We start from the raw sequence: 53,206 nt of genomic DNA on the forward strand, positions 1-53,206 counted from the left end.
GGGAATGGCGCCGAAATAAAGAAGGCGTCAGTATAAATTGGATGTTTAATGTTGATTCAGCACGTGAAAAACTAGAGAGAGCTTACGGTGCTCTCAACTAGTCAAAATTTGTGTGACGAAGTACTAGGTGCTAAAAATATTAACCTTGTGGGTTTTTCCTGCAAGGTTTTTTTATACCTAAAACTTATCAGTTAATATTTGTGCTACACAGGACTCTGCAAATAAGTAATACTTAACATCATAAATAATTAGGTAATATTCATTTATGTTAGGGTTTTGGTACAGTAAGTCTCCGCAATTTGCAAAGGATCACAAAGATTTTTGGCGAGCACGTTTAATCGCCCATTTTTTATTATTTTCAACAGCTTACTTTTTCATTTTAACAGTACTCAATGTTTTCTATTTCGAGCAATTAGACCTTGCCTTAATTGACTGTTTAGGACTTGTTATCTCATTAACTATTTATTTCTGGTTTTACAAATCTGGCAACGTTAATGTAACCGCATGGGCTGTTACATTAATGGCTAGCAGCTTAGCTATGTTATTTATAATTTCGGTAGGCGGAAATCCATTCTCAATATTATGGGCTACGCTGATCCCCCCTTTTGCATTTTTTTTAATAGGCAGAAAACGAGGCAGCATCATCAGCGCAATTGCATTCTCTATTTGTGCATACTTAATTTATACACAGCAACAACAAACAATAACCATAGGGTTAGGATCATTATTTAACACTATCGAAGTCAGTATCGCTCATATTCTAATTTTTAGATTTTACGAAAAAACACGTTCGTTAGCGTATCAAAACTTATCTAACCTTAATGACGAAATTAAAAAGTTAGCAGAAACAGACAAGTTGACTGAGTTATATAACAGACAAAAATTTGATGCAGAGTTATCGGCATTAATAACTAAAAGCGAGCACTCTCAAACATCTCATTGTTTACTTATGTGTGATATAGACTATTTCAAAAAAATTAATGATACCCACGGGCATTTAGTTGGCGATAAAGTACTAAAAGAGTTTGCTCATCTGTTGCAGCAAAAAATAGGTGAGCAAGCGTTAATCGCCCGTTGGGGTGGTGAAGAGTTTGTAATAATATTACTCAACACTGCTTTGTTGGATGCAGCAAAGCAAGCGAATGAATTAAGGAGTTTAATTAGCTCAAATACAGTTGCCAATATGCCTATCACTATCAGCCTTGGGGTAACCGCTATACAAAAGAGTAATGATAGCGTTTTAAAAGTATTAGAGCGAGCTGATAAGGCACTCTACTTTGCTAAACATCACGGCCGAAATTTAGTTTGCATCAACGATAACAACGCACATGTTACCTGTTATGACACATTTTTAAAATTAGTCGACGATGATATAAACGAATAATCTGTGATTCGAGAACGGAAAAACTACGCATTTGAAAAACAAAAAACCCAGCCTAAGCTGGGTTTTTGATATTCATAGAAAACTAAAATTACTTGATTTTAGCTTCTTTGAAAAGAACATGTTTACGGATTTTTGGATCAAACTTTTTGATTTCCATTTTTTCCGGCATGTTACGCTTGTTCTTGTCGGTAGTGTAGAAAAAACCAGTACCAGCTGTAGAAACTAAACGGATCTTATCACGCATGACTCAGGTCCTTAAACTTTTACGCCGCGAGCACGGATTTCAGTAAGAACCGTGTCGATGCCTTTTTTATCGATAATACGCATACCTTTAGTAGTAGTGCGTAATGTTACAAAACGTTTTTCACTTTCAACCCAAAAACGGTGTGTTTGTAGGTTAGGTAGGAAACGACGTCTAGTCGCGTTTCTCGCGTGTGAACGGTGATTACCAACCGCAGGACGCTTACCTGTAACTTGACATACTTTAGACATGTCTATATATCTCCAATAACTTCGCTCGAGCTTAATTTGTCCCCTAGGCTATGTATTTTGTGCCCCAGGGATAAATCGAAGGGCGCTCTTTATACAGCTTATACAGGCAAAGATCAAGTGATTGATCTAATCCAACCAGCTCATGTGTAAATTTGATAGCGGCTAATTATAAAGATCGAATGCCCTTAGGGAAAGTAAAAACTGCATTTAAATTAAACTAATTTGCAAATAAGCACTAAACCGCTCATTTTTAACACGCTTAGTGATTTGAATACGCTTAAATCAAGCCTCGTTCTGCAAACGAAACACAATTATCTCCCCCAACAACGATGTGATCTAAAATATTTATATCGACTAATTGCAAAGCTTGCTGCAATTTAGCGGTAATTAATTTATCAGCTTGGCTTGGTTCAGCAATACCTGATGGATGATTATGAGCCAAAATAAGTGCCGCAGCGTTATTTTTTAAAGCCGCTTTGACGACTTCTCTTGGGTAAACAGATGCCGCATTAATAGTGCCATAAAAAAGTGTTTCTTCTTTAATTAAGCGATTCTGACTATCTAAATACAACACCATAAACACTTCTTGCTGCAAGCCTCGCAGCTCAATCGTTAAATAGTCATATACTGATTGCGGTGAATTAAATACTGCTTCGCGCTGGCATTGCTCCATCATATAACGACGACTCAATTCCAGTACTGCTTGAAGTTGCACAAATTTTGCTGTGCCCAGTCCTTTTTGTGCACAAAAATCATCGATTGATGCATTAAATAAGTTATGCAGTGTTTGATTTTGTGTCATTAAATGTTGTGCTAACTCAACTACATTCATGCCCGGTAAACCCGTTCGCAAAAATATCGCTAATAACTCGGCATCACTTAACGACTTAGCCCCTTTCGCCAATAACTTTTCGCGTGGTCGCTGGCTACTTGGTAAAGAGGTGAGCTGCATTATTTCGTCCCTGAAAAATGATTTATAATTTAACTGTAATGCAAAAATAAAATTTCGCCTGTAAAACTGCGAATAAATTCCATATTAAAACTTCGTCCCCAAGGCAAAGATTTGCTATCGTTAGCGCATATCGACAAACAGTTTTATCAGAGTATGACAAAGTTAATGACCAATTTAGCGACAGAATTAGTAAATAAAAAAATTGTACTTGGTATCAGCGGTGGTATTGCCGCCTACAAATGCGCCGAACTTGTTAGACGTTTAAAAGATCATGGTTGTGATGTCAAAGTGGTGATGACTGAGTCAGCTAAGCACTTTATTACTCCGCTTACCATGCAGGCCGTAAGTGGTGAAATGGTCTCAGACTCTTTGCTCGATCCATCTGCTGAAGCCGCTATGGGCCATATTGAATTTGCTAAATGGGCTGATTTAATATTAGTCGCTCCTGCCACATCTAATATCATCGCAAAAATGGCAGTCGGCATTGCAGATGATTTACTCACCACTTTATTGCTGGCAACACCCGCAAAAGTAGCAGTGGCGCCTGCAATGAATCAACAAATGTATGCCCATCCAGCAACTCAAGCTAACTTAGCAACTTTAAAACAGCGTGGCATTGCAATTTGGGGCCCAGGTAAGGGTGAACAAGCATGTGGTGATGTAGGTGCAGGGCGAATGCTTGAACCACATCAGTTAGTGGCACTATGCACGCAACCTTCGCAACCGCAACTACTAGCTGGTAAAACAATTACAATCACCGCAGGGCCAACTCGTGAGCCACTTGATCCGGTGCGTTTTATATCTAATCACAGCTCTGGGAAAATGGGCTTTGGGCTTGCACATGCGGCAGTTAGTTTAGGAGCAACGGTTAACCTGATTTCAGGTCCGGTAACAATTGCGCCACCACCAGGTGTTAACCTAATTAACATTGAGACCGCTGAGCAACTACTTGAACAATCGCTTATTTTTGCTCCAAAGTCGGATGCTTTTATTGGTTGCGCCGCGGTTGCCGATTATCGCGCCGCAGCGATTGCCGAGCAAAAAATGAAAAAACAAGGCGATGAACTGACACTCACTTTAGTTAAAAATCCAGATGTAATTGCCGCAGTTGCTAGCCTTACAGAGGGTCGCCCATATACAGTTGGCTTTGCCGCAGAAACTCAAGATGTCGCAAGCTATGCGAAAGGCAAACTCAGCAATAAAAACCTCGATATGATCTGCGCTAACGATGTATCACAAACCGGCCTTGGTTTTAATTCAGATCATAATGCTTTAACACTGTTCTGGCATAATGAACAAAAAGAACTGCCCGTCGATACCAAAAGCGCATTAGCACTGAGTGTAATGAGTGAGCTTGCTAAACGATTGTAAAAAGGCTGGAAAGAAACTGAATAAAACATTAACATAGCCCTTATCGCTTGCTCAAAAAGTGAGTGATAAGTAGCCGCCCAAAAGCTAAGTAAATAATTATAAAGAAAGGAATGTTCATGCCTGCGACAAAAAGAAGTAATCGCAAAGAGCAAATACTACAAGCACTCGCACAAATGTTAGAAACCAGCCCAGGTCAACGTATCACCACAGCAAAATTAGCTGCTGAGGTAGGTGTTTCTGAAGCTGCGCTTTATCGTCATTTCCCGAGTAAAGCACGGATGTTTGAAGGCTTAATAGAGTTTATTGAAGACACTTTGTTGTCGCGCATAAATCTCATTCTTGAAAACGAAAAAGAAACTCAAAGCCGTATCTATAATATTTTATTGCTACTACTGGCATTTGCTGAGAAAAATCCGGGGATCACTCGTATTTTGACCGGCGACGCCTTGCAAGGTGAGCAAGAACGCTTGCGTGAGCGTGTACAAAGCTTGTTTGAAAAGCTTGAAACACAACTAAAACAAGTACTACGCGAGCGTAAACTTCGCGAAGGTAAAACCTTTCAAAGTGATGAGTTAACCATTGCCAACTTTTTACTTGCCTACATTGAAGGCAAGATGAACCAATTTGTCCGCAGTGACTTTAAAGCAAAACCTAGCGCGCAATTTGAAAAACAGTGGTTAGAATTACAAAAAATATGGCTTTAGCTCCTAGCTCCTAAAATTATCAACCTTGTCGGTTTTCCTACAAGGTTTTTTTATAAATGTTACTTTCAACCTTTATTTTCGACCGCTTATCGTTTCTACTCGAATTGTTGAACAAACTCGTTATGATGATGCAGATGAAACAAAACGAGAAGTAACAATGAAAGCACAACTTTCCCTACTCAGCGTAGCACTGGTTGCAAGCCTTGGTAGTGCCACGGCATCCGCAAAAGAGCCGCTACAATTTAAAGATGTATTCGATTTCAAAGCAGCTAAAACAACGCAATTATCTGAAAATGGTGAAGTACTGAGCTTTAGTGCAACCCCATACCGTGGCGATGCAACAGGCCAAGTCTATACCTTAAACAATAATAAATTACTTGCAGAAATTGAGCGCGGCACTAAACCTCAGATCAACAAAGCAGCTAACTGGGTAGCATTCACCCAAGTCCCTACTTTGCTTGAAAAAGAAACCACAAAAAAGAAAGACACCTTAAAAAACAATCTAGTACTCGTTAATACAATAACGGGGGAACAACAAGTTTTTGAGAACGTAAAAGATTACCAGCTCTCTGATGATGGTAACTGGTTAGCTTATCGCTTTGATGAAAAAGCAGATAAAGACGCTGATAGTAAAGATATTGATGACACAAAAAACACCGCTAAAACCAGTGAAATCAAACCTGATAAAAAAGATAAAGCGTTTGAGCTCATTGTTGTAAATTTAAAAGACAAAACAACTCATACAGTAAATAGCGTATTTAGTTACGCAATCAATACATTTGGCAGCGAGCTTCTTGTCAGCCAAAGCTATCCTGACGGTAACGATAACCAAGTAGCATTAATTACATTAAACCAAACATTTGATACGAGTGTATTAATTGATGAACCAGGCGTTGTTGCAAACAAAATAGTGTGGCATCCAACTAAGAATATTGCCGCATTTACACTGGGTAATTATGTAAATGACGATATGCGCCGTCGCGATCATCAGCTAAAACTGTGGCAAAACGAACAGCTTACAAATATTGCTGCTCCTGAAAAAGATTGGACTATTGGTAAAACAGCAAAATTGAGCTGGTCTGAAGACGGTGAACGCCTGTACTTTGAAAATCACCCTAAGTTAGCGGAAAAAATTAAAGAAAAGAAATACACCGATCAAGCCTCGTTATTTGATTACGATACGATACGCGACCAAAAAGGCCTTCACGTTTGGCATAACAACGATGCCGAAATTAAACCCCGCGAAGAGCAACAATGGAAAGAAATCAATAAAAACCGCCATTATCAAGCCGTTTACTATCTTAATGGCAAACAAGTTGCGCAACTAAGTAACACTGACATGCCAGATGTGGCACTCAATACCAACAATCGCACTGCGTTACTTGGTTCTTCAAATTTACCTTATCTTAAACGTATTATGTATGGCGGTTTTTTTGCTGACTACTATGCAGTCAATGTGCAAAATGGTGAGCGTAAAGCGATTATCAGTGATTACCCGTTTAGGCCCAGCCTATCACCCAGTGGACAATTTGCTGCTTACTTTGAAAATAGCCAAGTGCAACTCAAAGACTTAGGTAACAATAAAGTCAGTACCTTAACAACAGCGATTAAAGCAACGTTCGCCGATGATCAGCACGATTACCCTTCCACTCAACCGGGTTATGGTTTTGCCGGTTGGTTAACTGATAGCAGCCAAGTGCTGGTATATAGCAAATACGATATCTGGGCATTTGACGTTAAAACTCTCAAAGCCACACGCCTTACACAAGGCAAAGAAAACAACACGCAATATCGAGTCATCAAACTAGATAAAGACCAAGTTGGCTTTAAAAAAGACGATACATTGTTGCTAAGTGCTACAAACTTACAGCAAAAGCAAACTGAAATAGCAAAACTCAATCTTGCTGATAACTCGATCAGCAAAGTATTAAGCGGTAAAAAACGTTTTGACGTGGTAAAAAAAGCTAAAAATGCCGATAAATACCTATTCACTGAGCAAACTTATCAGCAGTTCCCTGATTTTTATCAAACTGATTTTAGCTTTAAAAAGCCACAACGCGTTACTAATTTAAACCCACAAGTTAACGACTTTGCGTGGGGGCAAAAACCGGAGCTAATTAGCTATAAAGGCTTCGATGGCGAAGACTTGCAAGGCGTATTGATAAAGCCTGCAGGCTATAAAAAGGGCGATAAAGTGCCAGTGGTGGTGTACTTTTACCGTTATATGAGTCAACGCATGTTTGATTTCCCTAAAATGGAATTAAACCACCGTCCTAACTTCCCAATGTTTACTTCGAACGGTTACGCGATTTTCTTACCTGATATTCGCTTTGAAATTGGTCACCCAGGTAAATCATCAACGCAAACCATGATCAACGCCACCCAAAAGCTGATTGATTTAGGTATCGCTGACCCTGATAAAATTGGCTTACAAGGGCATTCATGGGCGGGCTATCAAAGTGCCTTTATGATCACCCAAACTGATATGTTCAAAGCGGTAGTATCGGGTGCGCCCGTGTCAAACATGACCAGCGCTTACAACGGTATTCGCTTAAAATCAGGATTAGCGCGTCAGTTCCAATATGAAACTGGGCAAAGCCGTATCGGTAAAACCTTGTTTGAAGCGCCAGAGCTTTACATCGAAAACTCACCGGTATTCTTCGCTGATAAAGTAAATACACCAATCTTAATTATGTTTGGTGATAAAGATGATGCTGTACCATGGCACGAAGGCGTACAGTATTATTTAGCGCTGCGCCGTGCAGGTAAAGATGCGACGTTTTTGCAGTATGAAGGTGAACCACACCACTTAAAGAAATTTCCTAACCAAGTGGATTTTTCAATTCGGATGATGCAGTACTTTGATCACTACTTAAAAGGCAAGCCTGCCGCTAAGTGGATGACCGAAGGCGAAGCTTTCATTGAAGAATAAGCAGAATAATAAGCAGCCATAAACTAAAACGCCCAGCAAATGCTGGGCGTTTTTTATTTACCGAAAATTACCTAGCCCGCTGACGATTACCGCCAACCTTAGGTTTGGTATTGGCTTTTTTAAACTGGCTAAAGCCGGTGTGACGACTAAGCGCTGGACGCCCGCCTTTACCTGCTTTAAGCGATTTTTCGTCACGGGTTTCTTCTGGCACTAAGCAGTTTGGACCTTTACCAATCAACTTAGCTTTGCCCATACTACGCAGTGCTTCACGGATCATCGGCCAACCTGCTGGGTCGTGATAACGCAATATCGCTTTATGTAAACGACGTTGACGCGCGCCTTTTGGCACCGGCACTTGCTCAGTATTATTTTTAATATTACGCAGCGAGTTCATCCCAGTGTGATAAATCGTGGTGGCATTAGCCATTGGTGACGGATAAAAATTTTGCACTTGATCTAGTTTAAAATCGTTCGACTTTAACCACAACGCCATGTTCACCATGTCTTCGTCTTTAGTGCCAGGATGCGCAGAAATAAAATAAGGGATCAGGTACTGCTTTTTCCCTGCTTCTTTTGAGTATTTATCAAAAAGCTCTTTAAACTGATCATATGCGCCCATGCCTGGTTTCATCATCTTAGATAATGGCCCGTCTTCGGTATGCTCAGGCGCTATCTTTAAATAACCACCAACATGATGGGTTACGAGTTCTTTGACGTAACGAGGGTCTTGCACAGCTAAATCGTAGCGAACACCAGAGGCTATTAGGATTTTTTTAATCCCCTTAACTTCACGAGCCTTTTTATATAACTCGATAGTCGGTGTATGATCGGTATCCATATGCTTACAAATATCAGGATATACACACGATAAACGTCGACAGGTACTCTCAGCTTTTTTGCTCTTACAACGCAGTTTATACATGTTTGCAGTTGGCCCACCAAGGTCCGAAATAACCCCAGTAAACCCTGGTACTTTGTCACGAATTTGTTCGATTTCTTCAATAATCGATTCTTGTGAACGACTTTGAATTATCCGTCCTTCATGCTCAGTAATTGAACAGAAACTACAGCCACCAAAACAACCTCGCATAATATTAACTGAGGTTTTGATCATGTCGTAAGCGGGGATTTTTGCAGTACCATAACTTGGATGCGGAACTCGCTGATAAGGCAATCCAAACACTGCATCCATTTCATGTGTTTCAAGCGGATACGCAGGTGGGTTAACCCAAATAGAGCGATCGCCATGGCGTTGGAATAACGCTCGAGCACAACCTGGGTTCGTTTCTTGATGTAAAATACGTGATGCATGAGCGTACAGTGGTTTATTAACACTCACTTGCTCAAACGCAGGTAGCTTAACGTAGGTTTTTTCCCAAGGTTTAGGACGCGCTGGCTGAATGGTAATTGGTTTTGCCGCTTCAGCTTGTAAATCAATACCCGCTTTTTTAAATTCGCTTTTGCTACAACCCACATCATCGGCACCATATGGGTTTGGAATTGGGTCAATTTTACCAATTTTATCAATCGCGGTGGAATCACTACCACGCCAGCCCGGTAATGGCTCTTTACGAATAACCGCCGTACCACGGATATCTTGAATGGTATCCATCGTTTCGCCGGCGGCAATACGATGAGCAACTTCTATTAATGGTCGCTCAGCATTACCGTAAATAAGAATATCGGCTTTGGCATCAAATAAAATACTACGGCGAACTTTTTCTTGCCAGTAATCATAATGGGCAATTCGACGTAAGCTGGCTTCGATACCACCTATTACAATTGGCACACCTTTGTAGGCTTCGCGGCATCGTTGTGAGTAAATCATCACCGCACGATCAGGACGCTTGCCACCCACATTACCGGGCGTGTAGGCATCATCATGGCGCATACGCTTTTCAGCCGTATAGCGGTTGATCATCGAGTCCATGTTACCGGCAGTCACACCAAAAAATAAGTTAGGCTTACCAAGTGCCATAAAGGCATCTTTCGAATCCCATTCTGGCTGAGCGATAATACCGACCCTAAAACCTTGTGCTTCAAGTACACGACCAATTACCGCCATACCAAAGCTGGGGTGATCTACATAAGCATCACCACTGATAATGATGATATCGCAGCTATCCCAGCCAAGGGCATCCATCTCTTCGCGTGTAGTTGGTAAAAATGGTGCTGTGCCGTAACACTCAGCCCAATATTTAGGGTATGAGAATAACGCTCGCTTGGCTTTAAGTGCGCTCATATAAAGTAACCAATTGCTTTAAAAAAGGTCGCAAAGTATACCCGAATTAATCACCAAGCGATATTAGCTATTTACACTGGCATCAAACATAATATTATTTTTTACTTTCAATATATTGAATAAGCTCAACTTCAGGCATCGGTTTAGCGTACATAAAACCTTGCACTTCATCACAGCCCAATTGCTTAAGAAAATCAGCTTGTGCTTGTGTTTCAACGCCTTCTGCAATCGTTTTTAATCCGAGCTGCGCGCCAAGAGCTATAACCAGCTTGGCAATTGCGCCGCTGTCTTTTTCGGGTAAGTCTTTGACAAATGCACGATCTATTTTCAACCTATCCAACGGTAACTTTTGCAAATAACTCAGTGATGAAAAACCAGTACCAAAATCATCTATCGCCACTTCAATACCAAACTCTTTTAGATCTTGCAGTGTTTCAATCACCATCGAGAGATCATCCATCACCACACTTTCGGTAACTTCTAATTCAATATTTTTTGGGTTTACCTGATATTTTCGCAAAGTATCTTTGACTTGTTGTGCGTAGCCTTTCACCTTAAATTGCGGTACCGACACATTGACCGCAATACAAATTTCAACACCTTGAACCTCAAGACGTTTTTGCTGCTGACAAGCCTGCTCCAATACCCATTGACCAATCTCAACAATTAGCCCAGCATCTTCAGCAAGTGGTACAAAAATCGCAGGAGAAATATAGTTACCTTGTCCCGATGGCCAACGTAGTAATGCTTCACAGCCTTTTAATGACAAATCACTAAACGCCAATTGCGGTTGATACCATACTTCCAATTTATTATTTTCAAAGTCTTGGCGAAGCTGGCGAATAATCCCTAATCGCCAAGCCATTTGCTCTTCCATATCGGGAGTGTAACAAACAGCATTCCCCTGATTACCTTTTTTAGCGTGATTGAGTGCAATATACGCAAGCTTAAGTGTTTCAATACCGGAGGTTTGAAAGTCCAGTTGCTCGCACAAACCAATTTTAAAATTAACCGGTAACAGATGCTCTGCTGCTGCAAACGGTAAGCTTAAATTTTCACTTAATTCGTTTAGATCAAATCCATCGCGCTCAATTAAAAAACCAAATACATCTGCACCAATCCGTGACAGTAATTTAGCGTTTGGGTATTCTTGTTTGAGTCGCTCAACGATTGATGTAAGTAAGTGATTACCCACTTCTTGACCCAGACCATTGTTGATGTCTGAAAAATGTGCGACATCAATTAGAATAAATAGATACTCGTTACTATTTAATCGATGATACTTTTCAATTTGTTCAATAAAATCAGTTCTATTGGCAAGACCAGTTAACACATCTTTGTAGGCTGCATCTCTGAGTTTATTAAAAAGTCTGACGTTATCTAAGCCTACACTGACGTTTGTTAAGAAAATTTCAGCAAATTGCAATTGTGTTAAGCTTGGTTGGCTAACGTACTCTAAGTAAATAGCAGCCTGACGATTTTTACTTTTCAATAAAAACGTAGTGTCGTGCTCAGTGTGCTGATGTTCGCCAAACTCAAAACAATTTTGCACTTGCAAAATAATCCGCCCATCATCAAGTTGTTCTATACCTTGGCCAATAAAAGCACTAAACTCAGCGCAACCACCCAACACTTGAACTTGATAACTATCATCCAGACTGCCACACACAACCCCCCTTGGCGCACAATCTAAAATTACCGAGAGCTGCTTAATCACCGCCATAGTAAATGCTTTAATGTCGGTAAAACCTAAAATTGCCTTTGAGGCTAACAGAATATTATTTAACGCTTTGCTTTGATATTCAAGTTGGCAAACTTGTTCGTATGAGCGAATAGCTGTAACTAACGAGGTAACTAGCTTACTGCGGGTAAGTTCGGTTTTAGTTTTATAATCATTGATATCATATTCTCGGATCACCTGTTCTTCAGGCGCATATCCAGGCTGACCCGTTCGTAAGATAATTCGTACGTTATGATTTTTCAGCGTATCACGTACCTCTTTAACTACTTTTAAACCCGCATCATCGGATTCCATGACTACATCTAACAGTAATACCGACACATTATTAGTATTAGCTAACACTTCAACTGCTTCAGCGCCAGAATAAGCATGATGAAAACGCAGTGTTCTTCCCCAAAACTCGACGCCTGAGAGTGCTAGTTCTGTTACAGTGTGAATTTCAGGATCGTCATCAACAATCAGAACATCCCAGTAATCTTTGGGCACAACCTCTTCATGAGGCTCATCTTCATGGTTAAAAAACAAAAAATCATTGTGTTCTGACGTCATTCCAAATCCTTTAAATTCAAATATTACGCGCCATCATTTAATATTGAGACAATTCAGTTATTGACTAATAAGTTATCACTATTTAACTTATGATACAGTATTAATGTCGATGATTAATGAATATTGATTTACAGATTATAGTCGATATTCAGCAGCTTGCTGTGCGACAGTGGAATTTATAATTTAAGGAACAGCCATTAATATTTTACCCAGAATTACTAAATTTATTTTTCTGATTACTTTAATTCTTTTGGTAATTGGGCTGCTATTGCCACAGCAATACCAAGTACAAAAGAGCATTGAAATTCATGCTCCGCAAACAGATATCACCCCGTTACTTAGTGATTTTACCAAGTGGTCTAGCTGGTCACCTTGGCAAAAAGTAGATCCGAGTATTGTTTTCACGCTTGGAGAGCCGAGTTCTGGCGTTGGTGCTCATCAATTTTGGCAAAGTAGCTGGGGATTTGGTGAAATGACGATTACCAATATAAGCAGCACTAAAATCAATTTTAATATTCTCTTTAATGAAGAGCATATTGTTACAGGTGTGGTCTCTTTTTCACCACTAGCTAATGGTAATCAAGTGACATGCTCACTAGATGGCGAAGTTACTACTTCAATTTTAGGTGGTTATTTGGCGCTATTTAGCCAGTATATTTTGGCAAATACGGTGAAACTTGGACTTAATAATTTAAAAACTACTGCACAGCTGCAAATAGCCCCACACAGCGAGAAGATCGATGACGATTCAAACAGCCCAAGCAAAAATTAACCTTGCTCATATAATTGAAATTAAGCTAGGTTACTCGATGAGTAAAACCAGTTCGACTCGCCTTACCAGTACCAGTGATGATAGTTATGGCCCACAAGGGCAAAGTAAACTGCCTTATCAAGTCAATAGTGATAACTCAACACTCAATAGAGCCCAACATCGCCAACAATTGCTCCTTATCAAACAACAACACAATATTGAAGCGATTATGGCCATGGCAATGGATTTTTGCCCTGACGTAACTAGTAAAGGGCAACCTGACAGTGATTGGGTAGAACGCTTTATTGCACTATGTGAAGATACTTCAAACGAATCAATGCAAAAGCTGTGGGCAAAAATTTTAGCGGGAGAAACGGTATCACCGGGAACATTTTCAATTAAAAGCTTACAAACACTTAAGCAAATGACCCAGCGCGAAGCGGATGCACTACAAAAATGTACCGCGATTTGTGGCTATAATGAAAAAGATAATAGCCATTTAATTTTATTAGGCTTTTATAAAAAACCTTCGCTATTTGATTTGCTACGCAAAGGCAATAAAGTGTCGTTTAACTTAGGTAAAGCTGGGATCAGCTTTCCTGATGTATTAACTTTGATGGATATCGGCCTAATCTACCGTAAAGAAATTGAATCCGCAGCACTTAAGGCGGGCCAAGAAATGAATCTGACATTTTTAACCCAACGGGTTGCACTCAAACCAAAAAATAACGATCTAGTGCTCAGTTACTATAAATTTACGCAAACGGGTGATGAACTTAGAAAATTGATTAACACGCCAGTTAATAAGGCCTATAAGCACTTGTTAAACAGTGCACTTGAAGAAGAGTTTGAAGTAGCGTGGCACGCAATTAAATAACGGTACCACGCCAAAGCAAACAAATTAGAAGTGAATTTGTATGCCGGCAAATGGACCTGATGCATCAATATTAGTATATAGATTATCAATATCATCAAGCTCTAGCGTCATTTTACGGTAACCAGCTTTGATATCTAAATCTACCGCTAAGTTATCAAGCAAAGCCCATGCAATACCCGCTTGGTAGTCTTGTACTTTGCTATCATCGATAGCAAGTAAGCTGCCTTCAAAGAAGACGCTTAAACCCGTTAACGGTAAGCCTACTTCAGCACGACCATACACTAATGGCACAAAACCAGAAAAATCCACAGTTTCTGTTGTTGTTGTGCCATTGGCAGTACCGGTAACAACAATATCGCCATCAAACTGCTTAGCATTTACACCTAAGTCGATAGACAACAAGTCATTATCAAATATCTCATAGTATAAAATATAATCAATGTGTGATAAATCGCTGACCGTAGTTGCAGTGGTATTGGTTGTAAATGAAGTGCCACCAAACTCAAACGTCTCATTAAGCAAGGTTGAGCCATTTAACTCAAGCTCGGTATACTTTAACTTAATATTTGGCACTAATGGAATTGGATGCTCAAGCGCTGCGTAGTAGCTAATGAAGGTTTCATCTTCAAAATTAAAGTCTTGCATATTACCGCTATCAGAAAAGCTACCTGAATTATCAGATTGCCAGCCATCAACACCAACATATAAACCTAATAGAGTGTCAGCGTGAGCCGCTGGAGCCAAAAATGCCATCGAAAGGGCAGCGGCTAAACAGTACTTTTTCATGTGTTATCCTTGCGCTAAAAGTTCGCTAAGTTCAATAAGAGCCGCATTGGCTCGTGAAATATAATTTGCCATTACTAATGAGTGATTAGCAACAAAACCAAAACCATTACCATTTAAAATCACCGGACTCCAAACAGTCTCTTGGGTTGCTTCAAGCTCACGTATAATTTGTTGTAAGCTCACACGTGCATTCTTTTTCTCTAATACATCAGCAAAGTCATATTCTACCGCTTGCAAAAAATGTAATAAAGCCCAAGTTGCACCGCGTGATTCATAAAACACATCATCAATTTCCCACCAAGAGGTTTTTATCTGATTTTGTAATGGTGCATAAGTCGCTTGGTGTGCTTCTTTGTCACCAGCTAAATCAGTATTTAACCGATCTTGACCAACGCTGGCACTTAACCGCTGACTTAAACTACCAAGGCGTTTTTCGGCTTCTTTTAACCAGCCTCGTAGGTTGTCTGCCCGCGCGTAAAACTGACTGTCACGACTGTTTTGGTCAGCTATTTGAGTACGATACACGATTAATAAATCAATGCCTTTTTGGTATTCACTCTCGGCACTTGGCCACGCCCATGCTTCTGAACTAATATTAAATTGGGGCTGGGCTTTTTTTAGAGCTTCATGTTCGGTCGATTGCGACTGAGAACGGCTAAAGTCTTTACGCATTGATAGCGCCAAATCGCGCGTCATTTCTAATGCGCCATATTCCCAAGCAGGCATATTATCCATAAGAATACTCGGAGGTATTACATCATTTGATAAATAGCCACCAGGTTTATTCAATAATGTGCTGGCAACATTAATCAAAGCCGTAGTTGTTGTGTAACCTGTTACTAGTTTTTCGCCACGCTGCTGCGCATCCTGTTTAGCTTGCGTGATCACATTTACGCGGTTTGGCTCAATACTCCAATACACAGATACGGCATAAAATAAAATAAAAACTAATATTAGCCCTGCTATAATTTTCCCTTTATGTTGTGACATTTAATCTCCTAGTGATGTGTATGGTGCTGTTCAGATTGTGATACTTGCTCAACTTGGCTTTCTAATGAAACCACGGTAGCTTGAGTAAATACACGATCTCCATTGCTAAAATATAGCGTGAGTTTGAGTTCTTGCCCTATTTTTAACGGCTCTTTTGGTTCAAAAACCATTAAATGATAACTGCCTGGCTTAAAATCTAGCTGTTGATGTGCTTTGATCTCTAACCCATCTACTTTTTGCATTTTCATCATACCATTAACATGCTGATGTTCATGTACTTCAACTCGTCCTAAGCCCTCAAGGCTAGCCTTAGTTAATGTCACTGCTGCATCACCATGATTAACAAGCGTTAAATAACCAACACTGGATTGACTGCCAGGTAAAAAAATCCTTACTTGGGCATTGCTAACTACAATATCACTTGCTGTATCATGTTGATGCTCTGCATGGGCAAATAGCACTGGAGAGTATAGGCCTACAGCTAAAAAAGCCGCTGTGAAGATAGTTAGTAATGGTTTAAGAGTCATTTCGATCCTTGTTATAATAATCACTTTAAGTGCTAAATTTAGCATATTTGCGAAAAAATAGTCAGCTAAATTAGCATTTAAGGTAACCTCTGTGTGGCAAGCTATGCGACCTTTTTATTATCCGCGACTAACCAACACAGAAAAACAATCAGCAGTAGCGGCCATGCGATCATCACAGAACCAAACAACAAAGCCAGCATCACGCCGACTCCTATTATTAGACCTGCGCCAATCAAACCAACACTAACCAGCGCAATAATGGCAATAACGACCACCATAGCGACTAATGCACCAAATAGTTCAATGCCAACCCAACTCAAGTCAGCAATCCACAAAGGGAGCTGCCATGAGTCAAACTGCATTATCTCAAATGGACTAGAAGCGATAAACAATGCTGCTAGCAGACACAGTGCAATAATTTTCATGGCGCTCTCCTAATAAACCTTGTTGTCTAAACAACAATGTGCAATTAAATAACCCGCACCAATAAACAGTGGGAACTGAATAAACAGTACAATAGTTGCTAATCGAGTTGCCCAAATCGGAAAGTCAAACCGACGCGCTAAGCCACTACATACTCCCGATATTTTTTTATTTAATGGATCTTTACACCATTGAGTATTGTTATTAAATGTATTCATTTTTATAACTCCTAAGCCGACTGTTTTACTTTAGCTTTAAGTGCTGCAAGCTCTTTATCCAAGGCTTCGTCTTTAACAAGCGCATCAATTTGCATTGCCGTGTCTGATTGATTAGCTGCAGCCATTTCGTATGCTTCCACTTGTGATTCAATTGACTCAACTCGGCGCTCAATCACATCAAAACGCGACAGTGCATGTGCCACTTTATCGCTATGTAACTGCTGATTAACTCGTACTCGTGCATTTAAAACACTATGCACCTGAGTTAAGCTCTGCCGCTTTGCTTTGGCAGCACTAAGTTTGTCTTGTAAACGTTGTGCATCGTCAGCTAACTTGGCCAATGAATCGGTTAATTTAACGAGCTCAGGTTCAACAGCTGCCATATCAGCGGCTACACGCTGCTTTTCTTTTAATGCGGCTGTGGCTAAATCATCTCGGCCTTTACTAACGGCTATTTCGGCTTTTTCTTGCCATTGTGCTATGGATGTTAACTTATCACTTTGCTGGCGTTTCAATGCTTTTTCTTCACACAAAATCGCTGCAGCAGTAGTACGGCACTCATTCAGAGCTTGTTGCATCTCGATAATAAGTAAATTAAGTAGTTTTGCTGGATCCTCTGCCTTATCAAGCACAGCGACCAAGTTTGATTGAATTAGATCATTAACACGATTCATTAGGCCCATGATTTTCTCCTGTTGATTATGGGGGATTACACCAAGGAGATTCCAAGACTTATGCCATGTCGTTAAAAAAACAACTAAAACAATAAATAACAATAGGATAGAAAGATAACATCAATTTAAAAGTGACGTTTAGCTGAATTAAAATACGTTAAATTAACTAAAAAAGTAATATTTTGACTAAATTTTAGGATCAAAAAAAGCCACTAAAAAGTGGCTTTCAAGATTAAAATTTCAGCTACTCAGGCACAAAACTTAATGCTTTATCCATCACGGATAAATCGGCTTGCTTACCATGGCCGTTTTCAGATAAATGACGTCTAAATCCTCGCGCCCCTGGTTGGCCTTGGAAAATACCCAACATATGGCGAGCTATATGCCAAAAGTTAGCGCCTTGGCGCATTTCATCTTCAATATAACCATACATTGAACGCACCACGTCATGACGCGATAATGTACACGCAGTATCACCGTAAATTTTCTCGTCCACTTCACTTAATATAAATGGATTACTATACGCTTCACGACCGATCATAACGCCATCAAGATGCGCTAAATGAGCAAGACTATCAGCGATGGTATTAACCCCACCATTTAAGCTTAAATCAAGCTGTGGGTAATCTTTCTTCAGTTGATAAACACGCGGATAATCAAGTGGTGGAACTTCACGGTTTTCTTTCGGGCTTAATCCCTTTAGCCATGCTTTACGGGCGTGAATAATAAAGTCATCACAGCCAACCTTATGACTCGCTTCGATCAGCGCACATAAAAACTCATATGAATCCTGCTCATCAATACCAATGCGTGTTTTCACCGTAACAGGAATAGTAACCTCCGCCTTCATTGCTGCAATACAATCAGCAACAAGCTGCGGCTCGCCCATTAAACACGCACCAAAGCGGCCATTTTGCACTCGATCCGAAGGGCAACCAACATTTAGGTTTACTTCATCATAACCACGTTCAGCAGCCAGTTTTGCACACTTTGCCAAAGCTTCAGGATCAGAGCCACCTAATTGCAAAGCAACGGGGTTTTCATGTGTATTAAAGTGTAGATAATCACCACGCCCAAATAAAATTGCACCGGTTGTTACCATTTCGGTGTAAAGCACCGCATGCTTGGTCATTTTACGATGAAAAGTACGGCAATGGCGGTCTGTCCAATCGAGCATGGGGGCAACGGACATTCTACGAAAGCTTGTTTTTACTGGTTCCCCAGTCATTACAACACCTCCAAGGGTTTCTTCATTCATAAAATTACTGCTCCGAGTTGCTTTGAATTGCTTTGAATTGCCCTGAATTGCCTTGAATTACCTATACGGTCCCCCTATAGGCCCCCTAGCAGAGTAGGACAGATCAATAACTTATATAAATATGCGAGTTGATAATTAAGCGAGGGATTATACACAAACAAGTTTGAAAAATGTATTTATCCAACTTTTAAATAGTGAATGTGATATTTTGTTATGTAATTAAAAGAATATAATCTTGAACTTCATCAAAATAAAAAACCCGCTAGTCACGGGTTTTAAATTGAGTTCAATTGAAGCTACTCAAACGGTTGATCTGGTAAAGAGTTATTCAATAGTTGCACTATCTTTAGCTCATACTCGCCATAACTATCTAAGTGTTGAAAATCAACATGCCCAGAACCGTTAACAAAGTAACCAATTACTTCCCCTGAGCCATTTTTTCTTTTTTGATTATATCCAAAAAATTTAGAATACCTTAAAGGCGAAACACCTTCAAAATTCTCAATTAGTACCTTAGTCTCTGCTGTTTGATTATCAGGGTGATAAATCGCATCTCCATGGAGCTGAGTAGCCAAACTTTTTTCATATGGCTCAATATAAACAACTCTTTTTATTCCCGCAGCGACTATATGCCTAGCACAGACATGGCACGGATAAGTAGTACAGTACAATGTTTTCCCAACCGTACTACTATTGGCATTACGTGCAAGAGCTGTAATTGCATCCATTTCTGCATGTATTGCTCTTGAGTATTCAATTAATGATTTAGCTTTTGATTCTTCTAGTATCTGTTGAGCAATTTGAGATGCTCCCGGTATATTTTTTGACTCTAAAATACTTTCAATCTCACTTTTTAATAATGATTTATGCTTATCATTGTAACACTTACTTCCGTGATTAAAGCATCGTTTATCATAATCGCTCTCTGCATTATATAGCCCTCCACCAAATTTAGGTACGTCATTACATCCAGTAGAAAGAATATTCCCATCATCATCAGAAATAGATGCTCCAACCTGTCTTGAGAGACATGCAGATTTTAAAGATGCTGAAAAAGCACTATAAATACCGACTTCATCTTTGGTAGGGGTAATATGATTTGTCCCATGAATCAACTTTATAAATCTAACAACTGATTCACCCGTAGCCTGAGAGCTATCGATATTTCTAATAAAATAATCAGATTTATGGAGTGATTTTTCAACATGCTGCCCATAACTTTCAACAGCTTTCCTATCACGATCAATTAAAATACCAGCTTCGGTATCAGTCATTTGCTCTTCTTTTAGGTTTGCGCGTCTTTCATTTTCAGTTCTTAGCATTCCCAATAAGTAGAAATTATTACGATAAGTTTCTTTTAAAAGAGAGATTTCATCTGGATGTTTTAATTGGTCAATTATATATGCTGCTTTTTTAGTGACTTTTATAACACCGTCAGTTCCTTCGTCCCCAAAGTTAGCCTCTCTTAAAATTGTAATTTGTCTAATAGCCATTTCGGCGAGAATGCTTGCACGATGCTTATTTCTCAACTCATCACCTGAGTCCTGCAATGCTTTATAACGCTCAAAACCTTTTAATTTTTTTAATTCTTCAGCATTACTCTGTTGCGATATAATAAGCTCACTTAAACGTATATGCTCAACATGATATCCAAACTCTATTAATTTATTTTCTAAAGTTGACTTTAACCCACGAATACCAGAACCTACAGTTCCACAAAGCCCTATAATGAGCTCCTCAGATCTTCGATTCTGAATGGTGACTAACGGGGTTTCTTGATTCTTATGTGCGTTATTAGATTGAGGTAGTTCTGTGATTTTTTGGACGGGTTGAGCCATGGTAACATCCTGTTTAATTATATTAACAGGATATCAATACTATAAAATTATTACCAACTCAAGTTATTAGCAGCTTTATACACTCTTTCTTTTGCTTCTTTTTTTCTTTTTTTATCACGAGCAGAAATAAAACATTCAACTTTAGGGTTATTCGAAATGTTTAATTTAATTATTTCATTTCCTACGTTAACTTCCACTAAATTATTGTTTTTCATTTACTTTCCTAGATAACGAGCAAGATGAGACTAAAAATAAGAGCGCGCGGATTCTACCCCCTCTTACTTAAATAAACAACCTTTTATTCCTTTAAAACATTTTTAGCACAGCTACACTAAAAGATAAACAACTTATAAAAAATAAATCAATATTTAAGTAACATTTAGTAAAGTATTAAGTCCCCCTCCAAATTAAACAGCGGCATCCTATAGTCCCCCTCATAGCAATAAACTTCACTATTTTATTGAATATCTATCCAATCAAACATAGGTGCCACAGAAAAACGTCTATTCAAAGTAAAATCCTCAGATGATATATAAGTATAAGGGTTATTCCCTCATTGGAAGGCGCTATATTTTACACAAATCAAAGCCGAGCTTCAATCGTAAGCAAGTTGTTGTTTGTCGGTAGCAGAGATTGAGTTGTTTAACGCAGCAACAAAAATGTATGCTGCGCTTTAGATAATATACTTAAAACGATTTTGTTAGATTATCAAATTGCTGGCCTTGCACTGTAATGGTGGTTTTTTCTAAGCTTATATAATCATTTTTTTGCTTGGGGTTAACCAAACGTGCTGCGACTTCAAATTTAGCAACTTTAGCTTCGCTATTTAGCTCAAGTATTTTTAAAGATGAATGAGTATCATGCTTAGCTGACTGCACATAATATTCACCAGCCCAACTGGCATCAAACACTAAATTAGGCGCATTTTTAGCGGAAGATTCAATAAACACCCCCTCTTTAATTTCGTCTCGTAATAAAGTAACGGTGTAATGATCCCCTCCCGTATGACCGAAATATACGGTAACAGCATGATTGTCATTATGGCTAAAATCATAGTCAGTAACTTGAATAACCTTCATTTCGCTTGGAGGCGGTTCAACGCAGGCCGTTAATCCTAAAGCGAGAAAACCGCATAAAATAATCTTTTTTAATAACATTTTTCATTCCTTAAACTTTATTACGTTATATTTAATCTAGATAATTCTAAGCAATAATTCAAAATTTTATATGACAATAGTTATTTAGCAGCGCTACACAGCCTTTATATGAATACTTGTAAGCCAAAATAATGGGCTATCCCGTCGAGTATATTTGTCACGGCAACTGATGAAAGGATCAAACCCATGATCCGGCTAACGATACTCGCACCGCTATCACCAATTAATTTGTGAACATGGGTTGCCAACAGTAACAGCACAAGTACCACAGTAAGAACAGCTAACATCATTGATGAAGTAATTAACTGCTCAACCCACGTGTATTCAGTATTACGAGTCATCAAAACAGCGCCAAGCATCGCGCCTGGACTGGCAATTGATGGAATAGCTAAAGGGAAAATGGCCGTTTCAGTGCTATCACGTACACTTTTAATTTCCATTTCAGGTTTGCTTTCACCAAAAATCATCGACAAAGCAAACAGCAATAACACGATACCACCTGCGATTTGAAACGCTGACAAGGGGATATTTATAGCATTTAAAAGCAGCTCCCCAGCGACAACAAAAAACAATAATACCCCAGCAGACACCAGAACAGCTTTCAACGCGACTTTACGTTTGAATTTGTCACTATCACCGCGTGTTAAGGCTATAAAAACAGGCACAGTACCGATTGGATCGATCACCGCAAAAAAGAAAATAAATACCGCTAATAATTCATTCATTGTTAGCCTTCCTAGAATAAAACTGTCTAATAAAAACGCTGCAACTACAATACAGTATGTTAGTATAACACGGTAGCGTAAGGATAAGAGAAGATGAAAATAGAATCACTCGTTAGTAAAGCCAAACAAGTGTGTGACAATCGCGGTGCGCGATTCACTCCAATTCGTGAAAAAGTATTTCGCCTATTAGCAAGTGCGCAAGGCGGAGTGGGCGCTTATGATTTATTAGAGCAACTAAAACTCACTGAATCAGGAGCAAAACCAGCCACAATTTACCGTGCCTTAGACTTTTTAGCTGAATTAGGTTTTATTCACAAAATTGAAAGTACTAACGCATTTATGTTGTGTCATCATTTTGATCATATCCACCCTGTACAACTGTTGATATGCGACAGTTGTGGTTTTGTCAAAGAGCTGCACTCTAGCGTGATTTCGCATGAACTTAATAGTCTTGCTGCTGAGAGTGGTTTCGTCGTATCGGGGCAAACTATTGAAGCCCATGGTAGATGTGGGAATTGTAAAGAATAATTAAGTGCAGAGCTAAAATAACTCACTACACTTTAACGTATAACCGCAGTTAAACTGCTAAATTCGAGGGATAAACAACAATGAATGTAGAGTTCATCAATCCTTTTTTATCATCTTTATTAAATGTGCTCAGCACAATGGCGCAAACCGAACTAAAACCGGGTAAGCCGAAAATAAAAAAAGATGAAGTTGCCTGTGGCGACGTTTCGGGATTAATTGGCATGGTAGGACCACAAACTAAAGGTTCATTTTCGATCACTTTTGATGAGAGCCTTGCCTTGACTATTATGGAAAGAATGCTAGGTGAACGCCCTGATTCGATCAATGAAGAAGTAACCGATATGGTTGGTGAAATTACCAATATGGTCACTGGTGGGGCAAAAAATCTACTTGGTGAAAAAGGCTATGACTTTAATATGGCTACACCAATCGTTGTGTCTGGTAAAGGCCATACCATAACTCATAAAAGTGAAGGGGCAAAAATATTAATCCCATTTACCTCTGATGCCGGTAATGCCAATATTGAAGTTAGTTTCGATAAAATATGAGCTGGTTGCAAAAACAACTACTTTTAAAGCCTCGCTCTCGAGGCTTTCATATTATTGATAGCGAAATACTCAGCCAACTCCCTGAGATTTCCGATTACCAAATTGGCTTATTACACCTTTTTATACAGCATACTTCAGCCAGCTTAACGATTAATGAAAATGCCGATCCGACAGTACGTATGGATATGGAAAGTCACTTCAATAAATTTGTTCCCGAGCGCCAACCTTATTATCGTCATGATTACGAAGGTGATGATGATATGCCTGCGCATATAAAAACGAGTACCTTAGGCTGCGAACTAACGATTCCAATTAGCCAAGGACGTTTACAGCTTGGTACATGGCAAGGGATCTACTTAGGCGAACATCGTGATCATGGCGGCGCAAGACGTATTATTGCAACGCTGCAAGGGCAAGTTTAAATAAAACTATTTAATTTAAATTGAAGTACCAAATAAATTGGATATGTGCTTTAAGCAATAACTGCTTGTCAATCAAATTTGGGTGGGTATTCATTTTTAAGAGATTGGAGCGGTACACGAGGCTCGAACTGCTTATGATTTAGTGCGACCTTGGCATATTTTATTTTAGATTGCTTAAAGAGATTGGAGCGGTACACGAGGCTCGAACTCGTGACCTCGACCTTGGCAAGGTCGCGCTCTACCAACTGAGCTAGTACCGCATTATAACTTTTAGGTTCTAGGTTCTAGGTTCTAGGTTCTAGGTTCTAGGTTCTAGGTTCTAGGTTCTAGGTTCTAGGTTCTAGGTTCTAGCAAAAGCTTGTGCCTTTCATCTTTTACTTTGAAACTATTAACCAATTTCTTTGGTTAGAAATTGGAGCGGCACACGAGGCTCGAACTCGTGACCTCGACCTTGGCAAGGTCGCGCTCTACCAACTGAGCTAGTGCCGCATTCTAGGTTCTAGGTTCTAGGTTCTAGGTTCTAGGTTCTAGGTTCTAGGTTCTAGGTTCTAGGTTCTAGGTTCTAGGTTCTAGGTTCTAGGTTCTATCAAAATTAAACCTTGTTCCTTTTGCCTTTCATCTTGAATCTTTATTTCTACTCCAATTTCTTTGGTGAGAAATTGGAGCGGCACACGAGGCTCGAACTCGTGACCTCGACCTTGGCAAGGTCGCGCTCTACCAACTGAGCTAGTGCCGCATTTCAAAATTGTCAGTAATTTGTCCGTTGGTGCGCGACAAGTCGCGGTAAACGTTCTGGCAACTGAGCTAGTGCCGCATTTCAAAATTGTCAGTAATTTGTCCGTTGGTGCGCGACAAGTCGCGGTAAACGTTCTGGCAACTGAGCTAGTGCCGCATTCAAAATAGTCAGTAATTTGTCTGTTGGTCCGCGACAGGTCGCGGTGAACGTTCCGGCAACTGAACTAGTGCCGCATTCAAATTGCTCAAGCACACTAACCCCGCGGGGGTTATCGTCTTAAGCGGGGCAGGATTCTACAATAATCCGATGTGTTTGCAAGTGTTTTTTACAAATTAAAGAATTTTTCTTGGTAGACTTTTAATTCCATGATGGAATCTTTGATATCATCAAGAGCAAGGTGTGAACCTTTTTTGTGCACTTGTGCTAAAACTTCTGGTTTCCAGCGTCGTGCTAGTTCTTTGATAGTGCTTACGTCTAAATTACGATAGTGGAAGTAATCTTCCAGTTCACGCATATATTTATTCATAAAGCGTCTATCTTGGCCTATTGAATTACCACACATAGGCGAAGCGCCTGCAGGAACCCACTGCTTTAAAAATGCCAAAGTTTGTTCAACAGCATCTTGCTCTGTGAATGTGCTCGCTTTACAGCGTGCAGTTAACCCTGACTGACCATGTTGCTTAGTACACCATTCATCCATACCATCAAGCAATTCATCACTTTGATGAATTGCAATAGTTGGCCCTTCAGCCAAGATGTTTAACGCACTGTCGGTGACAACCGTGGCGATTTCGAGTATTTTGTCTGTACTTGGTTCAAGACCTGTCATTTCGAGGTCGAGCCAAATCAGATTTGATTTATGAAAAGACATAATTACCTTGCGGTGCTTTCCTTTAGATCTAACGCATTTAGATATATCATATTAGTATCATCAGTCGACCTAAAGCTTTTTTTTCAAAAAGCACGACATTTAACTAAGTTATGGGCCAAAAGTGGCAAAACAGAAGAAATTAAGTAAAGGTCAATCCCGTAGGATTAAGGCCAATCACCAAAAACGCTTGTCTAATGCAGATTCTGCGCCAACCACTAACAAGGTTGAGCAATGGCAAACTGACAATTTAGGTGCGCCTGAAAATGCCGTGGTGATCAGTCGGTTTGGTCAACATGCCGATATTGAAACTGATAACGGAGATGTTTTGCGCTGCAATATTCGCCGTACCGTTAAAGGTATTGTTTGCGGAGACGAAGTGCAATTTCGCCGCGCAAAAGTCAGCGAAGGTGATTTAGCTGGCGTTATAGAAGCGATGCATGAACGGCGCTCGCAACTTACTCGCCCTGATTTTTACGACGGTGTAAAAGTCATAGCCGCCAACATTGACCAGATTTTGATGGTCTCTGCGGTACTACCAGAGTTTACCCCCAGTATTATCGACCGCTATTTAATTGCCTGCGAAGATATGGGCATTGAGCCTATTTTAGTGCTCAATAAAATAGATTTAATTGATAAGCCTGGGCTTGCTAACATCAACAAAATTTTGGATATTTATAGGTCACTTGATTATCAAGTATTACTAGTCAGTAATAAAACCGGTTACGGTATTGATGCACTCAAAGAAACCTTAATTGATAAAAATAGTATTTTTGTTGGTCAAAGTGGTGTGGGGAAATCAACTTTAGTTAACACTGTTTTACCTGATGCCGAAATACTGACCAAAGAGGTCTCTGAAAATAGTGGCCTTGGCCAACACACAACAACCGTGTCACGACTTCATCACTTACCTTCAGGCGGTAACTTAATTGATTCCCCTGGTATTCGTGAATTTGGCTTGTGGCACTTAGATGTAGAGCGTGTTACTTGGTGCTTTAAAGAGTTTCGCAAGTTTATTGGCGGTTGCCGCTTTAGAGACTGTAAACATTTAAATGATCCAGGCTGTATAATTCGCCAAGCAATCGATGATGGTGATATTTCACAGCTACGTTTTGATAGCTACCATAGAATTTTAGAAACAATGGCCGATGGCCGAGCGGGTGCTCGTGCTCCACGCGTATAATTTTTTAGGAAAAAACTTGTGAGTTTAGACAAATTCAAAATCGCAATGCAGTACGCAATGCCAAAACATTTTGTATCCCGTATGGTAGGCAAGTTAGCTGCAGCTAAAGCAGGCGCACTAACAACTACTTTAATTAAATTGTTTATTAAACAATATAAAATTGATATGAATGAAGCGCAATATAGCGACCCAGCTCACTATAAAACGTTTAATGAGTTTTTTACTCGTCCTTTAAAAGAAGGCGTTCGGCCATTAACCACTGAAGATGACATCATTACTCACCCTGTAGATGGTGCCATCAGTCAACTAGGCCCAATTGTTGAAGGCCAGCTTATTCAAGCCAAAGGACATGACTATAGCTTACAAGCTTTACTTGGCGGCTCAGAGCAAGATACAGCGCCTTTTTTAGGCGGCGACTTTGCAACGATTTACTTAGCGCCAAAAGACTATCATCGTATTCATATGCCGATTGATGGCACCTTGAGTAAAATGATTTACGTCCCCGGTGATTTATTTTCAGTAAACCCACTTACCGCGCAAAATGTACCTAACCTATTCGCTCGTAACGAACGCGTAGTAGCCATTTTTGAGACTGAAATTGGCCCGCTTGCCATGGTATTAGTGGGTGCAACAATTGTTGCCAGTATCGAAACTATTTGGGCCGGTACAGTTACACCACCAGCAGGTAAAGATGTATTTAGCTGGAACTACAAAACCTCAGGTGAAAATGCAATTACCTTGAAAAAGGGTGAAGAGATGGGTCGCTTTAAATTAGGCTCCACGGTTATTTTAGCCTGGGGTGCTAATAAAGCAGATATCTTTGATGATCAAAAACCAGGCACAGTGACTCGCATGGGCACACCGTTTGCTAAAATTGATGATTGATGATTGATGATTGATGATTAATACCTAATTAATAATTAAGTTATAACTCATTTTAATTAAAAACGCGGACTGACTAATGCAGTCATGCCGCGTTTTTTATTTAAGCTCTTTCCCCAGCACACTCAGTACATTCGGGCGCTTTAGTTAATTTAAACTGCTGCTGCGCTAAACTTAGCCCATCAAAACGAATAAACTGACTGCCTTGATGATGGCCCAGCAAGATATTAACTGCCAACAGTGCTTGCATCGAGCCAATAACACCTAACAACGGACTAAGCACGCCCGCGTTACTGCAATTAAGCGCTTGCTGTTGCGGTTGTGCTCCAAATATACACCCGTAACAAGGGCTCTGTGGCTGGCGAAAATCGAAACACATCAACTGCCCTTCACTCGCTATTGCCGCCCCCGACACCAGTGGAATACCCAGTGCCAAGCATTGCTGGTTTACTACATAGCGAGTGCTGAAGTTATCGCTGCAATCAAGTACTAAGGTTGCGCCAGTAAAAACTTGTTCAGCATTTTCAGTGGTTAGTTTTGCACTTACTGTGTTGATCTTGATTTGATTATTTAAGCTGCTTAATACTTTGCCCGCAGCGCTGACCTTATCTTGCCCTAAATGATTTACTTTATAGAGCACTTGGCGCTGTAAATTTGAAAGCTCAACCTTATCATCATCTAGCACGCTTAATTCGCCAATGCCAGCCGCAGCTAAATACAGTAATGCGGGGCTGCCTAACCCCCCCGCTCCAATTACCACAACGTGAGCGGCTTTGAGCTTTAACTGCCCTTCAAAGCCGACTTCTTTAAGCATTAAATGACGACTGTAACGTAACTGCTCTTTGTCAGATAAAGATCCTTTTATTGCCTCACTCATTGCTATTAATAGCCATTTGTAAATCGGCAATCGCCTGTTGATAGTCACTGGCCTCACTAATAGCCCTAACAACAGCTACACTGCCAACACCGGTTACAGCAACCTCGCCCGCTCGTGCTAAATCAATGCCACCAATAGCTACCGTTGGGTAATCACTCATTAACGGCACAAAATGCTTTAACTTTTCAAGCCCTTGAATTTGCCCTGTCATATCTTTGGTCGTGGTTGGGTAAATAGCGCCAAACGCCATATAACTCGGGCGGTAATTATGAGCACGCAGCATTTCATAAAAACCATGGGTCGAAATCCCCAAACGCATGCCCGACTCTTTAATGGCCACCAGATTAGCCTCAAGTAAATCTTCTTGACCTAAATGCACACCATAAGCGCCATGTTTGATTGCCAGCTGCCAATGATCGTTGATATACACATTGCCATCGTACTTTTTACCAAGTGTGACCGCCGCAGCAATAGCGTGTTCAAGCTCTTCTTCGCTGGCGTTTTTCATTCTAAGTTGTACAGTTTTAACGCCTTGCGCTAAGCACTTTTCTAACCAATCGAGACTATCAACCACCGCATATAAACCAAGCTGTTTGTTTTCACACTCAGTAAAACCTGCCGCCATAGTAAATTCGTTTGGTTGTTCAAAATCCAGCTCATCACCCAGCCAACTGCCCGCTTCAATGACTTGTGGGTAATCATCAAGATTATCGGGAAAGCTCGTTTGTGCCACAGGGCCAATTCCTTCACCATAACGAACCGCAGCTTTTAAGCCTTGATTGATATAGGCTTTGGCTAAAATAAAGGCATCTTTAAGCGGGTAACCTTTCGCTAAACACGCTGCAATCACTGACGCCATACTACAACCGGTACCATGGCTGTGCGGCGTTTGAATTTTTTCGTTACCAAGCCAATATTCATTACTGCCATAAGAGCTGGCATCACTGCAGTAATCAATGCAATATCCGCTTGGATAATCCCAATGGCCACCTTTGATCAGCACCGCTTTTGCGCCCCAGCTTTGCAGCTTTTGCGCAGCCTCGATCACAGCACTGGGACCAATTAAATATATCCCAGTGAGCAACTGCGTTTCATGGGTATTCGGAGTGATCACATCCACCAGCGGCAATAAGCATTCTTTAATTGCGCTAACGGTATCTTCTTCTGTCAGTAAGTCACCACTGCTAGCAATGGCCACCGGATCATATACAACCAAAGGCGCAACCGGCCAAGTGGCTTTATAATGTTTTAGATGCTCACTGATCAATTGAATTTGCTGCACATTGGCCAGCATACCAATTTTAATAACACGGGCTTTCATGTCGCTTTCAAGGGCGAGTAATTGCGACTCAATAACATCGGTTGAAATCGGGTTAAGTGCTTCAACGCCTAGGCTGTTTTGCGCAGTCAATGCGGTGATCGCTGTACAACCATGGACGCCAAAACTTTGCATCGCTTTAATATCCGCCTGAATACCTGCACCACCGCCAGAGTCAGAGCCAGCAATTGTCCAAACAACATGATTCATAGTTACGTATTTCCTAATTTTTTACTTCATTTATTACTGTTGATGCCAAAATGGCATACCCATAGTGGGCGTAGATGGCGCAGCGACGTCTTTTTCTGGCATCGCCTTTGCTCGGTAAGCAAAACGACCCGCATCAACGGCTGCTTTAAATGCATGACTCATGGTAACAGGGCAGCCCGCCCCTGCAATAGCCGAATTCAATAACACCGCATCATAACCTAATTCAAGCGCTTGGCAGGCGTGTGATGGTAAGCCAAGGCCAGCATCAACAATCAATGTGGTATCGGGTAGGCGCTCCCGAATAGTTTTTAAATTATATTTATTTAACAAGCCCTTACCTGTGCCAATAGGCGCTCCCCACGGCATCAGTACTTCACACCCTGCATCAGCTAAACGCTGACATAACACTAAGTCGTCAGTACAATAAGGTAATACTTTAAAACCTTCGGCTAATAAAATCTGTGTCGCTTCCAGTAATGCAAATGGATCTGGTTGCAGGTTATAGTCATCACCAATCAACTCAAGTTTTATCCAATCGGTAGCAAACACTTCGCGGCACATTTGTGCCAGTGTAATTGCTTCATTGACACTGTGGCAGCCTGCAGTATTGGGTAGAATTTTTAAGCCCGTATCTTTGATCAATTGCCAAAAGTCATCTCCTGCGGCGGCACTTTGTTGACGTCGTAATGACACAGTAACAATCTGAGCGCCAGAGGCAACAATCGAATCGGCCATAACCGCAGGTGATGGATAAAGTGCTGAGCCAATTAATAACCGACTAGTGATCTGCTCACCATAAATACTGAAACTATCTGATATTACGCTACTCATATTAGCCACCTTGGATCGGTGACAGTAATTCAATGCTATCGCCTTCGTTAAGTAAGGTAGTATCACATTGACTACGCGGTATAAATTGACCATTAAGCGCCACTGCAAAAGGCTCTTTTGCTGCAAACTGCGTCAAACCTTGGGCTACATTGGTGCTATCTGCTAACTCAAAATGTTGACCATTAATTGTTATTTTCATACTTACTTTCATAATAAGCCTTATTTTATCCGTGTAATGGCATCGGCCACTAAACTCGGTGCGAGTAAATAACCATGACGATATAAGCCATTAATGCTGATCACATTTTGCTGCTGGGAAACCTGCGGGCGGTTATCACTAAATGCAGGACGCAGGCCGGTTTGAATATTCAACACTCGCGCCTCAGCAAAACTACTGTGTACTGTGTACGCTGCTGATAACAGCTCAAGAGTCGAACGCACAGTGGCAGCCCCCTTATCTTGTGATTCAATTTCTGTCGCGCCAATTACGTATTGATGATTTGGCTTCGGAGCAATATAAATAGGATAACGCGGGTGCATTAACCGCACTGGCCGCGTTAAATTAACCTCAGGGGCGTACAAACGCACTACTTCGCCACGTACTCCGCGTAGCTTACACGCTACGCTTTTAGCGCCAAGGCCACGGCAATCAATAATATAATCAAACGATTGCTGTAGATTTAACGATGCTACATCAACCTGTTGTGCAAACTTAAAGCTCACATTACGCTGCTTTAGAGTGTTAAAACTGGCTTGATAAAAAGCCTGATTATCAATTTGCCCTTCGCAAGGTAAATACACACCTTGGTTAAAACGCCCTGTAAGCTCTGGCTCTAATTCAGCAATATGTGCCCCTGTTAACTGATGTCCTTGATGTTCAGCTAAAGGCTTTAAACGCTGTATAAAACTTTGTAAGTCACCTTTATCTTGCTGGTGTGCAACCACAAGTGTACCTTGCTGTTGGAAAAACACCGCTTCATCAAGTTGCGCTAAAATTCTCGGCCAACGCTTTATTGAATCCAGCCCCATCAAGGCCAAGTCTTGCTCGCAGAATACAGATTCAGCCAGTGGCGCAAGCATCGCCGCTGCCACTCTTCCTGCACTATCAAGCGCTTGTTCGTCACCCGCTTCATAAACAGTTACCCGATGCTGTAAACTCAACTCAAGCGCCGTTAAACGGCCCGTTAAACCAAACCCCACCACCGCAATATTGTAAGACATGAGAATCCTTAATTCAGTTTTCTAGCTACAAGAGTAAAGTTAGCGAGCTTTTCACTCGCCAACTCTCTAACTCGCTAACTAGTTTTTAAACCGCTTTATGATAAATCTCTGAGCCGCTTTGTTTAAATTCGGCTGATTTAGCTTGCATCTCGGCTTCAACATCGACCATTTTGATCTCAATAGCATCACCTACGTTGTTAGGATCTATGCCTCTGGCTTCTAGATCTTTAGCGTATTCTCGTACTTCTTGGGTGATTTTCATTGAGCAGAATTTTGGCCCACACATAGAGCAAAAATGCGCTACTTTGCCAGATTCTTGTGGCAGTGTTTCGTCATGGTATTCACGAGCACGAACAGGGTCTAAACCAATATTAAATTGGTCATGCCAGCGGAACTCAAAACGCGCTTTTGATAACGCATTATCACGCTCTTGCGCTCCGGGATGACCTTTGGCTAAATCGGCGGCATGAGCGGCAATTTTATAGGTGATCAGCCCTTCTTTAACGTCTTCTTTATTTGGTAAACCTAAATGCTCTTTTGGTGTGACATAACACAGCATTGCACAGCCATACCATGCAATTTGCGCCGCCCCAATACCAGAGGTGATATGGTCATAGCCTGGGGCGATGTCAGTTGTCAGCGGGCCAAGGGTGTAAAAAGGTGCTTCGTCGCAATGCTTAAGCTGCTCTTCCATATTAGCTTTGATCATATGCATTGGCACATGCCCTGGGCCTTCAATAAACACTTGTACATCGTGTTTCCACGCGATTTTGGTCAGCTCACCTAACGTACGCAGTTCACTAAATTGCGCGTCATCGTTGGCATCTGCAATTGAACCAGGACGCAGGCCATCTCCTAATGAGAAACACACATCGTACTGTTTCAAAATCTCACAAATATCTTCAAAATGAGTATAAAGGAAGTTTTCTTTATGATGCGCTAAACACCATTTCGCCATAATTGAACCGCCACGCGACACAATCCCAGTGACACGTTTTGCCGTCATTGGAACGTAGCGTAATAACACCCCAGCGTGAATAGTAAAGTAATCTACGCCCTGCTCGGCTTGTTCAATTAGAGTATCGCGGAAAATTTCCCACGTTAGATCTTCAGCCACCCCATTTACTTTTTCAAGCGCTTGATAAATAGGCACAGTACCAATTGGCACTGGTGAGTTACGTACTACCCATTCACGAGTTTCATGAATATAACGACCCGTTGATAAATCCATAACTGTGTCAGCGCCCCAGCGGGTTGACCAGACCATTTTTTCAACTTCTTCTTCAATAGATGAGCTAACTGATGAGTTGCCAATATTAGCGTTCACTTTCACTAAAAAATTGCGCCCTACAATCATCGGCTCAGTTTCTGGATGATTAATGTTGTTAGGTAAAATCGCACGACCACGGGCAATTTCATCACGCACAAATTCAGGAGTGATAAACTCAGGGATACTCGCACCAAACGACTCGCCTTGGTGCTGCTGTGCTAATAACTCTTTTTGAAGTTGCGCACGGCCCATGTTTTCACGAATTGCGACATATTCCATTTCCGGTGTGATAATACCTTGGCGAGCATAATGCATTTGCGTGACATTTTTACCGGCTTTAGCGCGGCGAATTTTTGGGAGATGCTCAAAACGAATATGATCAAGGCCTTCATCGGCCATGCGTTGCTGAGAAAACTGCGAGCTGACTGAGCCTAAAATTTCAGTATCGCCACGGCTTTCAATCCACTGTTCGCGGTACTTATCCAGCCCTTTACGAACATCTAGAGTAAAATCAGGATCTGTGTATGGGCCTGACGTATCATAAACACGCAGTGGTGTATTTGATTCGTACACTGGGTTTTCATCGGTGCCACCGATAAAGGTATCACTCAAAGTAATTTCACGCATACCAACACGCACATTATCTTGCGTACCTTGTACATAAACTTTGTGTGAGCTTGGAAATGGTTGCCCAGTAAGGTTATAAATATAATCTGATGCAGCCGCACGAGTTTCGCGGCGAGACGGTTTATTTGATGTGTTTGACATGACTTACCTCATTGCTAAAAGGGTTGTCTTGTCAGATACTGCTGTGCGATAAAAAGCAACGCAATAGAGAGTAGCAAATGCTACATGGATCGTAGATTGGTGTTACAAAAAAGCACTACCAACCTTGGCAGCCACAGTGCTTATGCCCAAAACTGGCGCACAAGCACCCGTTTTAGGCAGCTTGTTCCCTACGCAGGTGTTAGCCTGATCAGGTTCACGGATCCCGCTTTCGCGATCTCAGCCTTTAAGTTAAAAACTCAAGGCACTCCGACAAGTAAAATTCTATATATTGTTCGTTAACGAGTGTACGTTAGATATTGCGAGCCTGCAAGAGATCAACTTGCGGGAATAAACGCAAATGTTTGCTCGCCATTTAAAACCAATTGTTGATCTTGAATTTGCAGTGGCACACCTTGCTTTAACGCATTTAAAAACTGCTGTTCAAACTCGTCCAATTTATCTCCGCATGATTTACGGGTCATACCTAATTTATTCACCGTTAAATGATTATCATCAAGTTGACCTTCACCAAAAAATTTATTACAACCAGCAAAACCATTGACTTGCAGAGCTTCAATAAAACTTAATGATGCTGAATATGATGCAGGGATCGCTAAACCATCAACCCGTGATAGTTGCCACTTAGTGTATTTTAATTGCTCACTGGTGACTGTCCCTGTCGATGAGCAGCCAATACATAAACCGATTATAAGCATCGGGATTGCTGCTAATTTCATGTAATTACTAACCTAAAACTCAATTGCAACATGATAACAATAAATAACAGTTTATACCGTTAATAATGCATGTTTTTAATGTAAAAAAATGTTCTAAGATAGTAAAAAAGGTGGCACCGGAAAATTACTCAGACTTAAATAGTAGATCAACTTGCTCGGGCAAAAATGGCCGACCTCGCTCATTCACCGCGGTGCCAATCACCAGTGCCTTTAACATCACTTTTTCATCATGCTTTCGTACCACGGTTTGTCGAAAGCCAAACTTTAAGCGACTAATACGCTCAGGCTCTACAGCAACATAAAACTCATCTCCGGGCATTAGTGATTGCTTATAATCCATCTCGCTACGCATTACGACTAAATTAATTTTATCGCGAGTAAGCTGAGAAAAATCAACCCCATTCGCATGCAAAAACTCATGGCGCGCATGCTCTAGGTAATTAAAATACACACTATTATTTACAATGCCTTGTAAATCGCATTCATAGTCGCGTACTTTAAAGTCAACTTTAAAGGTCATATTTGTATTCCTTATTATGTATACTGTGCGCGTTTATAGCACATAAATATAACTGGTATCACGACTTTAATGAGAATAGTTGCTATCATGCAAGTCCTTAAAATGGAGTTAAGTAATAGAATGAAACTACGCCTGTCTTTAATTACTGCCGCGCTTTTACCTTTGATAAGCGCCCCAGCTTTTGCTGAAGATACTGATCTTGAAAAAATACTCGTCACCGGAGACTTTCAAAAAGAAAGCATTCAAACCCTTAGTGCCAGTGCCAGTTTATTTAGCGAACGCGAAATTAATGACCGAGGCGCTAGTTTTCTAGACGAAATGCTTGCCAGTGCTGCCAACGTAAATTTTAGCGCTGGTGCTTCTCGTGGCCGTTACATCCAAATTCGTGGGGTTGGTTTACGCTCACAATTTGTTGACCCTATTAACCCTTCTGTTGGCTTAGTGATTGATGGCATTAATTATTCCGGCTTAGGTGGTAGTTCATTACTGTTTGATGTAAACCAAGTTGAGATTTATCGCGGTCCGCAAGGTACTCGCTTTGGTGCTGATGGTATGGCTGGTATGATCCAAATGGAATCAGCCGATCCAACTTTTGATCCAAGCGTCAAAGTGCAGCTAGGCGCAGGTAACTACAACAGTTTTGAAGCCGGTGTTGCCGCAGGTATTGGTATTACAGACAGCACCGCAGTGCGCGCTAGTATTTATCAACGTGAGTCTGATGGTTATGTTGATAACCTATATTTAAATGAGTCAACACAACAGCAAGATGAACTGGTTAGTCGTTTTAAACTACACAGCCAGCTTACAGATCATCTTCGCACTGAATTAAGCGTTCATTATATTGATATCAATAACGGCTATGATGCATTTACGCTTGATAATAGCCGTAATAGTGTAGCCGATAACCCAGGCCAAGATAACCAAGAAAGTATCGCGGTAGGTCTTGCCAACATCTACACTGGCTTTGATTGGTTTGATGTCAGTTTAAACTTATCAGGTATTGATAGTGATTTAGTTTATAGCTTTGATGAAGACTGGGTATGTAACGATATTAATAAGCCGCAGTTATGCGGTGCAGGACTACACCCCGATGGTTATAGCTCAACCGATAGCTACTTTCGAGATCGTCAAGACCAAGCTGCTGAACTGCAATTTAATGGCAAAGGTGGTAACTGGGTTACGGGACTTTATTATCAAGCCCGTAATGTTGATTTAGAACGCCAATACACTTGGCTTGCAGCTCCATTCGCTTCAACTTATGAAACTAGTAATACCGCAATTTACGGCCAACTAGCAACGCCGATTGGTAATAAAACCACCTTAATAACAGGCTTACGCGTTGAGCAATACCAAGGTGATTACACCGATAATAATGGTTTTATTGAAAGTACTGATGATGTGATGGTCGGTGGTAAACTTGCCCTTGAGTATCAAGTCATTGACCGTACCATGATTTATACCAGCCTAACTCGTGGTTATAAAGCAGGAGGGATTAACTCAGAAGCACTCGCCAAAGCAAAAGATGACGGTTTAAATCTTGATGCTGATTTCTTTAAAAACCACACTAGTTTCGCACCAGAGTACCTATGGAGTGGTGAATTTGGCGTTAAAGGTAGCTCTTTAGATGAGAAATTTATTCTGCGCTTAGCGGCCTTTTATATGTATCGCGAAGATATGCAGTTAAAAGCCTGGAAAGTGGAAGACCAAAAGTTTACTGGTTATATTGATAACGCCAGCTCTGGAGAGAATTACGGCCTTGAAATTGAAGGCAGTTACCAATTAACTGATGACTTATTTTTTACCGGTAGCGCTGGTTATTTACATACTAAAATCAATGACTTTGTCGCTCAATCTGGTCTAGATCAAGATGGTCGCGAGCAATCACAAGCGCCTAAATACCAGTATGCATTCACGGCTCGCTATAACTTTACTGATGAGTTATTTGCTACAATCGGCATTGAAGGTAAAGATAATTATTACTTCTCAGATAGCCACAACTCGCAGGCACCGAACATTAATTTAGTTAATTTAACTGCTGGTTACGAGGCTGAGCAATGGTCAATTCGCGCTTGGGCACGTAACGTGTTTGATGAAGAAGTACCTACACGTGGTTTTGAATTTGGTAACGACCCACGCGAAGGGTATGCAACTCACACATACACTCAGCTTGGCGAACCAATGGTTGCCGGCGTCACATTTATCTACGAGTTATAAAAACGAGTTTCAAGGGATAAGTTAAAAGGTAAAAGCTAGATTACTTTTACCTTTTCTTAACCTTGAATCTTGAGCCTTTTAAGCCCTGCCTACATCAAACGCGATAACTTCTTTTATCGTGTCTTTTTGCGTTGCTAACATCACTAACCTATCAACCCCTAATGCTACTCCTGCGCATTGTGGTAAACCATGCTCAAGAGCGGCAATTAAACGGGTGTCCATAGGCACCTGTGTTAAGTTATTCGCTTTACGGTATGTATTATCTTCAGTAAAACGTTTAGCTTGCTCCTGTGCATTGGTGAGCTCATTAAAACCATTCGCCAGCTCCATGTTCTGATAATAAAGCTCAAACCGCCCAGCAACTCTAATATCATGCTCACAAATACTCGCCAGTGCGGCTTGCGATGCAGGAAAATGATAAATAAAACAAGGTTTTTGTTGGCCAATTGTTGGCTCAACTTTCATACAAAATAATAATTGTAGTAACGTATCACGGTGAGTTTCATGCTTAGCGATATCAGCAAACCCCTGTTCACAGGCAAGTGTTTGTAACTGTTCAATAGTGGCACTGAGCGGATCAAGTCCTAATGCTTTGGTAAAAGCATCTTGATAGGTTAAACGCTCTGCAGGTGGAACATTTAAGATAAGCTGCATTAATTCATCAATTTCATCCATCAGCGCAAACTCATCAAACCCAGGGCGATACCATTCCAACATAGTAAACTCAGGATTATGATGGCTGCCCGCCTCTTCGTTACGAAATGCCTTACAAATTTGGTAAATAGCACCACTGCCGGCTGCCAATAATCGCTTCATGGCAAATTCTGGTGATGTTTGTAAGTAAAGCGGTAAGCCTTTCGCGAAACCGGGGCCAATAAACTGCGTTTTAAAACTCGCTAAATGAACATCAGTAACACTCGCGGCACTTAAACTAGGCGTATCAACTTCCATAACGTGGCGTTGGTAAAAGAATTCCCGAATAGTGCGTAAAATTGCGGCTCGTTGTGCCAAAGTATTTACTTGTGCGCTTGGTTGCCAAAGATCTGCTGACATATTTTCTCCAAAAAAAATCCCAGCTTAAGCTGGGATTTATTAAGCTATATTAAAGTTACTTAACACGGCTTACATATTCACCGTTACGGGTGTCGACTTTAATTACTTCACCGATTTGTACGAATAATGGTACACGCACAACAGCACCAGTACTTAGCGTTGCTGGCTTACCACCAGTACCTGCTGTGTCGCCTTTAAGACCAGGATCTGTTTCAGTGATCTCAAGCTCTACAAAGTTAGGTGGTGCAACAGCTATTGGATTGCCGTTCCACAAAGTAATAGTACATACATCATTTTCAACTAACCATTTACCAGCATCGCCAAGCGCTTTTTCATCAGCTGCGATTTGTTCAAATGTTTCGTTATTCATGAAATGCCAAAACTCACCATCAGTGTAAAGATACGCAAGATCGGTATCCATTACATCAGCACCCTCTACTGACTCACCTGATTTAAAAGTTTTTTCAAGTACTTTGCCAGAGATAAGTTTACGAATACGAACACGGTTAAACGCTTGGCCTTTACCAGGTTTTACCATTTCATTTTCTAAAATACTGCAAGGCTCGCCGTCCATCATAATTTTTAGGCCGCCCTTGAACTCGTTGGTGCTATAATTCGCCATCGTTTCCTCTATCTAATAATTTCGAGTAATCTACCTACCAATGATACAAAGAAATGAAGCAAATTTGCATATAAACTGGCAAAAAGAATTAGCTAATGTTGTTACTTGCCCAAGCACCTTGCTAGAAATGCTAGGTTTATCAAGCATGGCCGACGAAAAAGACCTCAAAGCACGAGCTCTTTTTCCGGTACGTGTGCCTGTGCCTTTTATCAAAAAAATGCGTTATGGCGATATTAATGACCCATTATTGCTGCAAGTCATGCCGCGCCACCAAGAGTTTATCGCTAAAACAGGTTTTGATAAAGATCCATTAAAAGAGCAAAACAACGCTCAACCAGGATTATTACACAAATATAAATCCCGAGTTTTAGTGATGTTTAAAACTGGTTGCGCCGTTAATTGCCGGTATTGCTTTCGTCGCCATTTTCCATACCAAGAAAATCAGCTAAATAAACGCAGCTTAATTGCAGCGCTCGATTACATAAAATCGGATGCTAATATTAACGAGGTGATTTTAAGTGGTGGTGATCCGTTAATGGCCAAAGACGACGCAATTAGTTGGTTTATGGATGAGCTTGAACAATTACCACAAATTAAACGAATGCGAATTCATAGCCGCCTACCGGTGGTGATCCCATCTCGCGTTACTGACCAACTGTGCGAACGTTTTGCAAAGTCTCCACTTAAAATTGTGTTTATTAATCACATTAACCATGGCAACGAGATTGATGATGATTTTAAAGTGGCAATGCAAAAACTCAAAAAGGTAGGTGTCACGTTACTCAATCAAGCGGTGCTATTAAAGGATGTAAATGATACTAGTGAAGCGCAAGTCGCATTAAGCGAAGCGTTATTTGATGCCGACGTACTGCCTTATTATTTATATTTACTTGATAAAGTTGAAGGAGCGAGTCATTTTGATATCGACGAATCACAGGCACGCAAAATCATGGCCGAAATGCTTATCGCATTGCCAGGATTTTTAGTACCAAAGCTGATGCGCGAAATCGGCGGTCAAAAAAGTAAAACGCCGATTGACCTCAAGCTTTTATAAATACAAGGCTTAAACGTATACGTTAACGTTATTGCCAAGCGAAGCTGTAACTGATTTTGCTGGCGTTTGTGCAGCGCTCGAACTAGCGGCACCTTCAATAAGTGCCAGTGCTGCTGCACCATCCGCTTTTTGCTGTTTTTTTGCCAATGCTGCGCTGTATACTTCGCCACTTTGACCCGCGCCACTCATGGCCGGTAGATTTCCACCTGATATATTCATAGCTCATACCTGACTTTTTAGTTTATTACCCGTATTATATCGGCATTGCGGTCTAAAGCTTTAGGAAAAAAATGGATTCAATTATTGAACAACTCAATGCCAACTTAAAAATTGTTTATCGTCAGTCACTTGACGCAGATAAAAAATTAGATGAGTTGCAACAACAAGGCTTAGGTAAATTTACAGCGTTATTTCCTGCCGATGCTGGTTTTACCTTTGAAGCAAAGCGCTTCAAACCTTATGTGTTAGATGTAGCTGCAGATGTAGAAAGCTTAAGTTCAGAAGGTTTTAGTGAAGAAAAGCTAAAAACCACTGTTATTAAATTACAACAGTTACTGCAATTACTCGCAACGTTCAAGTAACTAAAAAAGCGCTAACATTAAACTGTAGCGCTTTTTACTCTTAATTTAGCTTGGGGTGACAACTGGCAGTAATTCTTTATCAAACCAATCAGTGATCAAACGTTTTTCATAGTAAAACTGTTCATCACGGCCCATTTTAATTTTATCCATAAAGCCCATATCTTTTAATTCGACTTTATCGCTTTGACTAATCACGTTACCGTCTTTATCAGTAACCGAATATTGAAACTCAATGCGTGGAAAATAAATTGGTTTTACAATACGTAAATCATTCATACCGCCAAAGCGAACATCACCGGCTAAATCCAGCTCAGTCACTTCAACATTAAACTTATATCCTTCGGGCAACTTTTCTGCCAGTTTATTAAAGTGCTTTTCGAAACTGCTCGCTACATGTTTATGGTATGAGCCTTTAGGTTCATTTGAAGGACGTACATCACGGTAGTCATTGAAGTCTTGCCATTTAACGACAGCTTCTCCTGCTTGAGCAAATACCGGCAGCATAACTAACATAGCCATCGCTACTTTTTTAAATGTATTCATTGTCTATCTCCAAAATGCCCGTGGGCTAATGTAGTTGAAATAATAGCATTAACAACTTAACTATAGCTTAATACTATTCACCATCATTGTTATCATTTAGGTAAAACATGTAACCAGACACCAGTTAACTATGATTAATTGATACCGTAACATCATGGAACAACAAAAAGATCAGATAAAGCATGTATTGAAGTGCTATTTATGATGAAATTACAACTATACACCTTCACCTTATATATGGAGATTTCATGACAATTTTAGTAACAGGTGGCGCGGGATACATAGGCTCACACACTGTTGTTGAATTATTACAACAAGATAATGATGTTGTTATCATTGATAATTTAAGCAACTCGAGTGTGGAATCACTTGAGCGTGTAAAAAAAATCACTGGTAAAACTGTGCACTTTTATCAAGGTGACATCCTTGATAAAACATTTTTGGCCAGCGTGTTTGCAAAACATACAATTGAGAGTGTTATTCATTTTGCCGGTTTAAAGGCTGTCGGTGAATCAATGGTGAAACCCATTGAGTATTACCAAAATAACGTGCAAGGTACGCTGACTCTCGTTGATGCTATGCGCGATGCAGGTGTGTTTAAACTCGTATTTAGCTCATCGGCAACAGTATATGGTGATCCAGCAAGCCTGCCAATTCAAGAAGATTTCCCAGTAGGTGGCACTACTAATCCATACGGCACATCAAAACTGATGGTTGAAATGATGTTACAAGACATCGCTAAATCAGATGAGCGCTTTGCATTCGCAATTTTGCGTTACTTTAATCCCGTAGGTGCGCACGAGTCAGGCCTAATTGGTGAAGATCCCAATGGTATTCCAAACAACTTATTACCTTACATAGCGCAAGTGGCAGTGGGTAAATTAAAGCAGCTGGGTATCTTCGGCGATGACTATGATACGGTTGATGGTACTGGTGTGCGTGATTACATCCATGTTGTTGACTTAGCGCTTGGTCATTTAAAGGCACTTAATAAAATAAACCAAGATACCGGTGCCCATGTTTACAATCTTGGCACCGGTAATGGTTATTCGGTGCTACAAATGCTCAACGCATTTAGCAAAGCCTGTGGTAAAGATATTCCGTATCAGGTGTCACCTCGTCGCCCAGGTGATATTGCAGCTTGTTATGCAGCGCCTGAAAAAGCCCTTAGTGAACTTGATTGGCAAGCAGAGCGTGGTATCGATGTGATGATGCAAGATACGTGGCGTTGGCAAAGTAACAACCCAAATGGGTATAAATAGCTAAACTTAAACCAGCTTCAATAAGCTGGTTTTTTTATATTTTTTGAAATAAAAAGTCTCGTTTACCACTCTTTTACAGTATCTATATTTAATCACCTATCAAAAATGCAACCAACCTATACTCGTTACAGTATTCATTCACTGCTAATTATTAGCTTATCGCTATTGGGTCTTAGTCTCTTATTAGGAGCAGGGGTAAATAATGTGCATGCTATTTTCAATTTTTATCAATTAGCCAATGTAATCCCTAAAACTGGGCAATCAATACTCGCTGGAGTGGCTTTTTTAGTAACCGCTTTATTTATTATTTTAAGTTTAAAACAATCACGTTTTCAGAACCCTGCTTTTGTTAGCCTGATCACTCTTGCCGTTATACCGCTTGTTACCTTATTAAGTGAAAGCCGCTGGATGACTGACTTAGGTGGCTTCCCAATTATAGGCTCTGGGCAAGGTATAATTAAGTACACTGCACTTGTTTCTCTCGCTATTTACCTTTATAAACCGCAGCGCTTGTCAGCTCAAGGCATGGCAATTTTGAATTTCTTTCCTGTTGCATTAGTGCTTATTTGGATTGGTGGTATGAAATTTTACGAGTTTGAAGCAAATGGAATTATATCACTGGTATCAACCTCTATTTTTATGTCTTGGTTATATACCTTATTTTCAGTGCAAACAGCGTCTAATCTAATTGGTGCGTACGACATCTTTTTTGCTTTAGCACTCGCTCTGGCTATCATTAAAAAGCATCCATTAGCCATTTATGTTGCGGCTCTTGGCTGCAGTGCCGTATTTTTAATGACACAGACATTTTTATTCTCAGCTGAAGGAGCTTTTGACAGCTCAACACTACTTGCAAGATTAGGCCTTTTTGTTATTAAAGACTTATGGTTTATCGCAAATTTACTGGTAATTGTTAGCTTTGCAAAAAAGAGTCTTAATTAACTACCATTTCAATAACATATTTAATAATGTGTATTGTAAGATCTAAAAAGCGCTATCACTTAACCAATCGTGGTAGCGCCTTATAAATATATACTTTTATATTTTGGTTTAAATACACATCACTACAACCTGTTTACGTCTGTGCCCATTGCCTTAATAAATTATGATACACGCCAGTTAACCTAACAATCTCAGGGCTATCGCTGACTTTTTCGCGCAAGCTTTGAATCGACATATCCAATTCAAATAACAAACCACGCTTTTCATCGCTATTAACCATGCTCTGTAACCAAAAAAATGAAGCTAAACGTCGCCCCCTAGTTACGGGAGTAACTTTATGTAAACTGGTTGATGGATACAACACCATGCTACCTGCAGGGAGTTTTACTGTGTGAGAGCCATAAGTATCTTCAATAACGAGTTCGCCACCATCATAGTCTTCTGGTTCGCTCAAAAATAACGTCATTGATAAATCCGTACGAATTTTCACTGGTGTGCCAGGTACTTGTCGAATCGCATTATCAACATGAATACCAAACGATTGGCCACCTTGGTAACAGTTAAATAAAGGTGGAAAAATTTTTGCAGGCAACGCCCCTGACATAAATAGATCACTGCGAGCCAGAGCGCCCATAACTATATCACCGAGCTCTTTGGCTGCAGCGCTTTGCTCAGGTAATTGTAAGTTATTTTTGGTCTTAGTTGATTGATAACCTGCGGTAACACTGCCATCAGTCCATTGCGCGGCTAATAAAACATTACGGCAATAAGCGACTTCATCAGCACTGAGCAAGTCTGGTATTTTTAATAGCATGGAAGTTCCCAAATCTTAAAAAAACAGGCTAATAAGCATTAACCTGTTTAATAAGCTTTAACCTATTTAACAAACATTAGTTTGTAATTAGAAAGAATAACTAGCCGTTAGTGTAAAATAACGACCTTGACCAGGAATAAAGTGTCCGCCACCTAGTTTATCTTCATAATCTTCATCCGTTAAATTCTCACCATTAAACTGAATGCTTAACTGCTCAGTTGCTTGATAAGAAAGCATCATATCGAACAAAACATAACTGTCGGCTTTACGACTGGTCGCTGAATTACCATTATAACGCTCACCAATATATTGTGCGCCAAAACCTGCAGCTATCGCGTCGCTAAAGTCATATCGAGCCCAAACACTGTAGCTATTTTTAGGTGCTCGAGCCAAGTTATGCCCAACATCACCATCAACCGTAGATTCAGTAACTTCGCTATCTTGATAGCTATAAGAACCGATGATACTTAATTCATCGGTGATAATACCTGTTGCAGACAACTCTAAACCTTGCACTCGTTGCTCACCATCAAGCACTTCAACACCACGCTGATCACTATTAGGATCATCCACGCGCGCATTAGTTTTAACCGTTCTAAAAATAGCGGCACTGGTCATCAACTTATCATCAAGTAAATTCCATTTAGTGCCTAACTCATAGCTTTGGCTCTTCTCCGGATCTAACTCACTTGAATTACCACGAGTAGATACTGCAATGCCTTCAGCCGATGGGTTATACGAGTTACCTGCACCAAAGTAAATGCTGCTATTTTGACTTGGCTTATATACGGCAGATGCGTTCCAACTAGTCATGGTATCGCTAGTTGAGATCGTTAATGCTGGATCCTTGTAATCATACTGATAATCGCTATCGTACTGCTCTGAACGTAAACCCGCAGTTAATTGCCAATATTCATTAAATGTAATTGTATCAAATGCATAAATTGCACGGGTTTTAGCAACCGCTTCAGTACTAGTGCCATCACGACCATACTGACCAGTGTAAGGTAAATAAGCATCTGGGTTGTATAAGTCATTCAGCGCTGGTTCGTTCTTTAAATTATCAGCTACCAATGCAGTCACATTCCAACGGCTAAATGTCTCGTTAGTTAATTCAACACCAGTAACCACATTATGTTTTACACCAGCAAAATAGTACTCACCAACTAAATCAAGTTGCAGTGTAGCCAATTCATTGCGCGTATCGCGATTTTTAACGTCGCTCATTCTAATATCAGTTGTTGTTTTTACATCAATAAAACGCGGCGCTGTCACTGTATCTTTTCGCTCTACACGACCAATGCGACCTTGGGCACGTAGCGTGGTTGTTTGCGACAAGTCATACTCGTACTTTGCAGTTGTTGAATACGCTTCGATATCTTCAAAATCACGATATACGTTACCGTAAAAATTAGTGAAATTCACCGGTGGTGCTGCATTTTCGCTACCAGCAAGTTCAGCAACAGGGCTAGAACCAACCCACGGAATACCGTAATCAGACATATTATCTTGATTCTGATAATCAGCATTAAGATTAAAACGGCTATTGGTGCCTAAACCAGTCGCAAACGAAACCGCTACTGCTTGTTTTTCTTTTTCAACATGATCACGCCCAGCAACATCCCCTTTATCAACCAGTAAATTGACACGTAGCGCTGATGTTTCAGCCACTTTAAAGTTACTATCGATTTGCGCGCGGTAATCACTCTCTGTGCCTAAACGCAGCGAAGCATCATTAAATTCATCCAACGTCGCCGTTTTTGTCGTTAAGTTAATACTACCACCCGTTGAACCTCGGCCTGTTGTCGCTGAGCTTGGACCTTTTGCAACTTCGATTTGCTCAACGTTATAAGTATCACGGTCGTACCCGGCAATATCACGAATACCATCGATAAAAATATCATTGGCAGCACTAAAACCACGAATAGATAAACTGTCACCAGCTGGCGCACCGCCTTCACCCGCCGCCAATGAAATACCCGAAACATTACGTAACGCATCTTGCAAACTATCTACATTTCTATCTTTCATCACAGCTTTGTTAATAACCGTTATTGATTTTGCAGTATCAACCAACGGCTGGGTGTTCTTTATTGATGATGATTTTTCAACTTTATAGCTTTGTTCCGATTGCGTTTTTGCTTTGGTTACTGATAGCTCTTGTATATTTTCAGCTCCTTGAGCAGACGCCCAAGTTGATAAAGTTGCGGTAACAAAAGCAGCCAGCGGTTTTATATAAGTTCGGCGTTTATTAGTCATTTTATCCATTTCAGCTCCATTAGCAGGGAACTTGCTAACACGTTGTTTTTGTAGCAAGTCATTTAAGCACGTTGATTTAAGTTCGGCGGAATCCTAGCACCGAGTAATATCAATGTAAATGCGAAATGTTATCACTTGTATTACTTTGTCAATCATTGTACTATTTTTCACACTTTTAAACTTACGTAACGCGACTGTAAATGCACAGTAAACTTGGATGCATGAGTGGCGTAAAAAATTAAGTTTAAGCGCTTAAAAATCAAGGTTTTTTAATTTTATAAAGTTAAAGCCAGAGCTTGGCTTTGTACTGTAAATGGTTATTACTTTTAGGGCATTACTTAGCATATGCAACGTTTTATAAAATCTGTTGGGGCAGTTATTTTACTAAGCTCATTCTCAAGCTTAGCTGATCCGGTTAGCGAACTTGAAAACCTCGTTAATCAGTGGTTACAAATAGAACAACAAACTAGTGAGTTAGAAACACATTGGCTAGAAAAAAAAACCTCGATGCAACAAACATTAATCTTACTTGATGCAGAGCAAACACAACTCAAACAGCTAAACCAAAATCGTCAAAAGAACACCTCTGAGCTGGCAGAAAAGCGCACTGCGCTAATTAAAAAACAAAGCCAGCTTGAGACCGATGAAAACGCGCTCAATAGTCAATTAATCCAGCTCAGCCAGCAATTGCGCTCACTGCAAGTACAATTACCTCCCCCATTACTGGCGAGCTGGCAAAGTATTGGCGATCTAGATAACGAAAGCCTAGATGCGAATGAAAAGCTACAAATTGCTTTAAAAATGCTTGGCCAATTGGCTGATTTTCAAAACCGAATTTCAATTCATGAAATGGCAATCAGTAATAGTGAAGGCAAAGAAATATGGGTAAAACAGCTTTATTTGGGTGCCGCACAAGCATGGTTTGTTAGTAATGATTTAAGTTATGCGGGCATTGGCTTCCCTTCTGAGTTAGGTTGGCAATGGCAATTTGATACTGAAATTGATGGCGAGCAAATTGCCCACGGTATCGCTGTACAAGAAAAAAAACAAGCAGCTCACTGGCTTACCTTGCCTGTATTTAGCTATGCAGCTAAGGAGCTGACGCCATGAAACGATTCTGTACTTTTTGGTTTGTTACACTACTGAGTTTTAGCCAAGTAGTAACAGCCGCGACTGCGGATGCTGCCAAACAACAATTGCTAACGGATATTAAAACGGCGCAGAGCGTTTTAAATAAAGCACAACAGCGGATTGCCAAACAGCAAACAACTATGGCACAACAGATATTTGAAAAACAGCAAGCACTTAAAAAAGAGCGTGAGCAAGCGACACTCAATCGCCGTTTAGCTGATGAAGACACATTGAGTTTAACCCAGCTACAAACACGCTTAGATAGCTGGCAACAACAACAGCAATATCGGCTAAATTTACTCAACCGATTTACTCGTCAATACGCTCAGCAAGCGCAAAGTAAAAACGATCAACAAGCACTTTTAAATGATGTAGTCGCGGTGATAGAGCAGCAAACCGCGGCATTATATCCAGAGTTTAAAAAACAAAATATAGTATTGAAAAATGGCGAACTGACCGCAGCTACAACATTACAAGTAGGTCCCGTGGCTTGGTTTAGTGTTGCACAGCCAAAACTAACCGGCCTGCTTTCATCAGCAGCTAACGTTGCAGTACCAAAAGTAGCTATAGTTCAATCAAGTGATGAGAATAACCCATTTGATATTGCTTACTCACAAGTAAATACAAACTCAGCTAAGGTCGCAGCTTCTTTAACATTTGATCCAAGTTTAACCCGCTTAGTTGCCAGTCAAGCGCAACAAGAAGGTGCAGTTGAACATCTTGAAAAAGGTGGCTTATGGGCAATCCCTATTATTTTATTTGCATGTTTTGCATTATTAATTGCGCTATTCAAGGCATATCAATTATTTAGCCTTAGTAAGATCAAAGCTGTCTCGACGCTGACTTTACAAACTGCGTTTAATCAACCTGAGCAACACAGCTTCAGCGGAATGCAAGCAACGCTGTTTCAACTCTCTGTTGATAGCAACATAGGACAAATAAGAGATGACCAGTTATTTAATCAGCTGATGCATAATAAACACAAGCTTGATAACTACATTGGCGCAATCGCGATCACAGCATCGGTAGCACCGCTACTGGGCTTATTGGGCACAGTCAGTGGCATGATTGAAACATTCAAAATGATGACGTTATTTGGCTCAGGCGATCCAGAAGTGGTATCTGGTGGTATTGCCCAAGCTTTGATCACTACCGAGCTTGGCCTCGTTGTTGCCATACCAGCATTAGTACTCAATGCGCTACTATCGCGTAAAGCTAAAGCCTATTACACCCAACTTGAAGCGTTCGCACTGCAACTTAGTCAACTTGAGGTGAAAAATGTTTGAGCAACTGTTCGATAATTTTATCTGCTGGCTTATCATCCTATTAGCGCTATTTGTTTATCAGCTCATTTGGCACGATATCCTGCATTTAAAACAATATAAACTGCAACGCCAAGGTTACTGGCACGATGTCAGCTCTATTTTGACCGCTGCGCTGCCATTACTTGGTTTATTAGGCACCATTATTGGTTTACTCGATACATTTAAAGTGATGTCGCAAGGCGAAAACGAATTAATGAGCGAAGCGATAAGTAATGCTCTACTCACCACACAACTGGGGTTAGTCTGCGCAATTCCTGCATGGCTGATGCAAGCTTACTTGCTGTACGTAACACGTAACAGTACTATCCAACAGCAAGCGAGCTAAGCCAATGCAAGCACGTTTAAAACAACGCCTAGAACAACAATCTGCGCATCATATTGATATGTCACCACTATTAGATGTGGTATTTATACTATTGATTTTCTTTATTGTAACCACCGTTTTCGTTCGCGAAAGTGGGGTCGAGGTTGATAAACCGCAAGCCGTCTCAGCAAGCAGATTAGAGCAACAAGTTATTTTTCTTGCCATAACTGATAGTCAGCAGGTTTACTTTGACGGTAGCCAAATTGGCGTGGCCGGTGTGCGCAGCAGCGTAGAGCAAATGCTAAAACAACAGCAAAGACCAGTAGTGATCCAAGCTGATAAAACCGTACCAACTGAGCTATTAGTAAAAGTAATAGACGAAGCAAAACTTGCTGGTGCAGCAACCGTTAACTTAGCGACCCAGCAATAATATGCAAAATAATATACTCGCATCACAACCTGCAATAGCTAATAAACGTCATCCGTTTTTTGCTTTTATGTTGAGCCTAACGGTACTTGCATGCGCATTAGTTTTACTCTGGCTTGGCCAAATTGCTGAGCACGTTATCAACGACAAAGTTATCGTTCGCGAAGTTGCTTTAGTGCCACTGCCTCCACCTCCGCCACCAACCGTGACGCAATCAGCTGTAACAGAGCCGATGCAAAGCCTCGTTGTCGAAGGTGCGGGTGCAACTATTCAAGCCATTAATATAAAAATTGAAAGTAAAATTTCGCTTAGTAAACCAACCCTTGCAAATATGCCAATTGCGACTCCTGAATTTCAATCTATCGAAGTTAATTGGGATGCCTTTAGCTTAAATCAACTAGATGGTTTACCCACGCTACTCACTCCCGTAAAAGCAGTATTACCTAAAAAGTTAACTCGCCAAGGTGTGAGTACCTTCATCGTGAAGCTCGATGTTTTTATCGATGAAAATGGCCGATTAAGCTTAATTGATGTTATACAAAACCCGTACCCTGAGCTAAAGCCTGAAATAGACAAGATCATTAAGCAAAGTCGGTTTAGTTCACCAAAAAAAGACGGTGAAATAGTGAGAGCCAGATTTATTTGGCCCATTGAATTTAAACCTTAGTAAAGCCAGTATTTAAGTGAAAATACAATGAAAAAATTAACAACAAAAAAATGGTTAACGTCTTTAGCTATCGTGCCATTAACCTTTTATATGGCTGCCAGCCAAGCAACCTCATTGCAGGTAAAGCTACAACCAAGCGATCCACACTGGCAGTTGCTGATCAATAATAATTTACTGAGCCCAACAGATATAAAAATCGAAGCTAATGAACGCAGCTTCGCCCAGCAACTAAAACCACTATTACAACAAGGTAACTACCAAGCTGTTGCTGATCTATTTAAACAACGTGAATTAGGTAACGATAGCCCTGCGTTACAACTTTTACGTGGCCAAGTTTTGTTAACCTTAAAACAGTTTGCAGGAGCTGAGCAGGCGTTAAAGGCAAGTTTATCAAGCATGCCAGATTTAGTTAAAGCTCATCAAGGTTTAAGTCTGCTCTATATGCAGCAAGGTAATTATCAACAAGCACAGCCACATCTAACCCGCTGTATTGAACTTGGCCAAGCTGATGCGCAAGTCTATGCGCAACTTGCCTATATTCATGTACAAGCTGAGCAGCCTTGGAGCGCAATTGCAGCTTATCGTCAGGCATTAATGCTTGAGCCACAGCAAGCACAATATCAACAAGGGTTACTATTTTCACTAATTGCTGCAGGCGATCTAGGTCAAGCCCAAGCTCTGCTAAAAGAGCTATTAAATGCATCCCCTAACAATCCAGAGCTTTGGCTACAACGTGCACAAATTGCCTTACAACAAGACAACAATAAACAAGCTTTGGCAAGTATTGAAGTAGCTTTAAAGCTGGCACCTAGCAATGCAAGTAATCAATTACTTGCAGCACAACTTCACCTTACACAAGGTAGCTACTCACGCTCTGTTGAATTGTTAAGTAATGCATTAGCAAGCACTCAGCCAGCTCAAATAGCAGAAGCTAGCGAGATTAGTATGCAAACCCTAAATTGGCTTATCGCACAAAAAAAATGGCAGCTAGCCAAGCAGCTCGTTTCGCAACTAAACCCTTTCATAAATAAGTTATCAAAACAATCCCGCGCAGAGTTTTCAGTTTATACCGCTCAGCTAGCAATTGAGCAAGGTAACTTTAAACAAGCTCAAAAGAGTTTACATAAAGCATTAACAATCGACCCAAATCTTGGCGATGCACTGTTAAGCCTGGCAAATATCTATCAGCAACAAAACCAACTGACACAAGCAAGGTTAATGTATGTACGAGCACAAGCTTTACCTGAGTACCAACTCTCTGCATGGTTAGGTCTCGCGCAAATTGAAATTGAAAATAAAAACTACAAAGAAGCATTAAGCCAGCTTAAAAAAGCACTTAACGCTAACCCACAAAGGCAAGACTTACTCACCAACATTCGCGCTCTTGAAGGGCTGATCCAACGAGAAGGTTAATAGTTAACAGATTTATACCAATCGTGTTAAGTTACTGACCATTTATAGCGACAGATAAATACAGTGATAACAAGGCGTAAATTTTGACATGTAGTTGTTCTTTTTGAAAAAATTATAACGCTGTTAGCGCTTTATTTAGCTCGCTAGAGTGTTAAATATTTAAGTCGATTGGTATTACACCAAGCCCAGCACAACGTTGGGCTTTTTATTGTCTAGTTTATAGTTTCTTCTTATGTCGTTAGCGAGTTGGGTGATTTTATAGAGAGTGCGGGTTTGTCTGTGATACCAGTCTGCATAAAGATTAAGTCAATTTGATCCAGTCTCTAGAGCATATGCTTTTAACCGTATCAGGATCAGGAATGAATTTATTCCACGCTTGCGAAACCTGTTCGACTATTTCTTCATAACCACTAAACACACGATTAGATAAACAGTGTTGCCGTATCCAACTCCATTGTTAAGGTTGTTTGAAACCCATTTATTGACACTGCCGCGCGCTGTATTTAGGCGCTTAGCAATATTCGTTCTGTTTTCACCCTCAAAGAATAATGAAACAGCAAGCAGGCGTATGCGCTTTCTTGCATTAGGCTCTTTACGTGATAAAGCTAAAAGTTGCTTGGATTTTTCTAAGTTAAATTTAGTAAAAGTAGATAAGTATCAGTGTGCTAATTAGATCACATAATTTGGCAGATTGGTATCATTAGCTGATAGAGGAAATAAATTTGCGAGTTTAGAGTTTAGAGTTTAGAGTTTAGAGTTTAGAGTTTAGAGTTTAGAGTTTAGAGTTTAGAGTTTAGAGTTTAGAGTTTAGAGTTTAGAGTTTAGAGTTTAGAGTTTAGAGTTTAGAGTTTAGAGTTTAGAGTTTAGAGTTTAGAGTTTAGAGTTTTACAAAAATAAACTTTTCGCGCCCTATGTCAAACGTTCGCTAACTTTACTCTCGCTAACTCACATTTTAAACGTAAAAAAGCCGCTTCATTTCTGAAGCGGCTTTCTCAATTTGGAGCCTGGCAATGTCCTACTTTCACATAGCAAATGCTACACTATCATCGGCGCTGTTTCGTTTCACTACTGAGTTCGGCATGGGG

The 53,206-nt window shown here is 40.5% G+C and carries 53 protein-coding genes, 3 tRNA genes and 1 riboswitch; of the genes, 22 read left to right on the top strand and 34 right to left on the bottom strand.

Going from position 1 to position 53,206, the window contains the following annotated elements; translation table 11 throughout:
* Positions 1-265: 265 nt before the first annotated feature.
* Positions 266-1,384, top strand: coding sequence for a GGDEF domain-containing protein (locus PSR9079_RS21730; RefSeq protein WP_149983232.1), 1,119 nt, complete (start codon positions 266-268; stop codon positions 1,382-1,384).
* A gap of 88 nt (positions 1,385-1,472) precedes the next feature.
* On the opposite strand, the gene rpmG is transcribed toward PSR9079_RS21730, so the two are convergent.
* From rpmG to radC, 3 genes are all read right to left on the bottom strand, one after another.
* Positions 1,473-1,628, bottom strand: a complete 156-nt coding sequence (gene rpmG, locus PSR9079_RS21735; RefSeq protein WP_004335545.1) for a 50S ribosomal protein L33 — start codon at positions 1,626-1,628, stop codon at positions 1,473-1,475.
* An 11-nt stretch (positions 1,629-1,639) separates the two neighbouring features.
* Positions 1,640-1,876: a 50S ribosomal protein L28 gene (gene rpmB, locus PSR9079_RS21740; protein WP_004335549.1), complete on the bottom strand. Its 237-nt coding sequence runs from the start codon at positions 1,874-1,876 to the stop codon at positions 1,640-1,642.
* A 277-nt stretch (positions 1,877-2,153) separates the two neighbouring features.
* Positions 2,154-2,828, bottom strand: a complete 675-nt coding sequence (radC, locus tag PSR9079_RS21745) for a RadC family protein (RefSeq protein WP_145234702.1) — start codon at positions 2,826-2,828, stop codon at positions 2,154-2,156.
* A gap of 153 nt (positions 2,829-2,981) precedes the next feature.
* Here radC and coaBC point away from each other — a divergent pair, with 153 nt between their 5' ends.
* From coaBC to PSR9079_RS21760, 3 genes are all read left to right on the top strand, one after another.
* Positions 2,982-4,199 (top strand): bifunctional phosphopantothenoylcysteine decarboxylase/phosphopantothenate--cysteine ligase CoaBC, encoded by a 1,218-nt coding sequence (gene coaBC, locus PSR9079_RS21750; RefSeq protein WP_179959239.1) that lies wholly within the window; start codon positions 2,982-2,984, stop codon positions 4,197-4,199.
* 116 nt (positions 4,200-4,315) lie between these two features.
* Positions 4,316-4,903: a nucleoid occlusion factor SlmA gene (slmA, locus tag PSR9079_RS21755; protein ID WP_145234700.1), complete on the top strand. Its 588-nt coding sequence runs from the start codon at positions 4,316-4,318 to the stop codon at positions 4,901-4,903.
* A 157-nt stretch (positions 4,904-5,060) separates the two neighbouring features.
* Positions 5,061-7,835 carry a S9 family peptidase gene (locus PSR9079_RS21760; protein WP_149983233.1) on the top strand — a complete coding sequence of 925 codons (2,775 nt, stop codon included), beginning with the start codon at positions 5,061-5,063 and terminating at the stop codon, positions 7,833-7,835.
* A gap of 67 nt (positions 7,836-7,902) precedes the next feature.
* On the opposite strand, the gene PSR9079_RS21765 is transcribed toward PSR9079_RS21760, so the two are convergent.
* Positions 7,903-10,077, bottom strand: coding sequence for a YgiQ family radical SAM protein (locus PSR9079_RS21765; protein ID WP_145234682.1), 2,175 nt, complete (start codon positions 10,075-10,077; stop codon positions 7,903-7,905).
* 94 nt (positions 10,078-10,171) lie between these two features.
* Positions 10,172-12,367 carry a bifunctional diguanylate cyclase/phosphodiesterase gene (locus tag PSR9079_RS21770; protein WP_149983234.1) on the bottom strand — a complete coding sequence of 732 codons (2,196 nt, stop codon included), beginning with the start codon at positions 12,365-12,367 and terminating at the stop codon, positions 10,172-10,174.
* Between the two features lie 268 nt (positions 12,368-12,635).
* Here PSR9079_RS21770 and PSR9079_RS21775 point away from each other — a divergent pair, with 268 nt between their 5' ends.
* Both PSR9079_RS21775 and PSR9079_RS21780 read left to right on the top strand, forming a co-directional pair.
* Positions 12,636-13,139, top strand: coding sequence for an SRPBCC family protein (locus PSR9079_RS21775; RefSeq protein WP_246175639.1), 504 nt, complete (start codon positions 12,636-12,638; stop codon positions 13,137-13,139).
* Positions 13,108-13,995, top strand: coding sequence for a TIGR03899 family protein (locus PSR9079_RS21780; protein WP_149983236.1), 888 nt, complete (start codon positions 13,108-13,110; stop codon positions 13,993-13,995). Before PSR9079_RS21775 ends, PSR9079_RS21780 begins: the two co-directional genes overlap by 32 nt.
* Before the next feature lie 24 nt (positions 13,996-14,019).
* Here the strand turns inward: PSR9079_RS21780 and PSR9079_RS21785 are convergent, their stop codons facing one another.
* The 11 genes from PSR9079_RS21785 to PSR9079_RS21830 form a co-directional block, all read right to left on the bottom strand.
* Positions 14,020-14,781, bottom strand: a complete 762-nt coding sequence (locus PSR9079_RS21785; protein WP_149983237.1) for a TIGR04219 family outer membrane beta-barrel protein — start codon at positions 14,779-14,781, stop codon at positions 14,020-14,022.
* 3 nt (positions 14,782-14,784) lie between these two features.
* On the bottom strand, positions 14,785-15,771 hold the full coding sequence (locus PSR9079_RS21790) for a DUF2333 family protein (protein ID WP_149983238.1): 987 nt from the start codon (positions 15,769-15,771) through the stop codon (positions 14,785-14,787).
* Between the two features lie 8 nt (positions 15,772-15,779).
* Positions 15,780-16,298 carry a copper chaperone PCu(A)C gene (locus tag PSR9079_RS21795; RefSeq protein ID WP_149983239.1) on the bottom strand — a complete coding sequence of 173 codons (519 nt, stop codon included), beginning with the start codon at positions 16,296-16,298 and terminating at the stop codon, positions 15,780-15,782.
* A gap of 101 nt (positions 16,299-16,399) precedes the next feature.
* Complete coding sequence (locus PSR9079_RS21800) at positions 16,400-16,723, bottom strand: hypothetical protein (protein ID WP_149983240.1); 324 nt, start codon at positions 16,721-16,723, stop codon at positions 16,400-16,402.
* Positions 16,724-16,732: 9 nt separating this feature from the next.
* Positions 16,733-16,939, bottom strand: a complete 207-nt coding sequence (locus PSR9079_RS21805; protein WP_149983241.1) for a PspC domain-containing protein — start codon at positions 16,937-16,939, stop codon at positions 16,733-16,735.
* An 11-nt stretch (positions 16,940-16,950) separates the two neighbouring features.
* Positions 16,951-17,622, bottom strand: a complete 672-nt coding sequence (locus PSR9079_RS21810) for a PspA/IM30 family protein (protein ID WP_149983242.1) — start codon at positions 17,620-17,622, stop codon at positions 16,951-16,953.
* A 235-nt stretch (positions 17,623-17,857) separates the two neighbouring features.
* Positions 17,858-18,841 carry a tRNA dihydrouridine(20/20a) synthase DusA gene (gene dusA, locus PSR9079_RS21815; protein WP_149983266.1) on the bottom strand — a complete coding sequence of 328 codons (984 nt, stop codon included), beginning with the start codon at positions 18,839-18,841 and terminating at the stop codon, positions 17,858-17,860.
* A gap of 326 nt (positions 18,842-19,167) precedes the next feature.
* Positions 19,168-20,709 (bottom strand): anti-phage dCTP deaminase, encoded by a 1,542-nt coding sequence (locus PSR9079_RS21820; RefSeq protein ID WP_149983243.1) that lies wholly within the window; start codon positions 20,707-20,709, stop codon positions 19,168-19,170.
* Between the two features lie 50 nt (positions 20,710-20,759).
* A complete protein-coding gene (locus tag PSR9079_RS23730) occupies positions 20,760-20,924 on the bottom strand; it encodes a hypothetical protein (RefSeq protein WP_179959237.1) in 165 nt (54 codons plus the stop codon).
* 471 nt (positions 20,925-21,395) lie between these two features.
* A complete protein-coding gene (locus PSR9079_RS21825; RefSeq protein ID WP_149983244.1) occupies positions 21,396-21,866 on the bottom strand; it encodes an outer membrane lipoprotein-sorting protein in 471 nt (156 codons plus the stop codon).
* Between the two features lie 104 nt (positions 21,867-21,970).
* Positions 21,971-22,591, bottom strand: coding sequence for a MarC family protein (locus tag PSR9079_RS21830; RefSeq protein WP_149983245.1), 621 nt, complete (start codon positions 22,589-22,591; stop codon positions 21,971-21,973).
* Positions 22,592-22,684: 93 nt separating this feature from the next.
* Between PSR9079_RS21830 and PSR9079_RS21835 the strand changes: the two genes are divergently transcribed.
* The 3 genes from PSR9079_RS21835 to PSR9079_RS21845 all read left to right on the top strand — a co-directional run bounded on the left by PSR9079_RS21835 (position 22,685) and on the right by PSR9079_RS21845 (position 24,089).
* Entirely contained in the window at positions 22,685-23,119 is a 435-nt protein-coding gene (locus PSR9079_RS21835; protein WP_145234655.1) for a transcriptional repressor, read from the top strand.
* Positions 23,120-23,199: 80 nt separating this feature from the next.
* Positions 23,200-23,667 (top strand): chemotaxis protein CheX, encoded by a 468-nt coding sequence (locus PSR9079_RS21840; protein ID WP_145234652.1) that lies wholly within the window; start codon positions 23,200-23,202, stop codon positions 23,665-23,667.
* On the top strand, positions 23,664-24,089 hold the full coding sequence (locus PSR9079_RS21845) for a secondary thiamine-phosphate synthase enzyme YjbQ (protein WP_145234649.1): 426 nt from the start codon (positions 23,664-23,666) through the stop codon (positions 24,087-24,089). The genes PSR9079_RS21840 and PSR9079_RS21845 overlap by 4 nt, the downstream gene beginning before the upstream one ends.
* A gap of 184 nt (positions 24,090-24,273) precedes the next feature.
* On the opposite strand, the gene PSR9079_RS21850 is transcribed toward PSR9079_RS21845, so the two are convergent.
* The 4 genes from PSR9079_RS21850 to orn all read right to left on the bottom strand — a co-directional run bounded on the left by PSR9079_RS21850 (position 24,274) and on the right by orn (position 25,696).
* Positions 24,274-24,349, bottom strand: a tRNA-Gly gene (locus PSR9079_RS21850).
* Between the two features lie 153 nt (positions 24,350-24,502).
* Positions 24,503-24,578: transfer RNA gene (locus PSR9079_RS21855), tRNA-Gly, on the bottom strand.
* 171 nt (positions 24,579-24,749) lie between these two features.
* A tRNA-Gly gene (locus PSR9079_RS21860) sits at positions 24,750-24,825 on the bottom strand.
* 325 nt (positions 24,826-25,150) lie between these two features.
* Positions 25,151-25,696 (bottom strand): oligoribonuclease, encoded by a 546-nt coding sequence (orn, locus tag PSR9079_RS21865; protein WP_145234646.1) that lies wholly within the window; start codon positions 25,694-25,696, stop codon positions 25,151-25,153.
* A 121-nt stretch (positions 25,697-25,817) separates the two neighbouring features.
* On the opposite strand from orn, the gene rsgA reads away from it, so the two are divergent.
* Both rsgA and asd read left to right on the top strand, forming a co-directional pair.
* A complete protein-coding gene (gene rsgA, locus PSR9079_RS21870) occupies positions 25,818-26,876 on the top strand; it encodes a small ribosomal subunit biogenesis GTPase RsgA (RefSeq protein WP_149983246.1) in 1,059 nt (352 codons plus the stop codon).
* A gap of 18 nt (positions 26,877-26,894) precedes the next feature.
* Positions 26,895-27,761, top strand: a complete 867-nt coding sequence (asd, locus tag PSR9079_RS21875) for an archaetidylserine decarboxylase (protein ID WP_179959238.1) — start codon at positions 26,895-26,897, stop codon at positions 27,759-27,761.
* 100 nt (positions 27,762-27,861) lie between these two features.
* Here the strand turns inward: asd and PSR9079_RS21880 are convergent, their stop codons facing one another.
* The 8 genes from PSR9079_RS21880 to PSR9079_RS21915 all read right to left on the bottom strand — a co-directional run bounded on the left by PSR9079_RS21880 (position 27,862) and on the right by PSR9079_RS21915 (position 35,510).
* Positions 27,862-28,635: a HesA/MoeB/ThiF family protein gene (locus tag PSR9079_RS21880; RefSeq protein WP_149983247.1), complete on the bottom strand. Its 774-nt coding sequence runs from the start codon at positions 28,633-28,635 to the stop codon at positions 27,862-27,864.
* Positions 28,628-30,163 (bottom strand): thiamine phosphate synthase, encoded by a 1,536-nt coding sequence (gene thiE / locus PSR9079_RS21885; protein ID WP_149983248.1) that lies wholly within the window; start codon positions 30,161-30,163, stop codon positions 28,628-28,630. The genes PSR9079_RS21880 and thiE overlap by 8 nt, the downstream gene beginning before the upstream one ends.
* Positions 30,164-30,196: 33 nt before the next feature.
* A complete protein-coding gene (locus tag PSR9079_RS21890) occupies positions 30,197-30,994 on the bottom strand; it encodes a thiazole synthase (protein WP_149983249.1) in 798 nt (265 codons plus the stop codon).
* A gap of 1 nt (position 30,995) precedes the next feature.
* The gene (thiS, locus tag PSR9079_RS21895) at positions 30,996-31,193 is read right to left on the bottom strand and encodes a sulfur carrier protein ThiS (protein ID WP_149983268.1); all 198 of its coding nucleotides are present in this window, start codon (positions 31,191-31,193) and stop codon (positions 30,996-30,998) included.
* A gap of 20 nt (positions 31,194-31,213) precedes the next feature.
* Positions 31,214-32,215, bottom strand: a complete 1,002-nt coding sequence (locus PSR9079_RS21900) for an FAD-dependent oxidoreductase (RefSeq protein ID WP_149983250.1) — start codon at positions 32,213-32,215, stop codon at positions 31,214-31,216.
* 85 nt (positions 32,216-32,300) lie between these two features.
* The gene (gene thiC, locus PSR9079_RS21905; RefSeq protein ID WP_149983251.1) at positions 32,301-34,253 is read right to left on the bottom strand and encodes a phosphomethylpyrimidine synthase ThiC; all 1,953 of its coding nucleotides are present in this window, start codon (positions 34,251-34,253) and stop codon (positions 32,301-32,303) included.
* 168 nt (positions 34,254-34,421) lie between these two features.
* Positions 34,422-34,533: riboswitch (TPP riboswitch) on the bottom strand.
* A gap of 55 nt (positions 34,534-34,588) precedes the next feature.
* Positions 34,589-34,990, bottom strand: a complete 402-nt coding sequence (locus PSR9079_RS21910; RefSeq protein WP_281290953.1) for an META domain-containing protein — start codon at positions 34,988-34,990, stop codon at positions 34,589-34,591.
* 124 nt (positions 34,991-35,114) lie between these two features.
* A complete protein-coding gene (locus tag PSR9079_RS21915; RefSeq protein ID WP_149983252.1) occupies positions 35,115-35,510 on the bottom strand; it encodes an acyl-CoA thioesterase in 396 nt (131 codons plus the stop codon).
* A gap of 120 nt (positions 35,511-35,630) precedes the next feature.
* Between PSR9079_RS21915 and PSR9079_RS21920 the strand changes: the two genes are divergently transcribed.
* The gene (locus tag PSR9079_RS21920) at positions 35,631-37,724 is read left to right on the top strand and encodes a TonB-dependent receptor (protein WP_149983270.1); all 2,094 of its coding nucleotides are present in this window, start codon (positions 35,631-35,633) and stop codon (positions 37,722-37,724) included.
* A 78-nt stretch (positions 37,725-37,802) separates the two neighbouring features.
* Here PSR9079_RS21920 and epmA read toward each other — a convergent pair whose 3' ends face one another.
* Together epmA and efp are read right to left on the bottom strand one after the other, a co-directional pair.
* Positions 37,803-38,777 (bottom strand): elongation factor P--(R)-beta-lysine ligase, encoded by a 975-nt coding sequence (epmA, locus tag PSR9079_RS21925; protein ID WP_149983253.1) that lies wholly within the window; start codon positions 38,775-38,777, stop codon positions 37,803-37,805.
* A 55-nt stretch (positions 38,778-38,832) separates the two neighbouring features.
* Positions 38,833-39,399: an elongation factor P gene (efp, locus tag PSR9079_RS21930; RefSeq protein ID WP_145234620.1), complete on the bottom strand. Its 567-nt coding sequence runs from the start codon at positions 39,397-39,399 to the stop codon at positions 38,833-38,835.
* A 40-nt stretch (positions 39,400-39,439) separates the two neighbouring features.
* On the opposite strand from efp, the gene epmB reads away from it, so the two are divergent.
* Entirely contained in the window at positions 39,440-40,453 is a 1,014-nt protein-coding gene (gene epmB / locus PSR9079_RS21935) for an EF-P beta-lysylation protein EpmB (protein WP_149983254.1), read from the top strand.
* Positions 40,454-40,462: 9 nt separating this feature from the next.
* Here the strand turns inward: epmB and PSR9079_RS21940 are convergent, their stop codons facing one another.
* Positions 40,463-40,672: a hypothetical protein gene (locus PSR9079_RS21940; protein ID WP_145234615.1), complete on the bottom strand. Its 210-nt coding sequence runs from the start codon at positions 40,670-40,672 to the stop codon at positions 40,463-40,465.
* 71 nt (positions 40,673-40,743) lie between these two features.
* Between PSR9079_RS21940 and PSR9079_RS21945 the strand changes: the two genes are divergently transcribed.
* Positions 40,744-41,034: a prephenate dehydrogenase gene (locus PSR9079_RS21945; protein ID WP_145234613.1), complete on the top strand. Its 291-nt coding sequence runs from the start codon at positions 40,744-40,746 to the stop codon at positions 41,032-41,034.
* 45 nt (positions 41,035-41,079) lie between these two features.
* On the opposite strand, the gene PSR9079_RS21950 is transcribed toward PSR9079_RS21945, so the two are convergent.
* Positions 41,080-41,577, bottom strand: a complete 498-nt coding sequence (locus PSR9079_RS21950) for a DUF3016 domain-containing protein (protein ID WP_149983255.1) — start codon at positions 41,575-41,577, stop codon at positions 41,080-41,082.
* 248 nt (positions 41,578-41,825) lie between these two features.
* Between PSR9079_RS21950 and galE the strand changes: the two genes are divergently transcribed.
* Positions 41,826-42,839 (top strand): UDP-glucose 4-epimerase GalE, encoded by a 1,014-nt coding sequence (gene galE, locus PSR9079_RS21955; protein ID WP_149983256.1) that lies wholly within the window; start codon positions 41,826-41,828, stop codon positions 42,837-42,839.
* Between the two features lie 105 nt (positions 42,840-42,944).
* Positions 42,945-43,781 carry a DUF417 family protein gene (locus PSR9079_RS21960; RefSeq protein WP_149983257.1) on the top strand — a complete coding sequence of 279 codons (837 nt, stop codon included), beginning with the start codon at positions 42,945-42,947 and terminating at the stop codon, positions 43,779-43,781.
* 133 nt (positions 43,782-43,914) lie between these two features.
* On the opposite strand, the gene PSR9079_RS21965 is transcribed toward PSR9079_RS21960, so the two are convergent.
* Together PSR9079_RS21965 and PSR9079_RS21970 are read right to left on the bottom strand one after the other, a co-directional pair.
* Positions 43,915-44,595 carry a Fe2+-dependent dioxygenase gene (locus PSR9079_RS21965; RefSeq protein ID WP_149983258.1) on the bottom strand — a complete coding sequence of 227 codons (681 nt, stop codon included), beginning with the start codon at positions 44,593-44,595 and terminating at the stop codon, positions 43,915-43,917.
* A gap of 87 nt (positions 44,596-44,682) precedes the next feature.
* Positions 44,683-46,863, bottom strand: coding sequence for a TonB-dependent receptor (locus PSR9079_RS21970; RefSeq protein WP_149983259.1), 2,181 nt, complete (start codon positions 46,861-46,863; stop codon positions 44,683-44,685).
* A gap of 336 nt (positions 46,864-47,199) precedes the next feature.
* Between PSR9079_RS21970 and PSR9079_RS21975 the strand changes: the two genes are divergently transcribed.
* From PSR9079_RS21975 to PSR9079_RS22000, 6 genes are read left to right on the top strand one after another with little or no spacing between them, the layout of a single operon-like run.
* Positions 47,200-47,964, top strand: a complete 765-nt coding sequence (locus PSR9079_RS21975; protein WP_145234601.1) for a DUF3450 family protein — start codon at positions 47,200-47,202, stop codon at positions 47,962-47,964.
* On the top strand, positions 47,961-49,271 hold the full coding sequence (locus PSR9079_RS21980) for a MotA/TolQ/ExbB proton channel family protein (RefSeq protein ID WP_149983260.1): 1,311 nt from the start codon (positions 47,961-47,963) through the stop codon (positions 49,269-49,271). Before PSR9079_RS21975 ends, PSR9079_RS21980 begins: the two co-directional genes overlap by 4 nt.
* The gene (locus PSR9079_RS21985) at positions 49,264-49,635 is read left to right on the top strand and encodes a MotA/TolQ/ExbB proton channel family protein (RefSeq protein WP_149983261.1); all 372 of its coding nucleotides are present in this window, start codon (positions 49,264-49,266) and stop codon (positions 49,633-49,635) included. Before PSR9079_RS21980 ends, PSR9079_RS21985 begins: the two co-directional genes overlap by 8 nt.
* Positions 49,636-49,639: 4 nt before the next feature.
* Complete coding sequence (locus tag PSR9079_RS21990; protein ID WP_149983262.1) at positions 49,640-50,044, top strand: ExbD/TolR family protein; 405 nt, start codon at positions 49,640-49,642, stop codon at positions 50,042-50,044.
* Between the two features lies 1 nt (position 50,045).
* Entirely contained in the window at positions 50,046-50,708 is a 663-nt protein-coding gene (locus PSR9079_RS21995; protein WP_149983263.1) for an energy transducer TonB, read from the top strand.
* Positions 50,709-50,735: 27 nt separating this feature from the next.
* Positions 50,736-52,121, top strand: a complete 1,386-nt coding sequence (locus PSR9079_RS22000; RefSeq protein ID WP_149983264.1) for a tetratricopeptide repeat protein — start codon at positions 50,736-50,738, stop codon at positions 52,119-52,121.
* Positions 52,122-53,206 lie beyond the last annotated feature (1,085 nt).

This window comes from Pseudoalteromonas rhizosphaerae (assembly GCF_902498845.1).
Classification (GTDB): domain Bacteria; phylum Pseudomonadota; class Gammaproteobacteria; order Enterobacterales; family Alteromonadaceae; genus Pseudoalteromonas; species Pseudoalteromonas rhizosphaerae.

Excerpts from the sequence above, each read along its gene's own strand:
- PSR9079_RS21730 (WP_149983232.1), top strand. The coding sequence starts at position 266 with ATGTTAGGGTTTTGGTACAGTAAGTCTCCGCAATTTGCAAAGGATCAC.
- rpmG (WP_004335545.1), bottom strand. The coding sequence starts at position 1,628 with ATGCGTGATAAGATCCGTTTAGTTTCTACAGCTGGTACTGGTTTTTTC.
- rpmB (WP_004335549.1), bottom strand. The coding sequence starts at position 1,876 with ATGTCTAAAGTATGTCAAGTTACAGGTAAGCGTCCTGCGGTTGGTAAT.
- radC (WP_145234702.1), bottom strand. The coding sequence starts at position 2,828 with ATGCAGCTCACCTCTTTACCAAGTAGCCAGCGACCACGCGAAAAGTTA.
- coaBC (WP_179959239.1), top strand. The coding sequence starts at position 2,982 with ATGACAAAGTTAATGACCAATTTAGCGACAGAATTAGTAAATAAAAAA.
- slmA (WP_145234700.1), top strand. The coding sequence starts at position 4,316 with ATGCCTGCGACAAAAAGAAGTAATCGCAAAGAGCAAATACTACAAGCA.
- PSR9079_RS21760 (WP_149983233.1), top strand. The coding sequence starts at position 5,061 with ATGAAAGCACAACTTTCCCTACTCAGCGTAGCACTGGTTGCAAGCCTT.
- PSR9079_RS21765 (WP_145234682.1), bottom strand. The coding sequence starts at position 10,077 with ATGAGCGCACTTAAAGCCAAGCGAGCGTTATTCTCATACCCTAAATAT.
- PSR9079_RS21770 (WP_149983234.1), bottom strand. The coding sequence starts at position 12,367 with ATGACGTCAGAACACAATGATTTTTTGTTTTTTAACCATGAAGATGAG.
- PSR9079_RS21780 (WP_149983236.1), top strand. The coding sequence starts at position 13,108 with ATGACGATTCAAACAGCCCAAGCAAAAATTAACCTTGCTCATATAATT.
- PSR9079_RS21785 (WP_149983237.1), bottom strand. The coding sequence starts at position 14,781 with ATGAAAAAGTACTGTTTAGCCGCTGCCCTTTCGATGGCATTTTTGGCT.
- PSR9079_RS21790 (WP_149983238.1), bottom strand. The coding sequence starts at position 15,771 with ATGTCACAACATAAAGGGAAAATTATAGCAGGGCTAATATTAGTTTTT.
- PSR9079_RS21795 (WP_149983239.1), bottom strand. The coding sequence starts at position 16,298 with ATGACTCTTAAACCATTACTAACTATCTTCACAGCGGCTTTTTTAGCT.
- PSR9079_RS21800 (WP_149983240.1), bottom strand. The coding sequence starts at position 16,723 with ATGAAAATTATTGCACTGTGTCTGCTAGCAGCATTGTTTATCGCTTCT.
- PSR9079_RS21805 (WP_149983241.1), bottom strand. The coding sequence starts at position 16,939 with ATGAATACATTTAATAACAATACTCAATGGTGTAAAGATCCATTAAAT.
- PSR9079_RS21810 (WP_149983242.1), bottom strand. The coding sequence starts at position 17,622 with ATGGGCCTAATGAATCGTGTTAATGATCTAATTCAATCAAACTTGGTC.
- dusA (WP_149983266.1), bottom strand. The coding sequence starts at position 18,841 with ATGACTGGGGAACCAGTAAAAACAAGCTTTCGTAGAATGTCCGTTGCC.
- PSR9079_RS21820 (WP_149983243.1), bottom strand. The coding sequence starts at position 20,709 with ATGGCTCAACCCGTCCAAAAAATCACAGAACTACCTCAATCTAATAAC.
- PSR9079_RS23730 (WP_179959237.1), bottom strand. The coding sequence starts at position 20,924 with ATGAAAAACAATAATTTAGTGGAAGTTAACGTAGGAAATGAAATAATT.
- PSR9079_RS21825 (WP_149983244.1), bottom strand. The coding sequence starts at position 21,866 with ATGTTATTAAAAAAGATTATTTTATGCGGTTTTCTCGCTTTAGGATTA.
- PSR9079_RS21830 (WP_149983245.1), bottom strand. The coding sequence starts at position 22,591 with ATGAATGAATTATTAGCGGTATTTATTTTCTTTTTTGCGGTGATCGAT.
- PSR9079_RS21835 (WP_145234655.1), top strand. The coding sequence starts at position 22,685 with ATGAAAATAGAATCACTCGTTAGTAAAGCCAAACAAGTGTGTGACAAT.
- PSR9079_RS21840 (WP_145234652.1), top strand. The coding sequence starts at position 23,200 with ATGAATGTAGAGTTCATCAATCCTTTTTTATCATCTTTATTAAATGTG.
- PSR9079_RS21845 (WP_145234649.1), top strand. The coding sequence starts at position 23,664 with ATGAGCTGGTTGCAAAAACAACTACTTTTAAAGCCTCGCTCTCGAGGC.
- orn (WP_145234646.1), bottom strand. The coding sequence starts at position 25,696 with ATGTCTTTTCATAAATCAAATCTGATTTGGCTCGACCTCGAAATGACA.
- PSR9079_RS21880 (WP_149983247.1), bottom strand. The coding sequence starts at position 28,635 with ATGAGTGAGGCAATAAAAGGATCTTTATCTGACAAAGAGCAGTTACGT.
- thiE (WP_149983248.1), bottom strand. The coding sequence starts at position 30,163 with ATGAATCATGTTGTTTGGACAATTGCTGGCTCTGACTCTGGCGGTGGT.
- PSR9079_RS21890 (WP_149983249.1), bottom strand. The coding sequence starts at position 30,994 with ATGAGTAGCGTAATATCAGATAGTTTCAGTATTTATGGTGAGCAGATC.
- thiS (WP_149983268.1), bottom strand. The coding sequence starts at position 31,193 with ATGAAAATAACAATTAATGGTCAACATTTTGAGTTAGCAGATAGCACC.
- PSR9079_RS21900 (WP_149983250.1), bottom strand. The coding sequence starts at position 32,215 with ATGTCTTACAATATTGCGGTGGTGGGGTTTGGTTTAACGGGCCGTTTA.
- thiC (WP_149983251.1), bottom strand. The coding sequence starts at position 34,253 with ATGTCAAACACATCAAATAAACCGTCTCGCCGCGAAACTCGTGCGGCT.
- PSR9079_RS21910 (WP_281290953.1), bottom strand. The coding sequence starts at position 34,990 with ATGAAATTAGCAGCAATCCCGATGCTTATAATCGGTTTATGTATTGGC.
- PSR9079_RS21915 (WP_149983252.1), bottom strand. The coding sequence starts at position 35,510 with ATGACCTTTAAAGTTGACTTTAAAGTACGCGACTATGAATGCGATTTA.
- PSR9079_RS21920 (WP_149983270.1), top strand. The coding sequence starts at position 35,631 with ATGAAACTACGCCTGTCTTTAATTACTGCCGCGCTTTTACCTTTGATA.
- epmA (WP_149983253.1), bottom strand. The coding sequence starts at position 38,777 with ATGTCAGCAGATCTTTGGCAACCAAGCGCACAAGTAAATACTTTGGCA.
- efp (WP_145234620.1), bottom strand. The coding sequence starts at position 39,399 with ATGGCGAATTATAGCACCAACGAGTTCAAGGGCGGCCTAAAAATTATG.
- epmB (WP_149983254.1), top strand. The coding sequence starts at position 39,440 with ATGATACAAAGAAATGAAGCAAATTTGCATATAAACTGGCAAAAAGAA.
- PSR9079_RS21940 (WP_145234615.1), bottom strand. The coding sequence starts at position 40,672 with ATGAATATATCAGGTGGAAATCTACCGGCCATGAGTGGCGCGGGTCAA.
- PSR9079_RS21945 (WP_145234613.1), top strand. The coding sequence starts at position 40,744 with ATGGATTCAATTATTGAACAACTCAATGCCAACTTAAAAATTGTTTAT.
- PSR9079_RS21950 (WP_149983255.1), bottom strand. The coding sequence starts at position 41,577 with ATGAATACATTTAAAAAAGTAGCGATGGCTATGTTAGTTATGCTGCCG.
- galE (WP_149983256.1), top strand. The coding sequence starts at position 41,826 with ATGACAATTTTAGTAACAGGTGGCGCGGGATACATAGGCTCACACACT.
- PSR9079_RS21960 (WP_149983257.1), top strand. The coding sequence starts at position 42,945 with ATGCAACCAACCTATACTCGTTACAGTATTCATTCACTGCTAATTATT.
- PSR9079_RS21965 (WP_149983258.1), bottom strand. The coding sequence starts at position 44,595 with ATGCTATTAAAAATACCAGACTTGCTCAGTGCTGATGAAGTCGCTTAT.
- PSR9079_RS21970 (WP_149983259.1), bottom strand. The coding sequence starts at position 46,863 with ATGGATAAAATGACTAATAAACGCCGAACTTATATAAAACCGCTGGCT.
- PSR9079_RS21975 (WP_145234601.1), top strand. The coding sequence starts at position 47,200 with ATGCAACGTTTTATAAAATCTGTTGGGGCAGTTATTTTACTAAGCTCA.
- PSR9079_RS21980 (WP_149983260.1), top strand. The coding sequence starts at position 47,961 with ATGAAACGATTCTGTACTTTTTGGTTTGTTACACTACTGAGTTTTAGC.
- PSR9079_RS21985 (WP_149983261.1), top strand. The coding sequence starts at position 49,264 with ATGTTTGAGCAACTGTTCGATAATTTTATCTGCTGGCTTATCATCCTA.
- PSR9079_RS21990 (WP_149983262.1), top strand. The coding sequence starts at position 49,640 with ATGCAAGCACGTTTAAAACAACGCCTAGAACAACAATCTGCGCATCAT.
- PSR9079_RS21995 (WP_149983263.1), top strand. The coding sequence starts at position 50,046 with ATGCAAAATAATATACTCGCATCACAACCTGCAATAGCTAATAAACGT.
- PSR9079_RS22000 (WP_149983264.1), top strand. The coding sequence starts at position 50,736 with ATGAAAAAATTAACAACAAAAAAATGGTTAACGTCTTTAGCTATCGTG.